Annotated in this window: 56 protein-coding genes and 2 pseudogenes (2 of these 58 cut by a window edge); 20 read left to right on the top strand and 38 right to left on the bottom strand. The window is 68.8% G+C overall.

Annotation, left to right across the window (positions count from 1 at the left end; all coding sequences use genetic code 11):
• The 3 genes from SLUN_RS11890 to SLUN_RS11880 form a co-directional block, all read right to left on the bottom strand.
• Nucleotides 1-416, bottom strand: the beginning of a protein-coding gene (locus SLUN_RS11890) for an FtsK/SpoIIIE domain-containing protein (protein WP_108148462.1). Its footprint begins 943 nt before the window's first position; only the first 416 of its 1,359 coding nucleotides appear in the window; it begins with the start codon at nt 414-416; its stop codon lies off the left edge, out of view.
• 2 nt (nt 417-418) lie between these two features.
• Nucleotides 419-757 carry an SCO3933 family regulatory protein gene (locus SLUN_RS11885; RefSeq protein WP_108148461.1) on the bottom strand — a complete coding sequence of 113 codons (339 nt, stop codon included), beginning with the start codon at nt 755-757 and terminating at the stop codon, nt 419-421.
• A gap of 139 nt (nt 758-896) precedes the next feature.
• Entirely contained in the window at nt 897-1,676 is a 780-nt protein-coding gene (locus SLUN_RS11880; RefSeq protein WP_108148460.1) for a GntR family transcriptional regulator, read from the bottom strand.
• Nucleotides 1,677-1,694: 18 nt separating this feature from the next.
• On the opposite strand from SLUN_RS11880, the gene SLUN_RS11875 reads away from it, so the two are divergent.
• Nucleotides 1,695-2,159: an NUDIX hydrolase gene (locus SLUN_RS11875; protein ID WP_108148459.1), complete on the top strand. Its 465-nt coding sequence runs from the start codon at nt 1,695-1,697 to the stop codon at nt 2,157-2,159.
• Nucleotides 2,156-2,365: an e9imm peptide gene (locus SLUN_RS11870; RefSeq protein ID WP_257153708.1), complete on the top strand. Its 210-nt coding sequence runs from the start codon at nt 2,156-2,158 to the stop codon at nt 2,363-2,365. The genes SLUN_RS11875 and SLUN_RS11870 overlap by 4 nt, the downstream gene beginning before the upstream one ends.
• 466 nt (nt 2,366-2,831) lie before the next feature.
• Here the strand turns inward: SLUN_RS11870 and SLUN_RS39420 are convergent, their stop codons facing one another.
• From SLUN_RS39420 to SLUN_RS41095, 8 genes and pseudogenes are all read right to left on the bottom strand, one after another.
• Complete coding sequence (locus SLUN_RS39420) at nt 2,832-2,999, bottom strand: hypothetical protein (RefSeq protein ID WP_159100233.1); 168 nt, start codon at nt 2,997-2,999, stop codon at nt 2,832-2,834.
• Between the two features lie 228 nt (nt 3,000-3,227).
• Nucleotides 3,228-3,479: a hypothetical protein gene (locus tag SLUN_RS11865; protein WP_108148457.1), complete on the bottom strand. Its 252-nt coding sequence runs from the start codon at nt 3,477-3,479 to the stop codon at nt 3,228-3,230.
• 13 nt (nt 3,480-3,492) lie between these two features.
• The gene (locus SLUN_RS11860; RefSeq protein ID WP_108148456.1) at nt 3,493-4,848 is read right to left on the bottom strand and encodes a S8 family serine peptidase; all 1,356 of its coding nucleotides are present in this window, start codon (nt 4,846-4,848) and stop codon (nt 3,493-3,495) included.
• 228 nt (nt 4,849-5,076) lie between these two features.
• Nucleotides 5,077-5,454: a hypothetical protein gene (locus SLUN_RS39415; RefSeq protein WP_159100232.1), complete on the bottom strand. Its 378-nt coding sequence runs from the start codon at nt 5,452-5,454 to the stop codon at nt 5,077-5,079.
• Nucleotides 5,455-5,995: 541 nt separating this feature from the next.
• Nucleotides 5,996-6,340, bottom strand: coding sequence for a hypothetical protein (locus tag SLUN_RS11855; RefSeq protein ID WP_108148455.1), 345 nt, complete (start codon nt 6,338-6,340; stop codon nt 5,996-5,998).
• Nucleotides 6,337-7,053, bottom strand: a complete 717-nt coding sequence (locus SLUN_RS11850) for a GntR family transcriptional regulator (protein ID WP_108148454.1) — start codon at nt 7,051-7,053, stop codon at nt 6,337-6,339. Before SLUN_RS11850 ends, SLUN_RS11855 begins: the two co-directional genes overlap by 4 nt.
• On the bottom strand, nt 7,050-7,274 hold the full coding sequence (locus tag SLUN_RS11845) for a hypothetical protein (protein WP_108148453.1): 225 nt from the start codon (nt 7,272-7,274) through the stop codon (nt 7,050-7,052). Before SLUN_RS11845 ends, SLUN_RS11850 begins: the two co-directional genes overlap by 4 nt.
• 251 nt (nt 7,275-7,525) lie before the next feature.
• Nucleotides 7,526-7,815, bottom strand: a pseudogene (locus SLUN_RS41095) (hypothetical protein).
• 79 nt (nt 7,816-7,894) lie between these two features.
• Between SLUN_RS41095 and SLUN_RS11830 the strand changes: the two are divergent.
• Entirely contained in the window at nt 7,895-8,650 is a 756-nt protein-coding gene (locus tag SLUN_RS11830) for a GntR family transcriptional regulator (RefSeq protein ID WP_108148451.1), read from the top strand.
• 610 nt (nt 8,651-9,260) lie between these two features.
• Here the strand turns inward: SLUN_RS11830 and SLUN_RS11825 are convergent.
• Nucleotides 9,261-9,515 (bottom strand): tyrosine-type recombinase/integrase, encoded by a 255-nt coding sequence (locus SLUN_RS11825; RefSeq protein ID WP_257153912.1) that lies wholly within the window; start codon nt 9,513-9,515, stop codon nt 9,261-9,263.
• 52 nt (nt 9,516-9,567) lie between these two features.
• On the opposite strand from SLUN_RS11825, the gene SLUN_RS11820 reads away from it, so the two are divergent.
• Both SLUN_RS11820 and SLUN_RS11815 read left to right on the top strand, forming a co-directional pair.
• Nucleotides 9,568-10,014, top strand: coding sequence for a hypothetical protein (locus SLUN_RS11820; protein ID WP_159100231.1), 447 nt, complete (start codon nt 9,568-9,570; stop codon nt 10,012-10,014).
• Between the two features lie 418 nt (nt 10,015-10,432).
• Nucleotides 10,433-10,765: an SCP2 sterol-binding domain-containing protein gene (locus SLUN_RS11815; protein WP_108148448.1), complete on the top strand. Its 333-nt coding sequence runs from the start codon at nt 10,433-10,435 to the stop codon at nt 10,763-10,765.
• Between the two features lie 487 nt (nt 10,766-11,252).
• Here the strand turns inward: SLUN_RS11815 and SLUN_RS11810 are convergent, their stop codons facing one another.
• Together SLUN_RS11810 and SLUN_RS11805 are read right to left on the bottom strand one after the other, a co-directional pair.
• Entirely contained in the window at nt 11,253-13,202 is a 1,950-nt protein-coding gene (locus tag SLUN_RS11810) for a PLL family lectin (protein ID WP_108148447.1), read from the bottom strand.
• A 299-nt stretch (nt 13,203-13,501) separates the two neighbouring features.
• A complete protein-coding gene (locus SLUN_RS11805) occupies nt 13,502-13,906 on the bottom strand; it encodes a helix-turn-helix domain-containing protein (RefSeq protein ID WP_159100230.1) in 405 nt (134 codons plus the stop codon).
• Nucleotides 13,907-14,222: 316 nt separating this feature from the next.
• Between SLUN_RS11805 and SLUN_RS11800 the strand changes: the two genes are divergently transcribed.
• From SLUN_RS11800 to SLUN_RS11780, 4 genes are all read left to right on the top strand, one after another.
• The gene (locus SLUN_RS11800; RefSeq protein ID WP_108148445.1) at nt 14,223-14,504 is read left to right on the top strand and encodes a hypothetical protein; all 282 of its coding nucleotides are present in this window, start codon (nt 14,223-14,225) and stop codon (nt 14,502-14,504) included.
• Between the two features lie 796 nt (nt 14,505-15,300).
• Nucleotides 15,301-16,542, top strand: coding sequence for a PP2C family protein-serine/threonine phosphatase (locus SLUN_RS11790; RefSeq protein ID WP_108148444.1), 1,242 nt, complete (start codon nt 15,301-15,303; stop codon nt 16,540-16,542).
• Nucleotides 16,543-16,741: 199 nt separating this feature from the next.
• A complete protein-coding gene (locus tag SLUN_RS11785) occupies nt 16,742-17,017 on the top strand; it encodes a hypothetical protein (protein ID WP_108148443.1) in 276 nt (91 codons plus the stop codon).
• A gap of 399 nt (nt 17,018-17,416) precedes the next feature.
• Nucleotides 17,417-18,961 carry an AAA family ATPase gene (locus SLUN_RS11780; protein ID WP_159100229.1) on the top strand — a complete coding sequence of 515 codons (1,545 nt, stop codon included), beginning with the start codon at nt 17,417-17,419 and terminating at the stop codon, nt 18,959-18,961.
• 233 nt (nt 18,962-19,194) lie between these two features.
• Here SLUN_RS11780 and SLUN_RS42045 read toward each other — a convergent pair whose 3' ends face one another.
• A complete protein-coding gene (locus SLUN_RS42045; RefSeq protein WP_306610686.1) occupies nt 19,195-19,551 on the bottom strand; it encodes a DUF4279 domain-containing protein in 357 nt (118 codons plus the stop codon).
• 89 nt (nt 19,552-19,640) lie between these two features.
• Between SLUN_RS42045 and SLUN_RS11765 the strand changes: the two are divergent.
• Nucleotides 19,641-19,811: pseudogene (locus SLUN_RS11765) on the top strand (aldo/keto reductase); the annotation flags it as partial.
• A gap of 50 nt (nt 19,812-19,861) precedes the next feature.
• On the opposite strand, the gene SLUN_RS39410 reads toward SLUN_RS11765, so the two are convergent.
• A complete protein-coding gene (locus SLUN_RS39410) occupies nt 19,862-20,002 on the bottom strand; it encodes a hypothetical protein (protein ID WP_159100228.1) in 141 nt (46 codons plus the stop codon).
• A gap of 688 nt (nt 20,003-20,690) precedes the next feature.
• Nucleotides 20,691-21,239 (bottom strand): hypothetical protein, encoded by a 549-nt coding sequence (locus SLUN_RS11760; RefSeq protein ID WP_159100227.1) that lies wholly within the window; start codon nt 21,237-21,239, stop codon nt 20,691-20,693.
• A gap of 157 nt (nt 21,240-21,396) precedes the next feature.
• On the opposite strand from SLUN_RS11760, the gene SLUN_RS11755 reads away from it, so the two are divergent.
• Nucleotides 21,397-22,821: a hypothetical protein gene (locus SLUN_RS11755; RefSeq protein ID WP_159100226.1), complete on the top strand. Its 1,425-nt coding sequence runs from the start codon at nt 21,397-21,399 to the stop codon at nt 22,819-22,821.
• 636 nt (nt 22,822-23,457) lie between these two features.
• Here the strand turns inward: SLUN_RS11755 and SLUN_RS41090 are convergent.
• Nucleotides 23,458-23,793, bottom strand: coding sequence for an integrase (locus SLUN_RS41090; protein WP_254710204.1), 336 nt, complete (start codon nt 23,791-23,793; stop codon nt 23,458-23,460).
• A gap of 108 nt (nt 23,794-23,901) precedes the next feature.
• Between SLUN_RS41090 and SLUN_RS11745 the strand changes: the two genes are divergently transcribed.
• Together SLUN_RS11745 and SLUN_RS11740 are read left to right on the top strand one after the other, a co-directional pair.
• Nucleotides 23,902-24,255 (top strand): hypothetical protein, encoded by a 354-nt coding sequence (locus tag SLUN_RS11745; protein ID WP_159100225.1) that lies wholly within the window; start codon nt 23,902-23,904, stop codon nt 24,253-24,255.
• A 214-nt stretch (nt 24,256-24,469) separates the two neighbouring features.
• On the top strand, nt 24,470-26,782 hold the full coding sequence (locus SLUN_RS11740; RefSeq protein ID WP_159100224.1) for a tetratricopeptide repeat protein: 2,313 nt from the start codon (nt 24,470-24,472) through the stop codon (nt 26,780-26,782).
• A 989-nt stretch (nt 26,783-27,771) separates the two neighbouring features.
• On the opposite strand, the gene SLUN_RS11735 is transcribed toward SLUN_RS11740, so the two are convergent.
• From SLUN_RS11735 to SLUN_RS11700, 8 genes are all read right to left on the bottom strand, one after another.
• Nucleotides 27,772-27,987 carry a hypothetical protein gene (locus SLUN_RS11735; RefSeq protein ID WP_108148437.1) on the bottom strand — a complete coding sequence of 72 codons (216 nt, stop codon included), beginning with the start codon at nt 27,985-27,987 and terminating at the stop codon, nt 27,772-27,774.
• A 228-nt stretch (nt 27,988-28,215) separates the two neighbouring features.
• Nucleotides 28,216-28,632, bottom strand: coding sequence for a hypothetical protein (locus SLUN_RS11730; protein ID WP_108148436.1), 417 nt, complete (start codon nt 28,630-28,632; stop codon nt 28,216-28,218).
• A gap of 34 nt (nt 28,633-28,666) precedes the next feature.
• Nucleotides 28,667-29,137, bottom strand: a complete 471-nt coding sequence (locus tag SLUN_RS11725) for a protease inhibitor I42 family protein (protein ID WP_108148435.1) — start codon at nt 29,135-29,137, stop codon at nt 28,667-28,669.
• 13 nt (nt 29,138-29,150) lie between these two features.
• Nucleotides 29,151-30,722: a peptidoglycan-binding protein gene (locus tag SLUN_RS11720; protein ID WP_108148434.1), complete on the bottom strand. Its 1,572-nt coding sequence runs from the start codon at nt 30,720-30,722 to the stop codon at nt 29,151-29,153.
• Nucleotides 30,723-30,736: 14 nt separating this feature from the next.
• A complete protein-coding gene (locus SLUN_RS11715) occupies nt 30,737-31,120 on the bottom strand; it encodes a hypothetical protein (protein WP_108148433.1) in 384 nt (127 codons plus the stop codon).
• Nucleotides 31,121-31,586: 466 nt separating this feature from the next.
• Entirely contained in the window at nt 31,587-33,287 is a 1,701-nt protein-coding gene (locus SLUN_RS11710; protein ID WP_108148432.1) for a CV39L family lectin, read from the bottom strand.
• A gap of 611 nt (nt 33,288-33,898) precedes the next feature.
• Complete coding sequence (locus tag SLUN_RS11705) at nt 33,899-35,362, bottom strand: MFS transporter (RefSeq protein ID WP_257153707.1); 1,464 nt, start codon at nt 35,360-35,362, stop codon at nt 33,899-33,901.
• Between the two features lie 259 nt (nt 35,363-35,621).
• Nucleotides 35,622-36,362, bottom strand: coding sequence for an SDR family NAD(P)-dependent oxidoreductase (locus SLUN_RS11700; protein WP_108148430.1), 741 nt, complete (start codon nt 36,360-36,362; stop codon nt 35,622-35,624).
• A 195-nt stretch (nt 36,363-36,557) separates the two neighbouring features.
• Between SLUN_RS11700 and SLUN_RS11695 the strand changes: the two genes are divergently transcribed.
• Nucleotides 36,558-36,812 carry a LapA family protein gene (locus tag SLUN_RS11695; protein ID WP_170146569.1) on the top strand — a complete coding sequence of 85 codons (255 nt, stop codon included), beginning with the start codon at nt 36,558-36,560 and terminating at the stop codon, nt 36,810-36,812.
• An 89-nt stretch (nt 36,813-36,901) separates the two neighbouring features.
• Here SLUN_RS11695 and SLUN_RS11690 read toward each other — a convergent pair whose 3' ends face one another.
• Nucleotides 36,902-37,603: an alpha/beta fold hydrolase gene (locus SLUN_RS11690; RefSeq protein ID WP_108148429.1), complete on the bottom strand. Its 702-nt coding sequence runs from the start codon at nt 37,601-37,603 to the stop codon at nt 36,902-36,904.
• 190 nt (nt 37,604-37,793) lie between these two features.
• Here SLUN_RS11690 and SLUN_RS11685 point away from each other — a divergent pair, with 190 nt between their 5' ends.
• Both SLUN_RS11685 and SLUN_RS11680 read left to right on the top strand, forming a co-directional pair.
• Entirely contained in the window at nt 37,794-38,948 is a 1,155-nt protein-coding gene (locus SLUN_RS11685) for a serine hydrolase domain-containing protein (protein ID WP_371413908.1), read from the top strand.
• A 134-nt stretch (nt 38,949-39,082) separates the two neighbouring features.
• Nucleotides 39,083-39,337: a DUF2277 domain-containing protein gene (locus SLUN_RS11680; RefSeq protein ID WP_108148427.1), complete on the top strand. Its 255-nt coding sequence runs from the start codon at nt 39,083-39,085 to the stop codon at nt 39,335-39,337.
• On the opposite strand, the gene SLUN_RS11675 is transcribed toward SLUN_RS11680, so the two are convergent.
• The 5 genes from SLUN_RS11675 to SLUN_RS11655 form a co-directional block, all read right to left on the bottom strand.
• Entirely contained in the window at nt 39,297-39,959 is a 663-nt protein-coding gene (locus SLUN_RS11675) for a DedA family protein (protein ID WP_108148426.1), read from the bottom strand. The two genes, SLUN_RS11680 and SLUN_RS11675, sit on opposite strands and share 41 nt — an antisense overlap.
• A 304-nt stretch (nt 39,960-40,263) precedes the next feature.
• Nucleotides 40,264-40,749, bottom strand: a complete 486-nt coding sequence (locus SLUN_RS11670) for a DoxX family protein (protein ID WP_108148425.1) — start codon at nt 40,747-40,749, stop codon at nt 40,264-40,266.
• Between the two features lie 61 nt (nt 40,750-40,810).
• Nucleotides 40,811-42,859 (bottom strand): FAD/NAD(P)-binding protein, encoded by a 2,049-nt coding sequence (locus SLUN_RS11665; RefSeq protein WP_254710193.1) that lies wholly within the window; start codon nt 42,857-42,859, stop codon nt 40,811-40,813.
• Between the two features lie 95 nt (nt 42,860-42,954).
• Nucleotides 42,955-44,652, bottom strand: a complete 1,698-nt coding sequence (locus SLUN_RS11660) for an alkaline phosphatase D family protein (RefSeq protein WP_108148424.1) — start codon at nt 44,650-44,652, stop codon at nt 42,955-42,957.
• 112 nt (nt 44,653-44,764) lie between these two features.
• A complete protein-coding gene (locus SLUN_RS11655) occupies nt 44,765-45,418 on the bottom strand; it encodes an HNH endonuclease family protein (protein ID WP_108148423.1) in 654 nt (217 codons plus the stop codon).
• A 166-nt stretch (nt 45,419-45,584) separates the two neighbouring features.
• On the opposite strand from SLUN_RS11655, the gene SLUN_RS11650 reads away from it, so the two are divergent.
• Both SLUN_RS11650 and SLUN_RS11645 read left to right on the top strand, forming a co-directional pair.
• The gene (locus SLUN_RS11650; RefSeq protein ID WP_108148422.1) at nt 45,585-46,325 is read left to right on the top strand and encodes an ABC transporter permease; all 741 of its coding nucleotides are present in this window, start codon (nt 45,585-45,587) and stop codon (nt 46,323-46,325) included.
• Between the two features lie 237 nt (nt 46,326-46,562).
• The gene (locus tag SLUN_RS11645; protein WP_108148421.1) at nt 46,563-47,144 is read left to right on the top strand and encodes a TMEM165/GDT1 family protein; all 582 of its coding nucleotides are present in this window, start codon (nt 46,563-46,565) and stop codon (nt 47,142-47,144) included.
• 46 nt (nt 47,145-47,190) lie between these two features.
• Here SLUN_RS11645 and SLUN_RS11640 read toward each other — a convergent pair whose 3' ends face one another.
• Both SLUN_RS11640 and SLUN_RS11635 read right to left on the bottom strand, forming a co-directional pair.
• Nucleotides 47,191-47,868 carry an HAD-IA family hydrolase gene (locus SLUN_RS11640; protein WP_108148420.1) on the bottom strand — a complete coding sequence of 226 codons (678 nt, stop codon included), beginning with the start codon at nt 47,866-47,868 and terminating at the stop codon, nt 47,191-47,193.
• 163 nt (nt 47,869-48,031) lie between these two features.
• On the bottom strand, nt 48,032-49,030 hold the full coding sequence (locus tag SLUN_RS11635) for a peptidoglycan-binding domain-containing protein (RefSeq protein ID WP_108148419.1): 999 nt from the start codon (nt 49,028-49,030) through the stop codon (nt 48,032-48,034).
• 173 nt (nt 49,031-49,203) lie between these two features.
• Between SLUN_RS11635 and SLUN_RS11630 the strand changes: the two genes are divergently transcribed.
• On the top strand, nt 49,204-51,252 hold the full coding sequence (locus SLUN_RS11630; RefSeq protein ID WP_108148418.1) for an MDR family MFS transporter: 2,049 nt from the start codon (nt 49,204-49,206) through the stop codon (nt 51,250-51,252).
• A 26-nt stretch (nt 51,253-51,278) separates the two neighbouring features.
• Here the strand turns inward: SLUN_RS11630 and SLUN_RS11625 are convergent, their stop codons facing one another.
• The 4 genes from SLUN_RS11625 to SLUN_RS11610 all read right to left on the bottom strand — a co-directional run bounded on the left by SLUN_RS11625 (nt 51,279) and on the right by SLUN_RS11610 (nt 54,103).
• Complete coding sequence (locus tag SLUN_RS11625) at nt 51,279-51,758, bottom strand: GNAT family N-acetyltransferase (RefSeq protein WP_175291099.1); 480 nt, start codon at nt 51,756-51,758, stop codon at nt 51,279-51,281.
• A 126-nt stretch (nt 51,759-51,884) separates the two neighbouring features.
• Nucleotides 51,885-52,211, bottom strand: a complete 327-nt coding sequence (locus SLUN_RS11620; protein ID WP_108148417.1) for an antibiotic biosynthesis monooxygenase family protein — start codon at nt 52,209-52,211, stop codon at nt 51,885-51,887.
• Nucleotides 52,212-52,252: 41 nt separating this feature from the next.
• Nucleotides 52,253-52,933 carry an O-methyltransferase gene (locus SLUN_RS11615; protein ID WP_108148416.1) on the bottom strand — a complete coding sequence of 227 codons (681 nt, stop codon included), beginning with the start codon at nt 52,931-52,933 and terminating at the stop codon, nt 52,253-52,255.
• A gap of 15 nt (nt 52,934-52,948) precedes the next feature.
• Nucleotides 52,949-54,103, bottom strand: a complete 1,155-nt coding sequence (locus SLUN_RS11610) for a DUF2330 domain-containing protein (protein WP_108148415.1) — start codon at nt 54,101-54,103, stop codon at nt 52,949-52,951.
• A 317-nt stretch (nt 54,104-54,420) separates the two neighbouring features.
• On the opposite strand from SLUN_RS11610, the gene SLUN_RS11605 reads away from it, so the two are divergent.
• Nucleotides 54,421-55,805, top strand: partial view of a bifunctional glycosyltransferase 87/phosphatase PAP2 family protein gene (locus tag SLUN_RS11605; RefSeq protein WP_108154680.1) — the 5' portion only. It continues 586 nt past the right edge of the window; only the first 1,385 of its 1,971 coding nucleotides appear in the window; it begins with the start codon at nt 54,421-54,423; the stop codon falls past the right edge of the window.

The raw sequence follows: 55,805 nt of genomic DNA, 5'->3' as shown, positions 1-55,805 counted from the left end.
ACGTCGTATCCGGTCATCCGCAGCTCGACGACGCCGGAGCGGATCTCTCGCGAGACGACGTTGTGGAGGGCGAAGGAGTGCCGCAGCCGGTCGGAGGAGGCGGAGAAGTCGAACGCGTCCTGCCCCGGCCGGAGTTTCAGCCGCAGAACCAGGCCGGTCGAGGTGGGCCGTAGCCGCAGAATCCGCGGCGAACGGTCTTCGGGGGAAGGGCGGTTGGTGACCCGGGCGAGCGTCAGCCGCCAGCGGGCGGGCGGGACGGTGAGCCCGCAGGCGTCCATCACCGAGCGGTAGCGGATGAGGACGCGGATCGTCGCGAAGGTGACCCCGAAGGTTAACCAGTACCAGGTGGGCCGCAGCCAGCGCAGGACGAGTGCGACGGCCGAGACCACCAGCAGCGTGACCCATAAGGCGTTCACGCTCAGCCCTCCTTGGCCAGCGAGGTGACGGCGACGGCACGGAAGCTGATCCCGTGGCGCTTCTGGCCGTTGAACTCGTTCTCCCACGGGCGGGCGACCAGCCCGGTCAGCGCGACCGAGGTCCCCATCACCAAGTCACCCGTGATGCCCGGGGCCGGGACGGCGATGGAGAGGACCTCCGCCTCGCCGTTCGCGGCGAAGAGTACGTCCACCGTCATCATCTGGGCGCCGGTGTCGGCATCGGTGGCGATCTCACCGGTGCGACGGTCCTTGATCTTCACGGCCGGGGGCTGGGCCACCATCACCAGGGCGGCGGAGGTGTCAACGGGAATCTGACGCACAGCAGATCACTCCTCTATAGCGGTGGGACTCCGTCACTCATGTATAGGAGTGGCATGAAGAAGAGTGCCTGACTCCTATACATGAGTCAACCCGCCGCGAAGAGAAACTCGCAGCGGGCTGTGGAGAGTTGAGCGGGCGTCAGTCGCGCGCGGGGATCCGGTACTCAAAGACGAACTGGTCAGCGGCCATGAGGGTGTCGCAGACCTCCACCACTCGGCCTTCCTCCGTGACAGCGTCGCGAAGCAGATGCACCACCGGGGCGCCGGGGCTCAGTGACAGCTCGGTCGCCTCAGCCTTGGCGGCCGGCCGGGCCTGGAGGGTCTCCACGTACTCGGCGAAGACGTGACCGTGGTCCTCCAGCCGTGCATAGATCCCGCCAGGGCCGGGGTTCTCGGCGAACAGCTCCGGGATGTCCTTCACGACGTCCCAGGGCAGGTACGAGGTAGCCGTCTCCACCGGAGTACCGTCCCGGAAGTACAGCCGCCGCCGGGCAAGCACCTGAGTCCCCGCGGTGACCGCGAGCCGCTCCGCGATCTCCTCCGGCGCCTCCATGGGGCCGATGAACAGCACGCTCACCTTGGCCTCAGCCCCGGACTGGGCGGACTCGGCGAGGTACGCAGCCCTGCCCTCCTGCCGGTGCGTGCGCCGGAAGCGGTCCGAGGACCGGTGCCGTACCGGCGGCCGGGCCTTCACGATCGAGCCCTTCCCGTGCCGGGTTTCCACGAGCCCGCTGGCCCGCACCTCCACCATCGCCTTGCGGATCGTCCCGCCTGCCACGCCGTAGCGCTCCACCAGCTCCGACTCGCTCGGCACCATGTCGCCGGGACCCAGCACCCCGGCCCGGATCTGCTGGACGATGTCGTCGGCGATCTGCACGTACCGAGGTACGGCCCTGCCACCTCCTACTGCGGTTCCCATAGTCCTTCTCTTCCTCCTATGCTCCTGTACATGAGTACGGGTTCCCCGCAGCACAAGTCAACGCCACTGCACTCCGTGTCCGTAGCCGGGGCAGTGCTGCGCGAGGACGGCCGGTTCCTGGCGATCCGTCGGGTGGACAACGGGACTTGGGAACTGCCGGGCGGAGTCCTCGAACTCACCGAGTCCCCGGAGGCCGGCGTACGCCGCGAGGTCCTGGAGGAGACGGGCATCCACGTCGAGGTGGACGAGCTGACCGGGGTCTACAAGAACACGTCCCGAGGCATCGTCGCCCTGGTCTTCCGCTGCAAGCCGTCCGGCGGAACCGAGCGCACCTCGGAGGAATCGACCGCGGTCGCCTGGCTCACCCCGGAGGAGGTATCCGAGCAGATGTCCGAGGTCTACGCGATCCGCCTCCTGGACGCCCTGGACGAAGCAGGCCCCCACGTCCGCAGCCACGACGGCCGGCAGCTCCTCACGGCGTGACACGCGACGAAGCTGTAGCCCTCGTTGCACGACTCATGGACGGCAGCATCACCGACGGGGGCGAAGCCGACGCAGCCCTCGACGCCCTCAAAGCGGGACTGGGATGTCCCCACATCAGCGACTACATCTACTGGGACTTCGACCCCGAACTAAGCGCCGAAAAGATTGTGGACCGAGCCATGGCCTACGAGCCCTTCGCGCTCTGATCCGGGCGGCGCGGTAAGAGTTTCCCTACTTCATCAAGGCACCCGCCGCGCACGCGCGGCGCGTGCGGCCCGTCGCCCGGGCCTGCGCTCCTGTCTGCGCCCCGCTCCAGCCCGGCCGCCGACCGCACGCCTACGGCTCGGGTTGATGGGCAGCCCGTGTGGGCCTACAGACACGGCAACCGTCACATGGCATGCGTGGCCGGGAGCGCTGCCGACTGCGGCCGGGACGAGGTGCCAAAAGACGGCCAGCGGCGAGGGAGGGGTGGCCTCTTACGCACGGCTGGCCGACCGCCAGGCCTGAGTCGGGCCGGGCGCCGTACCCCCGCCGTCACGGATGACGGGTGCGTGAGGCGAACGCACCACCGGGAATGGGCGGGCGGGGAGCAGCTGCTGCCGCGATGTGGTGCCGGCCGGTGTGGTCGCTCCGCGTCGGTACCGGTCTCGTCGTGGCTTGGGAGCGTGTCGTTCAGCCGAGCTTGCCGAAGGACGCGAGGATCAGGAGTCCTACCACCGGCGCGGCGATAAATACGAAAATGCCCAGCTTCTGGACCCGGCGCCTCTCGGCTGCTCTCTGATCCGCCTCGTACTGGTGCATACCCCGAGCAACTGCACGCGCTATCTGATCTTCATCCATCCCGTCCCCCTGGATCTTGTTCCTGTCGTGCCCCTACCGTGCCCGATCAGTCGGGAAGCCGCGGGGAAACACGGTATTTAGCAGTCACGTGAACGAGACGGGCCCCCGACCAGACTGGCTGGTCAGGGGCCGTTCATCTGCGGTGGGTGTGGGATTTGAACCCACGGTGACTCGCGCCACGACGGTTTTCAAGATCGAATACCCCAAGAAGGCAGCGCCGCGTCGTTCTCAGAGGTAGGGGGAGATCCTCGGATTGGCATAGACCCCTTCTACGCCCTCCGCCCCATCTCGGCCTTCGAGGCGAGCCGCAACGCGCTCTACCACCAGAAGTACATAGAGTCCCCGGTCCGCATCGAGCGGCACCAATCCGTACTCCGCATCCACCTCATCAGGCGATAGCTCCAGCCTCTCCAGGGCATCCGAGTACGTGATACCAGAGGGTAGCCTCACAGTAACGAGAAGTTGTCTGGTCTTCGACATGCTGCACCGCCACTTAGATGGACTGGAGCTGCTGGAGGGCCTCCAGAAGCCCAGGCACATTGATGGTGCCATATCCATAGTCGTCGCTGAAGCCTCGACGACTGGGATCATGGGCGGTGCGCTGGAGCAGTGCCCGCATCTCTTCGGGACTGAGATCTTTCGCGGACCATGCGGATCGCACCGCAGCGACCACACCAGCCACGACGGGGCAGGCCGTGGATGTGCCGGTGTCGGCCTTCCCCACGCCGTATGCCTGAGAGCCAAGGAAGTGTGTGTACCCACACAGGTCCGGCTTGCGGCGGGCGAGCCTACCTGGCCCCTGCGACGAGTACCCCAACCGCCCTCCCTTCGCCACGTCCACCCCTCCAATCGAGAGGGCTTGCGGATGAGAGTTAGCACCAACGATAGGTCGAACACTGTAACCACATTGGCGATCCGGACATTCCCTTCCGCAGTTCCCTGCTGCAAACAGCACATCGGCGCCGGCATTCGCCAGTTCGGCAACAGCCTGATTGAAGGGGTGCGCAAGGCTGTCCGAGTAATTACCAGGATGCCCAGGGGGGAAGTCCCAGCTCGGCGTATACGGACCCCAGCTATTACTAACGACGAGAGAGCGGTTATTCTCCGGCATCAACTCAAGCGTGGATCGCAGGTGTGCGTACGCCGCAATCGCATCGGACAGATAGCCTTCCATTACAGTCTGTTCCCTGCGCCGAGACAGCAGTACGGGCACATCAAGAAGGTGCGCGCTCGGCGCGGCGATAAGAACGTTGAACGCGCACATTGTGCCGTGATCAACGGGAAATCTTCCGGGAAGATGCGGGACACTGGACGGACTCCAGCTGCGATCTTGATCGACAGTAGCTGCAGTCACACCAGACGATCCCAGGTGCACAAGGTTGATCCCGCTGTCAACCACGGCAACGGCGACAGAACTCCCATCCAGTCCCTGCTCGTGGAGTTTGGTGACATGCAGAACGCTGGCCACGTCATTCCATGTGCCGACCGGATGATCAGGACACGTGGGTAGTGATTCAATTACCGCGTCAGCGAATACGCCCACAATGTTGGGCTGCTGCCCGGTGAGGGCTGCCAACCGCGGCCCCGACTCCTCATCTGAGATCTCCCCGCGAACCAACACGCTCGCATCGACTGGCTCCCAAGAAAAGTCCAACGGCTGCCTCATTGACAGCGGGTCGCCGTCCCCCGACTTCGGAACCGGCTTCGGCATCGCTACAGGGAGATATGACGAGTCCAGGTCGATTCCCGCGAGATCGCCGGCCACGTCAGCAGCGGTCTGCTTGCCCGGCGAGTCGATGACGGCGGCGGTAATATCCGGAGTTGGGTGAACCTGAATGAGAACGCGCATGGGCCTCACTACCTAGAGCGAAGTGAAGGTTTCACTCACAGAGTCGCCCACGGGACCAGCCCCCGCCACTTATGCAGGCCAAGCGATTGCCCCTTAGTTGCTACCTGTTATACAGCTGGAGCCGTGCGCATCAGCCATCGACAGGGGGAAACGAGAGTTACGCCCCTGACATCCGCACCCGGATCCCGCCCCAAAGGTGCTCCGCCGGCCCAGTGCCAATTTTCAACCTTAACAGTTGGCCTGCTGCAACGCCGATCTGGCCGCCTTGTATTCCTTTTGCGCGCCTTTGACATTTTTCGTGATGAACGCCGCCGCAGTGCCAGTAACGGCTGCGCCAGCCAAAGCCACGATTTGTTGAACTCCCGCCTGCCCATCCCAGATCCGCCACAGAGATCCGATCAGCAACAGAACCGTCGCTAGCGACAGGAGAGCGAGGTAGGACTGATGCAAGACCATAAACCGAAGCTGAAGTCGCACTTCGCGATTCAGGAAGGCACAGTACGCAGGATTGGCATTTTGTCCCGCTGCGAGTTCAGGAGTACCCACTGCCGCCTGCGCGTACATCATCAATTCATCACGCCAAACATTCACGTCACCGTCTGACATCGAGCCTACCCTTCCTCGATCTCGCCCCCATCTCGGCTATGGTGCATCAAAGATCTACAAGCTAATCTGAGGCCGACTCGGGACCACTCAAATTGGTGAGCATTCTATGGCAAATAGATGCATCTTCCTGAACACTCGCTTATCCCTTCGCGGGTCAACCGACTACATCCCCTGGCACTTCTCGCCGCAGCAACGCGGTCTGGTTTCGGCCCGTCACGTCACGCCGCGGATGGACACTCGGCGTGGCAGGAACACCCTGGCGGAGTCCAAAGGATTCTGGGCCGCCATGGGTGCCGACCTGACTGGCGGCTACCAGCGGCCGTCCCCCCACGCCCACATCAAAGCCGCGGCATGACCTGTACATCCCTGTGTAGCGGTAGCGGCCTATACGTGGACGGACCTGGCCGCGCAGGCCGCGCACGACCCCCTGACCTGCTGAAACGTGTGAGACGTACGGGGCCTCCGGAGCCGTGTGCCCAAGACGGCAGAGCGGCCCCAAAGGTGGCTCTGGGGCCGCTCAGTCGTTCCGTGGGGAGTGCGGCTATTGGTGGGGGGCCGCCGGGCGCGGGGCTTCGGGGTGCTCCTCGTCGGTCCCGAGGGTGGTGTGCGGGAGGCGGTGGCCGCGGCTGGTGGCCACCCGGATGGCGTCCTGGAGGGCGTTGGTCAGGTTCGCGGCAAGGAGGTGGAGTTGCTCCGGATCTGCATGCCTGCCGGCGAGTACTTCGTGTGCATGGTCCAGCAGCTCGGATCCCAATCCGAGCTGTACCGATTCGGTGTTGTCGGCGAGGCGGGACAGGTAGCCAGCGGCATCGTCGGTGCTCAGGAAGCAGGGTTTGCCGTCCTGGCCTGACCACGGCAGGAGTCGCAGTTCGTTGTGGGGTGTCATGCGTCCGCCCTCCTGGGTGCGGTCGGGTAGTGGGTGGTGAAGATGGCGTCGGCGCGGTCTCCGGGGAGGACCAGGAGGGCAACCTCAACCACGCGGCCGGTGATGGCGGTTGCCACCCGCGTGATCGAGAGGACGGCCAGGGTCGCGCTGATGCGGAGCGTCGTCGCTTCGTCCGGAGTGGGGAGGCGGGTGCTGACCGTTTCCTGGACTGTGGCCAGGGGCGGGCGCAGGTCCGCAAGGTGGGCGGCTAACGACCCTCCTGGGGTACCGGGCGGGGCCAGGTCGCGGGGGACGTAGATGCGGGTCAGGCTGTGTGGCGACTTCCCCTCATGGCTGAGACAGAGGAACTCAGTCAGGGGGCTGCGGGACCGCACCTTGAGGAGGGCGGTCAGGTGGCCGTGGGCTCGGAGGCGGGTAGTGCGAACGGTGGTGCGGAGGGCATCGTCGGCGCACGGGGTGCGACCTCCGCCGGCGTACGTGATTCTGCGGACGGGGTGGCGCACGAAGTTGCCGCTTCCGTGGATCTTCTCCACCAGGCCTTCGCCCTGGAGGAGCGCGAGGGCGTTCCGCAGAGTGGGCGTGCTGACTGCGTAGTGGGCGGCGAGTTGGGCCTCCGAGGGGAGACGCGCCCCGGCCTTCAAGAGGCCCGTCGAGATCTGGTTCCGGAGGTCCTCCGCGATGGCGTGACGGCGGGAAGGCGCGGGCTGGGTCACCAGTGCCTCCGCATCCGCAGGGCGACGAGACGGGTCCGGGCGTGCATCGTCAGCACTTCGCCCGACTCGAAGTGGAGCCGCTTTGCGCCGCCAGGGAGTTGGGTGAGGTCGGCGACGCGGCACGGCTGACCGCCGATCTGGATGACGTCGCCGCGCTGCACGCTTGTCGAGGTGATCTCGACGTTCGTGGCAAGGGCCCCACTGGGTGTCCATCCCCTCACTGGTCAACCCGCCGCGGCGTGGATCGCTGGTCCGCCGAGTGGCAGAGGCAATGGCATGCCTCGTAGATCACGGGGACGCCGATCGGTGCCGTGGCGGGGGACGAGTGAGCGCAATCGCGGTGAGTGCCGATCGCACACGAGCTGGACCGGTAGGGGGTGGTGTCCGCACCGGGTGGTGGGGCCGGCCGGAGGGGGCGCCCACTGGTGCGGGCGGTGGTGGGGGCCATACGGTTGCGCATGCTGATCAGCTCCTATCGCTGACGGCCAGGTCCCCGGACGTCGCCCGTCGCGGGGACCGTTTTGGTTACGGCGGCCCAGAGGGTGCGGCCGGTCAAGCTGCTGGCGAGGAGTCCGAACCGATCGGCCTCCGCCACCACTTCCAGGACCTCCCGCCACGATTCGGCGGGCAGCGCTTCCGGTACCTCCGCTTCGATCGATGTGTATCGGACGTGTATCGGACGTGTTCCTCCACTCGCGTGGCCAGTCCCAGGTCGGACAGCCGGGCTGCGATGCCCTGGGCCCTTGCTTCCGAAGCGGGCACAGGAGGGCCTCCGTCGCCGATCGATCACGTTGAGTGAAGCTAGTTAACTAGATTAGAGCTAGTGGACTAGATTTTCTACATGCCTGAGCAACCGCCTTATCTCCGCATCGCCGACGTACTGCGGCAGCGGATCGCGGAGCACGAGTGGACCGCCGGTGACCGGCTTCCCTCGCGAGCCCAGATCGCCGAGGAGTGTGGCGTCGGTGAGAACGTGGTGCGTCGGGCGCAGGAGCTGCTGATCTCCCAGGGCGTGTTGGAGGGCCGGGCGGGTTCGGGTACGTACGTCGCCGAGCCCCGTCAGCGCGTACGCGTGGTCCGTTCTTCGGCGCGCGAACAGCCGGGCGGCTCTCCGTTCCGCGCGGACATGCAGGCCCTGGGCAGGCAGGGAAACTGGGAGAGCCGGACCGAGGCCAAGGTTCCCGCGCCGGCTGAGATTGCCGCGCGGCTCGGGATCGGTGAAGGCGAGCTGTGCGTCCGGACTGTTTACGAGTTCCTCGCCGACGGCCGCCCGGTGCAGCTATCGACGAGTTGGGAGCCGTACGAGCTCACCGCCGGCACGTTGGTCGTCCTCCCCGAGGGCGGACCGCATGCCGGGTCCGGTGTCGTGAACCGTATGGCCGAGATCGGCATCACGGTCAGCCATGCCGTGGAACAGCCGGAGCCGCGGCAGGCGACGGCAGAGGAGGCGTCACTCCTGGGGATCCAGAAGGCGGCTTTGGTGACCCACATCCGGCGGACCTACTACAGCGACCAGGGGCAGCCCGTGGAGACAGCGGACATCGTTGTTCCCGTGGCTCTGTGCGAGATCGTCTACGAGGTCCCGATCAGTCGCTAGCGCGATGTCGGCCGAAGCGCCGGGCGACCGGTTGGGGCATGTGGTGAGCGCGGGGTCTCGTGCGTATGTGCCGGCCGTGCTCCTGTCCGCTTCATCTGCGCCTTTCGGATGGCTGTGGACGGCGAGACCATCCCGGGGTCCGGTAGTCGCTGGAGGGGAGGAGGCAGGGTGACGCAGCCCAAGTGTGGGGCGCCTACGGCCAAGGGGGGCCGGTGCGCGAAGCCCGCGATCATGAACAGTTCTCGGTGCCAGTTGCACCAGGGGGCTGGTCGAGCTACGGAGTGGCGCAGCGGAAGAAGAGGGAAGCCGAAGCGAAGATGAAGAAGCTTCGGAAGAAGAAGTGAGCTGGTCAGTGGGCAGCCGCTGACATCCATAGCCGACATCAACGTGGGTGCACGCCGACAGTTCCGAGCGGTCGGACGCGAGCCTTGTGGCCTCGGTCGTGGGCGTGCCGGGCGGGGTCTGAGCGAACTTACAAAGCAGATGTCGGCGGTTCGAAACCGTCCGCGCCCACCACGCTTGACCAGGCGAAACGTAGAGAACGGCCCCTCGGAATGATCTTCCGAGGGGCCGTTTTCATATGTGCTGGGAACGTCCTGGGAACATGGCGTCAGGCAGCTGCCTCATCGGAAATTTTCTTGGGAACACTGGTTTCGCCACTCGGCTGCCTGGCCTTGGTCTTGCGCGGCACGAGTTGGACCGGGGCCTCAGCCTGTGCCTTCTCGAACTGCGGGAGTACGGAGGTGTAGGTGTCTGCGGTGAGCTGGTACGACGAGTGCCCGAGCATCGTCTGGATCGCCTTCATGTGGACGCCGGCTGCCAGCGACAGCGTGGCAGCGCAGTGGCGCAGGTCGTGAAGGCGGATCGGGGGAAGGCCGTGCTTGGTCAGTGGTGAGCAGCGGCGGCTGGAGACCTATGTGGCAGAGCACGTGCTGGCGGAGCTGGCGAAGCCTGAGGTGCAGGCCCTTTTGGAAGCGGCGCGGGAGCAGGTGCTCGGTGAGGTCGAGCAGTTGCGCAAGGACATCGAAGCGGCCCGTACGCAGCAGAAGGAGCTCGGGGAGGACTACGCCCGGCGGGAGATTTCCAGGGAGTCCTTCAAAACGGCCGACCAGGAGCTGGCCAAGAGCATCCGGGAGGCCGAGGTGAAGGCGCGGCTCCTGGAACAGGTCAAGTACGCCCCCTTGGGGGGTGTGCCTGACCTGGTGCGCTGGTGGAAGCACGCCCCCTCGGCGGCCAAGAAGGGGCTTGTGGTGCTGCTGCTTGAACAGGTGGCTGTGTATCCGGCCGCGGCTCGCGGGTCACGCACGGTCGATAGCGACCGTGTGGCGCTGAAGTGGCGCGATTGGGCCCAGTTGGCCGCGTAGGCAAGTGGATGGCGTGTGCTGCAGGCAAAGAGTGTGGCTCCCGGTTCCACACTGGCGCCGGGAGCCTGGGAACCGACGAAATGCGGCGCGTGGGGTGACGGAATGCCCGGCGATACGGCGATGCTCAGCCCTGGGCGGTTCAAGCGGCTGCTGTCCGTTGTTCTGGACGATCTAGGCCTCACTGGCGGTGCAGGGGGGAACGGGCTCTGGTCCACGTTCTGAGGAGCTGTCACACGCTGTGCTCGCGCGTCATCTCGATGACAAGCACCAGCCGTCGGAACAGAAACGGGGCCGTCGCGATCTGGTGAACCTCCACTCCCGCTGATGGGTGATCTTGCCCTGTCGGAGATACGGGCCGGACACCCAGCGTGACAAGGTGGATCGTTCCGGCTATGCCCGATCACCCTGAGGAGAACTGATGGCCGTCGACGTGCAGAAGTGGTTCAACGAAGACTTCGGCGCCGGGCTTGGGCGCCACGCGGAGGAAGTACGCAAGGTCGGCTACAAGTACCAGGTCAACATCACTGGTTACGGCGGCGGAGAATGGTGGGTCGACACGTCGGCCCTGCGGGTCGAGCAAGGAAGCCCGGGTGGTGCCGACGTCACGATCACGATGGATTCCTCGACCTTCGCCGAGGTCTATGACAACCCGAGCCAAGCTATGACGAGGGGCTTTTTCGCCGGTCACATCAAGGTCATTGGCAGTGATAGCGGCAAGTTCGCTGACCTGCTCCAGCTCGCCAAGCAGTAGAGACGCAACGGAGGGTTGAGGAGCATCCGGGGCAGCAACGGGTTCGCCAGGCTTTGGCGCAACCCTTGTGCACGACTGTTCCTCATCCCTCCTCACCCGCTCCTCCCGTGTTCGTCCTCGCTCCGCTCGGGGCGCTCCACCTGGGCCAGCGGCCTCGCCGACGGCATGCGCGCAGCTGTCGAGGAAGGGCGCGCCGGCCGGGACGGTGACTGTCGAAGTCACGTACATCGCCCACTCGCACGAGCATGCGACCCCCGACGCGCGTCGAAACGACGTCGCTACATACGTACGGAATCACCTCACCGCATCGGTCCAGCAGCCGGTGCCGGTGATAGTGCTTTTGAACAGCGGAGGACCCCGGCGGTGTGATCGCCGAGGTCCTCGCGTCGCCCCGGGCGGAGGGATGGCGTCGGGCGGTGGGAGTCCCCGAGGTATGGCGGGCCGGTCCGGTGGGCCGCGGTGGTGCGAGCTGCGGACCCAGCGGTGGCTACACGTACAGGGCGAAGAGTTGGCCGTCGTGGGGGGCGAGGGAGGGGGCGCCGTATCCGCCGGTCTGGAGTTGGGTGGCTGACCAGGTGGATCCGTTCTGTGCGCCCACGTAGAGGGTGCCGTTGCGGTCGCGGTGGGCAAGGTGCAGCTTGTTGGTGAAGGAGGCCAGGGCGGGGGCGTCGTAGGTCATCCATCCGCTGACGGCGCTGGCCCCGCCCCAGGAGGTGCCGTTGGAGGAGGAGGCCAGGTAGATCTTGTCGTCTACGCCGCGGTGGGCGCAGTACAGCTGGCCTGCGTGGGAGGTCAGTGCCGGGGCACTCGTTGTCCCCCAGCTTTCGAACTTGACGGCGGTGCCCCAGCCGCTGCCGGTGAAGGCGGAGAGGTAGACGCTCCCGTCGATGCCGGTGTGGGCGCAGTACAGCGTGTTGTTGTGGACGGCCAGTGCCGGGCTGTGCCGGGTGCCCCAGCCGTAGAATTCGGTGGAGCTACTCCAGCCGTCGCTGGTGAGGGTGTTCCAGTACAGGCTTTTGTCGAGGCCGAGGTGCGCGCAGTACAGCTTGCCGTCGTGCACGGCCACGCCTGGCGGGACGGCAGTGCCTACACCGCGGAAGCCGGTGCCGGCATCATTCCCGTGACCGGTCCAGAGCAGCTCGTTCGTGGCTGCGTCGGCGTAGAGGATGCCGAGGTTGCCGTTGTAGGAGACACCAACGGGCGGAGCGGCGACGTTGCGCTGGTCTCCGATGGGCGCCTCCCCGTTCCAGCTCCCTGCCTGGGTCACGTACCGGTAGCGCACCGGTACCGTGACCGGGGCGACGGTGCCGTGCAGATACAGCCGGTGACGGCCCTGCTTGCCGCCGTCGAAGAGCCACGACGCCTCGCGGCCGGTGGGGGTGAAGTAGCCGCTCAATGCGTACCGGCTGAGGCCGATGGAACGCTCGCACACCAGGTCGTCGTCGTTGGTCAGCCAGCCCAGCAGGAGGTTGACGAGCCCGAGGATGATGGCGAGCAGCGCGGCCCAGCCCTCCCCGTTGTCTCCGCCGTGTTCCGGCGGGGAGTAGGTCTGCGACCTCGAGCCCTCCGCGAGCCGCTCGGCCATGGTGGCCAGGACCTCGCGCATCTTGTTGTAGAAGCCGCCCGAACTGTGGTCGGCCTCCCAGCACTCGATGTTCAGCGACAGGTGACCGCGTACCGTCGTGTCGGCCAGGGTGAAGGCATGCTGGCCGTTGAACTGACGCTCGCTGCCGGTCACCACCGACCCGAATTCCGGGGTCTTGAAGGACTTCTTGGCGTTGGAGTCCGCGCCTGCCGCCATCGCCCAGTAGATCTCGTCCTTGCCCAACTCGGTGGACCGGCGGTCACACCGGAACCAGGAGGGCTTCAGGACCACCCGCAGCGGCAGGACAGGCACTGCCGCCCGCATCTGCCGTTCCTCGGGTGTGGTCAGCACCGTGACGCCGCCGCCGTACTCGGCGAGCGCCTGGAGGAACTCCTCGCGGTCCGTCGACTCGCCGGACGTGGTCTGCGTGACGTCGACGATCTCCACGTTCGGCTGAGCCACGATCTCGGAGGTGACCTCGACCAGGTCTACCAGCAGGTCCTCCATGCTGTACCCGGTGTTCACATCGAGCTGGTTGATCGGGGCGGGGAACACCTTCACCCCGCCGCGGGCGGACCGCTGCTCGGCAAACAGCCGCCCCCAGGACCCTACTTCCGCGTCATCGTCCGCGCCGGCCCGCAGCATCTGCAGCAGCTGCTCCTCCAGCTCGGTGGGCTTCAGTCCCCGGTCCAAGCGGGCCGCAGCGTGCAGAGCGGCCCCGATCAGCAGATTCTGACCCCGGCTCAGGCCCAGCCGCCGGGCGGTCCGGGAACCAGCCCGCGCCCCCTGGAAACCCTCCAGTGTTTCGCGTACCCGCTCCAGGCGTTCTGCGGCAGTCTGGATCTGTGGCATGGGCGCGCTCGCCTTCCTTAACGGCCACGCCGACGGCACGGCCTCCGTGATCATCCAAGGACCGGCGCCCGGCGCGTACAAGGAGCCACAACCAGCGATCTGACCCGAAACGATCCTTCACTCAGAAGTGGGACCATGCGACTGCATCGGCCTCGACTGGCGAGAGCCCACTGAACGAGTGATCGAAGATCTTTCGAACCCCCGAGTGGCGAGATCTACGAGGATGCCGCGCAACTCTCGCGGAGCACGATAAGAGAGCGTCGCGGGCACCCTGGAGATTCACCGGGAACCTTCACTCTTCAGCACGGGACATCCGCACAGTCACCTGGCCCTGTGCCTTGTGGACGCTGCAGAAGTGCCGGCGAGAGAGGCTGCAGGCGTCCCGGCGATGTCGGGATGCCTCCGGTGATGAACAGGGCGATGACCAGGTCGTGGGTGCCTGCGGCACCAGCCAGGAGAGATCGTTGCAGCAGCCGTTCCGCGCTGCGGAGGCGTCCCCGGATTGTCTGCGGGTGCACCTCCAGTTCAGCCGCCGCGGAATCGGCGTTGGTGTTGTGCCCCAGCCACACCTGGAGCGTACGGCGCAGGTCTCGACGGTCCTGCTCCAGCGGGGCGAAAGTCAGGTCGGCCCACGCCTGGGCTGGGTGGGTGGACAGTAGGTCGTCGAGGCTTGGGGTGTCCCACGACGGAGGCTTGGCCTGCATGCTCGCCGCTCTTGCGTCGATCTGGAGAGCCAGGTCCAGCACCGCGCGGGCACGGACGGCTTAGGCTAACTCCGATGCCTGCGACAAACCGACGGAGCTGGACCGGTGGCGCCCGGGCCGAAACAGCAACGACCATGAACCGGCTCTCCAGCTGGTCGATCGTCGACCACAGGCGCGCCGAAATCGCCGCTGACGCACTGGGTAGCTGACTCCCATCCTGCCGGGAGGCCGGTCTTTATCAGGCGCAGCCCCTGGCACCGGGCGCCGTACTCTGACATTGGAAAGACAGGACCCGTACGCAAGAAGATGATCAGTGATGGGATTCCTGAACACGGTCAAGGAGCAGAGCGCGCTTGACCAGGCCCGGCACGCCATCGAAGCGGGCAGGACCATCCTGGTATTCAAGTTCATGGAGGCACACACCAACAGCCTGGCCACCGGCGCAATGACCGGCATAAACGACCAGATGGAGGCCATCGAATCGCTTGGCTGGCGGCTGGACAAGATGTCCGTCTGTGAAGGCAACGTCATCGGCGCACTGGGCAGCAAGCACGCGGAGCGTGTTGTCATTGTGTGTCTCTACCGTCGGACGCCGTAACCCCACAGCCCCCTGGCACTACGGTGTCAGGCGGCTTCTACCCAGCGCCACTCGGACATGAGCGGGGCAGGCGGCGCGGAACCTGTCGACGGTGTTCCCCAGCCCCAGGGCTTCGGCGTAGTCGAGTGACGCCTGGTTTGTGATCACCCGAGACCGAGAAGGGTGAGGGGGCGATGGGGGTCGCGGGCATCGCGACTGAGCCCGGCCGCGATGTTCTTCACTCCGGCTGTCCGGAGGTTGCGCCAGGTGGCCATCGCGCGGGGCGCGTTGCCGGTCCATACCTGTGAGGCGTCTTCGACGAAGGTGGAGTCGCGGACGTGGTGCAGGGCTTCGATCTTCCAGTGGTCGCGGACGAGTCGGGCGAGCTGGACCGGGGGGTGCGCGGCGCTCAGGCTGGTGACGGCGTAGACGGTCTTGAGGGTGGTCTTGCCGGTCTTGCGGTCGGTTGTCGACGGTCACGTAATTCCCCACGGTCGCGTCGCGAACGTCACGTAGTACACCCGCTCCGGGAGATATTTGGTGCACAGCGGGATTGAGAGCCATCTGTCCTGGCCGTGTGTGACATGCCGCTTTTGGCGTAATGGGCTCTGAGGGTTGGTCAGCCGCGTCACTCTGTGCGGGTTGATCACGGCCGTGTCAGGAGCCCGTGTGTACAGATCACGTGAGCGGGTCGAGCGGATCCGCCTTGACCGCCGGATGGACCCGAGCGCGTCGGGGCGGGCGCTGGATGCGCGGCACGAGGTGAGCAGGGACACGGTGGCTGCGGCTTTGAAGACGCCGGTGCAGGGGTGCGGCTATGGCAGAAGGTGAGCGGCGGCCCGACAAGGGCATGGTGGACCGGTCGGAAGGGTTCGGTGAGCGGCTGCTGGGGGTGCTGTTGGACCGGGCACACGAGATGCCGCCGCAGCTGATCGCCCCGCTGATCGCGGAGGAGGTGGCCAGGGTCGGTGGCCGCGAACTCTCGATCCTGCTGCAGGACTACGCGCAGCTGCTGCTGGTGCCGCTTCGGGGTCGGCGGTTGATGGTCGGCGAGCCTGAGCCGATCGGTGACTCGCCCGCCGGCACGGCCTTCCTGTACGCGACCACTGCCGAGGTGCCGCAGGCCGACGGCGTCCGGATGTACCTGCCGCTGCTGGACGGCAGCGACCAGGTGGGAGTGATGGCCCTCACCCTGGACACCGTCGATGACGACGACCGGCGCCTGCTGCGCAGGCTCGCCGGCCTGGTCGCTGACATGCTGGTCACCAAGCACAGCTACACCGACCAGTTCTTCCTCGCCCGGCGCCGCGAACCGATGAGCGTGGCCGCGGAGATCCAGTGGTCCCTGCTACCGCCGCTGGCGATGTCCGTCCCACAGGTCGCGGTGGCCGGAATCCTGGAGCCCGCCTACAACGTCGCAGGTGACAGCTTCGACTACGCCCTCAACGACGACATCCTGCACGTGGCCATGGTCGATGCGATGGGCCACGGTCTGGACTCCGCCACGATGGCGACCGTCGCTGTCGGGGCCTACCGGCACGCCAGACGTGCCGACATCGGTCTGTCCGAGATCTACACGTTCATGGACCGGGCCATCGCCGGGCAGTTCGGGCCCGACCACTTCGTCACCGCGCAGATGATGCGCCTGAACGTCGCAACGGGCCACCTGCAGTGGGTCAACGCCGGCCACCCTGCACCGCTGCTGATCCGCAACCACCAGGTCGTCGGGCAACTTCAGGGCCCGACCACCTTGCCGGTCGGCTTCGGCGGTGAAGATCCCCAGATCAGCCAGCAGATGCTCCAGCGCGGCGACCGAGTGCTGTGCTTCACCGACGGCCTGATCGAGGAGCACGAAGCCGGCGAAGAGCAGTTCCGCGAGGAACAGCTCATCCACTGGGTCAACCGCATCGAACACGGGGAGAAGGGAGTACGAGCGGTGGTGCGCTCACTCTCCCACGCCCTGAAGCAGCAACGGGGCGGCCGCACCAGCGACGACGCAACCCTCTTCCTGATCGAATGGCGCGGGGGCGCCGCCGACCACCTCGCCGTCCTGGAATGAGCCGACAGCCGCACCACCGCCACTGACTGTCCACCAGTGCGCCCCTGACCTGGCCACACACGGAACCGGGGTCCTCACGAGCCATGCACGGCAGAGACGCGACCCGAAGGACAGGGATACCAACCGATCGTTCCACTCCCGCCGCTGCCGCGAACTCTCTGCCGGTGAAGCCGGATCCGCGATCCCCCTGGGGCACTACGTGACGCCAGCCCTGGGGAATTACGCGACCGTCCACATCGGTACGGCGGCGCCTGATCTGGATGGCCTGGCGAGCTCCGGGCTCGGCTGCGGTGTGCAGGTCGTCTGCGGCCTCGAAGGTCTCGGCGACGAAGTGCCATGTCGCGCCGTCACGCGGGTGCAGGGCCCGCAGCTTCCGGGCCGCCCGGCGGGCTTCGATTTCGCGTCCGGCGTCCCACAGTGTGCCGATGCGGTAGACGGTCACCATGTGGGGTTCGGCGCATTCGCCGGCCAGTAGCTGCTCGTACAGCGCAAGGGCGCGGTCGTAGTCGCCGGCCTCGCACGAGGCGTCCGCCGCCTCCAGCAGGATCTCCTCGGGGTACTGGGCCGCGAGGGCTTCAGCTCCTGTGCCAATGCGGCGGCAGGCGGCGTGGTGGCGGGGGTGGTGCGGTCGCGCTGGGCGGACATACCGGCAGGCTGCCGGCGAGCCCGAGAGCGAGAGGTGCCTCTGCCCCGATCGGTGCCCGCTGTGCATGGCTTTCGTGTCGTCCGCCGCCGCCGCTCGCGTCGCTCGTTCAGGTGACACGAATCCTTCAACCGTGCGACAGCCCGCCCCCTTGGGCTCCATGCTGACCTTGCTGCACCACGACGACAGCGGGTGATCCGCCACCGTATGTACCCTCTGGAGATAGAGCACGTGTCCCAGCAAACGCCCCTGGACGCCCCCGATGTGATCGAGGGCGTCGTCGACCACCTGCTCCACATCGGCTACGACGAGCGCACGGTGCTGCGGCTGACCACCACGACCGGCGACGAGGAGAGCATCACCGCGCTCGGCAAGGCGCTCTTCGGCGTGCAGCCCGGGGAGAGCCTGCGGCTGCGCGGCACGTGGACCCATCATCCGCGTCACGGGCGGCAGTTCAAGGTTGCGTACTGCGAGCGCAGGATGCCCGCGGACGAACGGGCGATCCGCCTCTACCTCGCCTCGGGCCTGATCCGCGGCATCGGGCCGGTCCTCGCCTCCGCGATCGTGGACACCTTCGGCGAGCAGACCCTGAAGGTCATCGACGCCGAACCGCAGCGGCTGCTGGAAGTCCACAGTATTGGCGCGATCCGAGTGGGACGGATCACCGCGGCCTGGCAGGAACAGAAGGCCATCGCCGAGATCATGGTGTTCCTGCAGGGACTGGAGGTCACTCCGGCGCTCGCGGTGAAGATCTACACTGCGTACGCCGACACCGACGACGACCCGATGCACATCGTCCGCCACACCCCCTACCGGCTGTGCCGGGACGTGCACGGCGTCGGCTTCGTCAACGCCGACAAGATCGCACTCGCCGTCGGCGTACCCAAGCACAGCGACGAGCGTCTCCAGGCCGCGCTGCTGTACGAACTGGACCAGGCCGGCGGCCAGGGCCACTGCCACCTGCCAGTGCGGATCCTGATCGCCCGCACCCGCCATCTGCTGACCGACGACGACCCGGCGACCGCGGAGATTCTCGACGACGCGGTGCTGCACCACGCTCTGGAGGGGCTGCGAGGCCAGGGTGAGGTGATCACCGAAACGCTGCCGCTGCCCGTGCTGGATGGCACCGGCGCGGTGGCGGATGCCGAGATCGCGCTGCTGCCGCGCTGGTACCGCGATGAGACCCAACTCGCCTGGCATGTACGACGTCTGCTCGGCTCCGCGTCCCGGCTCGCCGAACTGGCACCCTGGGCAGAGCGCCTGGCCGCGCTGACCACAAAGGAGACGGCCGGGCTGACCGGCGAGCAGCATCAAGCGATCCTCACCGCCCTGACCAGCCCCATCTCCGTGCTGACAGGCGGTCCGGGCTGCGGCAAGACCCACACCCTGCACACGCTGGTCGAGATCGCCGACGATGCCGGTGCGGTCGTCGCGCTGGCCGCGCCAACAGGGAAGGCCGCCAAACGCCTGGAGGAGACCTGTGGCCAGTCGGCGATGACCGTGCACCGCCTCATCCGGCCACCCGACGGCGACTCCCTCTTCGACCACGCCAGTGTGCTGGAGACGGCCGACTTGGTGGTCGTCGACGAGGCCTCCATGCTCGACCTCGCCCTGGCCCGCAAGCTCACCGCCGCCGTCCGCGACGGCTGCCACCTGCTGCTGGTCGGCGACATCGACCAGCTGCCCAGCGTCGGCCCCGGCCGGGTCCACGCGGATCAGTCCGCCGTACCACCACCCCGGCCCCAGACCCCGACCGGCCAACTCGCCTGGGACTGACCGAGAGCAGAGCCCCACGAACGACGCTCGCCGCACCCCACGAATTGGTGAAGCTGAGGAAGCACCGCGAACGCCTCAAGCGGGCCCGTCAGGGGCTCGCCTGTCGGTGGCCAGTTGGTATTCCCCAGCGGCGGCCACGTGACAGTGCGTCAAGTGGCCGCCGAATTGAGCACGGAGAGTAATCGTCGAGCTCATGCTGGCTGCCGTGGCGGAGAGCTGCGGCCTCCTGGTGGCTACTGCGGTGCGGGTGTCGTGCGGCGGTGGGTGGTGAGCGCGAGGGCTGGGCCGATGGCGAGGACTGCGGCGAGGGCTGCGAAGCCGTAGGTGAGGGTGGTGAGGGTGGTGAGGGTGGCGACGGCTGCGTCGCCGAGTTCGCGGCCGAGTTCGGCCAATCCGCGGGCGAACGCGGTTAAGACGTCGATGTCGAGCTCGGCGCCGGTGGCGGTGAGGAAGTCCAGGACATTGCGGTCCAGGTGCCAGCCGAAGAGGTTGGGTGCGTACGAGGACGGCGACTGCTCCGGGTTGGTGTCGTTGAAGTGGCGGACGACTTGGAGCACAGCTCCGCCGCCGTGGTCGGCCAGGCGGGACACGTTCGATGTCGTTGAGCTCGGGGCTCCGGGGCGGCAGGTAGAACAGCTCCACCCCGATCTTCGCCAGCTGCTCGCGCCGGCCCTTGGCCGTGGTGCCGATCCCCGGCACCCGGCGGCAGCGGTACCTGGAGGAGGACCTCGCGGCCCTAGCCGTCGAGCTGTCCGCCGAGGACCTCGCCGCCATCGAGGCCGCCGCCCCGCCCGAGCATGTCGCGGGCACCCGCTACGACGCGACCAGCCTCACCTTCGTCAACGGCTGAGCCCGCCGCGGCGCTCCGTGGCCGAACCAGGTCCGGGGCGGCTCTCGACGCTACTGCGCGCTCGTGTCCTCGTCGTGGTCGTCGGTCCGCCGGGAGCGGGTGCCGATGAGGGCCAGCGCGGCGGCGGCGAGGGCCGCGAGGGAGTCGGCGAGGTGGATGAGGTCGCCGACGAGGGTGAACCAGTGATCCATGGTGGTCCGTTCCGCTTCTGAACGTAGTGGAGGGGCCGGCCGGCGTTCCCTTGTGGACACCCTCGAATGAAGCAGGGCGTCGGCCCGTTCGGCATCGGGTGCGAACAACCCCGTACACCCGGTGCATACTTCGCGCAGCTCACTGGCGTTCCGTCGCCCGCTGTACGGTGAGTGAATGGTTTCTGGCTCAACGTCACCGAACACTCCCGACCGGACGGGAAGCCCCGATCCGGAACAGATAGAAACGCTGTCCGAGCTCAAGGCCGGCCTCAACGCGTTACGGGGGGCGCGTTCGTACTCCGCCCTGGAGAAGGAGTTGCGCCCACGGCCGGGCCGGGATGGTCCGCAGCCGACCCTTCCACGTAGCACGATCACCGGTCTGCTCACCGGCGATTCGACACCGAGGCGAGAGACGGTCGTCGCGTTCCTCACCGCTTGCGGTCTCGGGGCGCGGGCGCAGGCGCCGTGGCTGAGGGCGTGGGAGCGGGTCGAGAGCGGGCATCTGCGCCGTCCGGGCAATGCCGTACGGGTCCGTGACGCCCGCCCTCTGTTGCTCGGCGTGCACCCGTCGATCCAGGTTGACGGCGAGCAGGACACGACCGACCTGCCGGTCTACGTGCCCCGGGATTTCGACGACGACCTGCGCACCGCCGTCACGACCGCGGCCCGGCAGGGCGGCTTCGTGCTGTTAATCGGCGATTCGTCGGTGGGGAAGACCCGCGCCCTGTTGGAGGCGGTCCGCACGGAACTGCCGGAGTGGTGGCTGATCCATCCCGACGCCGCCGACGTGACCGGCCTGCAGGCTCTGGCGGCCGAGCAGGTCCGGCGCACCGTCGTGTGGCTGAACGAGTTGCAGAGCCACCTCGACGGTCCGGTCCCGTTGACCGCTGCCTCCACCCGGCGCCTGATCGGGGCGGGGCTGGTGCTGGTGGGCACGCTCTGGTCCGACGAGTACACCCGCCGCATCGCGGCGCGCGTGCCCGGTCGGCCGGATCCGCACGCCGACGCCCGGAAGCTCCTGGATCTCGCCCACCTGGTGCGGGTACCGACGTCGTTCACCCCCCGCCGAGCGGTACCGCGCCGAGGCTATCTCCGCCGACAGGCGGATCCGCGTCGCGCTGGACACCCCGGACGTCGGCTTCACCCAGTTCCTGGCAGCCGCCCCGCAACTGGAGACGTGGTGGACCCAGGCACCGAACCCGTATGCCAAGGCGCTGATCACCACGGCGCTGGACACGCGCCGTCTGGGTGCGCGCGTCCCCCTGCCCCCGGAGCTGCTGGCGGCTGCCGTCCCCGGTTACCTCACGCCCACAGAGCAGGCGAGGGCCGGCCGGCACTGGCTGGAGGAGGCACTGGAGTACGCCACCACCCGGCTGCACGGGGCTGCTTCCACCTTGCGCCCGACCGGCACGATGGGCAGGACCACCGGCTACCTGGTGGCCGACTACCTGCATCAGCAGGCCAACCGCGCACGCCGTGCTGTCCCGGTACCCGAGGCGGTCTGGAAGGCCATCGTCGATCACCATCACCCGCGGGACACGCAGCGCCTTGCCGAGAGTGCACAAACGTGGGGCGAGCACCGGTTCGCCGAGGCGCTGTATCGCCAAGCTGCCGACCGCGGTGACATCTATGCGGGGATGCAGCTGGGGAAGCTGCTCCTCGCCGCAGGTCGGATCGAAGAACTGCGTACCCGCGCTGACGCGGGCGACCTGGGTGCCAACTCCGAACTTGTGAACCTTCTTGCGCGAGAGGGAAACCTGGCCGAGTTGCGCGCTCGAAGTCACGCTGGTGACCCGGTGGCCGCGCGATTGCTGGTCGCCCAGCTCCTGCAGAGGGGGCGCGTGGAGGAGGCGTTGTCCCACTTGCAGAGATGGGCCGACGCTGGTGACGAGACCGCCGCGCGCTACATCCGGAAGGTGCTCACCGAACAGGACCGCTTCCAAGAACTGAGCACCCTCGCCGACGACGGCGACGTGAACGCCGCGTTTGCGCTGGCCGAACTGCTGGTCAAGTACTGCCGGATCGAGGAGCTCCGTACCCGCGCGGACAGCGGTGACCGATACGCCGCACACACACTGGCCAAGTTTCTCGTACAGCAGGGAGAGGTCGGCGAACTGCGCACCCGCGCCGACACCGGCGACTCAGAGGCGGGTTCTGTACTGGCCGGCCTGCTCGCGGGGCAGGGCGACGTCGACGAGGCGCTGGCAATCCTCAGCGGCTTGGCCGACGCCGGCGACCAGGAAGCCGCCTGTCAACTTGCCGACCTGCTCGCCGAACACGGCGAGGTCGGAAAGGCAACGGCGATCCTCCGCCCCCTGACCGACACTGGCTTCCACGGCGCCTGGCACCGGCTGGCCAACCTGCTCGCGGAACACGGCGACGTGGAAGGAGGGATGGCGGTCCTGCTGGCCCAGCCCCATGCTGGTGGCGCCCTCGCGAACGCGTCCGGGGTGGCCGACGTGCTTGCCCGAGAAGGGCGTCTCGACGACCTGCGCACTCTGGCCGACGCAGGCAGCCTGCCCGCTGCGGAGCGGCTGGGCAACCTGCTCGCTCAGCTGGGCCACGTCGAGGAACTGCGGGCACGCGCTGACCGCGGCGGTAGCCCCGCGGCCTGGCAGCTCAACGCCCTGCTAGCCAGAAGCGGCCTCCTCGACGAATTACGGGCTCGCGCGAACGCCGGCGACTCGGCCGCCGCGTGGCACCTGGACAGCGCCCTCGCCAGGCAGAACCAGGCCGTGGAGGACGACGCATCGGACCAGGTGACGGCGTTCCTGCCACCGTGGCGCAAGATCGACGGTGACCACTCGCCGCATGCCTGAGCTCCAAGTCCGTTACTGTGGAGCTGGATGATCCGAACGAACTGGACAGCTGGGTTCTTTGCCTGTGTCCGCGCAGTTTCTGCGCCGTCTCGCTCATGCACAGCCCCTTCCAGATGTTGATCGCCAACCGGCTCTCCTCCCCGATGCCGATGTTCAACCCCGATCACCGTCCCCTCAGTTGGAGATCTCCGTGGCCGCATCGGCCACGGGCGAAGGGGCGGATTCTGTAGCGCGCCTCAAATGCACTGCAGTGGTCAAGGATTCGACACCTCCGCAGTCTGGGGCGACTTCGCCTCACGGCTTCACCCAGGTCTCGATGCCGTCCGCTGGGAACATCGTGGGAACGCAAGGAACAAGAAAGACCGATAAAGATCGCGCAACCTGGTTCGCCTACCCTGCCTATGACCAGCGAGAATGGGGCAGTCGAAGCAAGATCGGCAATGATGATCTAGCTTCTTGGACCTCTTACAAAGCAGATGTCGGCGGTTCGAAACCGTCCGCGCCCACTTGCTTGAAGCACGACGAAGGCCCAGGTCACCGGCGGCAAACCGGGAGCCTGGGCCTTGTTCTTTCCTCCGTGATGCGGGCGGGGGAGAGGCGTCGTGCCACTTACGTGCCAGAAACCTCCTCGGGACCTTAGGCAGCAGAGTCTGCCGGCCGGACCTTCTTGATCTGCTCATCGACGTGAGCGGCGATTGCATGATCCCGTCCGTTGACCAAGTGCTGATAGATCAGCGCCGCCCGAACCGACGAGTGCCCCATGCGCTGCATCATCTGGTAGCTGATCACGCGCATGGTGATCGCGGTCAGGTTCGAGGGCTGTTCGGTGGTGCGGCCGCGATGATGCCACTGGGCGAGCCGGTCGCCGGAGCGGCGGTCGCAGATCAGGGTCAGGTGGGTGACGTGCCTACGCGCTAAAGTCCCGGCCGAGGGGGCGATATGACAGACAAGGGCACGGTCGCCTGTAGCCAATTCCGGTTTCCTGACTCACCAGGTCTGTACGGGTGCCTGCGTGGCAACATGGGCTGTTTCAGGATGTGTTGTGGGCCGTGAGTCTCGGGGGCGAGTATGCACGCTGCGTTGCGGTGGCTGGTGGCGGTGGTGGGTTCGGTCGGGGCTTTTCTTGCCGTGTCGGTGCCGTGGGCGGTGCTGTCGGACGGGGGCGACGATCCGTGGGACGTGATCGGTCCGGTGGCCGGCGTCGTTGCGGCGGGGGTTCTCGCTGCTCTGGGGTGGTGGGCGTCGCAGGCCGGCGGGGCCGGGACGCGTCGGGTCCGGCAGTCGGCGCGAGGCGGGAGCAACATCAAACAGACGGGTGGCAGCCACGGCACGGGCGCCGGGTCGCCCGGTGGTGCGGTGCGCGAGGACGTGCGGCAGAGGGCGCGCAGCGACGGCAATGGTGACATCGATCAGGTCGGCGGGAACCGAGCCTGAGGCAGGGGGCCTGACGGTGGTGGAGCGTCCGGGGCAGCGCCGTACCCGGCAGCAGGCGCAGGCGCAGAGAGATGTCACCCAGGTCGCGGGGGATATGAATGTGTATCCCCCTCCGGTGCCGGGGCCGTCGGTGCAGTGGCCGGTGTGGGTGGGGAGTGTGCCGCGGCTGGCGGCGGCATTCCAACCGCGCACAGAGGTGCGGAAGAAGGCCGAGGTGGCACGTTCCGGGGACAGTGAGGTGGTGCTGTCGGGGCCCGGTGGGGTGGGCAAGAGCCAGCTCGCAGCGTCCCTGGCGCGGGACCTGCGAGACCGGGAACGTTCCGGCGAGGCGGGTCTGGATGTTCTGGTGTGGGCCAAGGCCACCGACCCCGACCAGGTCATCACCGTCTACGCGGAAGCAGCCGAACAGCTGCAGCTTCCCGGGGTCTCTTCGGGCGACAGCGCTACGGCGGCGCAGGTCTTTTTGAAGTGGCTTGAGACGACGGGGCGGCCGTGGCTGGTGGTGCTGGACGACATCACCGACCCGGAGGCCATCGAAGGGTGGTGGCCGGACGGTGGTGCCGGCAACGGCTGGGTCCTGGCCACCACCCGGCGCGACGACGCCCAGCTGAGCGGTCAGGGACGCGCCCTCATCCGACTCGGCCTCTACACGACGGAGGAGGCCCGTGCCTATCTCCGGCGTCGTCTCACCGACGCCGGCCATCCCCACCTCCACGACCCTGACAAGGCGGACGAACTCGCCGAGGAACTCGCTCACCTCCCGCTCGCACTCGGCCACGCTGCCGCCTACCTCATCAACAAGCGCCGCACGATGACTGCCTACCTCACGCTGCTACGCGACACCCGCAGCAGACTGGGCGATCTCCTCCCGCCCAACGCGGACACCGAAGGCTACGGACGGGCCGTCACCACCGCCCTGATCTCCCTTGATGCCGTCGCCGAAGCCGACAGCTCCCGCCTCGCCCAGCCCCTGCTGCACCTCGCCTCCCTCATGGACCCCGTCGGCCACCCCGCCGCCCTGTGGACCACACCCCCCGCACTCCGTCACCTGAGCACCACCCGCCCCCCGCAACGCCGCTGGCTGCGCCAGTACCACCCTCCGGTCAGTGAGGAGGAGGTCCGCAGCGCACTGGAATGCCTGCGCACCTACGCTCTCATCGCCCAGGACACCGACACTGCACCCATCCGCATGCACGCACTAACCGCCCGCGCTGTCCGCGAGACCATCCCAGCCGACACCCTGTCGGCCGTCGCCCGCACCGCTGCAGACGCGATCTTCAGTCTCTGGCCGGTCCTCGACCACGAGGACCGGGAACTGTCTGCAGCCCTGCGTGCCAACACCATCCACCTAGAACAGTGCACCCACCCAGTCCTGTGGCAGCCCACGACTCACCCGTGCATCTCCCAAGTCAGCAGCAGCCTCACAGATGCCGGCCTGTACCAACAGGCGATCGAGTACGACCAGAGAGCCCTTCGGCGCAGCAACGACATACACGGCCCCGACCATCCCGCCACCCTTGACGCCCGCATCAACCTCGCCGTCTCCTACAGCGACGCCGGGCGGGTGCAGGAGGCCCTCGACCTGGGCGAGCGGGTGCTGGCCGATTCTGAGCGGATCCTGGGCGCCGATCATGCCGCCACCCTTGACGCCCGCAGCAACCTCGCCGTCTCCTACGGCGATGCCGGGCGGGTGCAGGAGGCCCTCGACCTGGGCGAGCGGGTGCTGGCCGACCGAGAGCGGATCGTGGGCGCCGATCATCCCGACACCCTCAGCGCGCGCAACAACCTCGCCAACTCCTACGGCGATGCCGGGCGGGTGCAGGAGGCCCTCGACCTGGGCGAGCGGGTGCTGGCCGACCGAGAGCGGATCCTGGGCGCCGATCATCCCGACACCCTCAGGGCCCGCAACAACCTCGCCAACTCCTACGGCGATGCCGGGCGGGTGCAGGAGGCCCTCGACCTGCGCGAGCGGGTGCTGGCCGACCGAGAGCGGATCCTGGGCGCCGATCATCCCGACACCCTTGACGCCCGCAGCAACCTCGCCAACTCCTACGGCGATGCCGGGCGGGTGCAGGAGGCCCTCGACCTGCGCGAGCGGGTGCTGGCCGACCGAGAGCGGATCCTGGGCGCCGATCATCCCGACACCCTCAGCGCCCGCAGCAACCTCGCCAACTCCTACGGCGATGCCGGGCGGGTGCAGGAGGCCCTCGACCTGCGCGAGCGGGTGCTGGCCGACTATGAGCGGATCCTGGGCCCCGACCATCCCGACACCCTCAGAGCCCGCAACAACCTCGCCGTCTCCTACGGCGATGCCGGGCGGGTGCAGGAGGCCCTCGACCTGGGCGAGCGGGTGCTGGCCGACTCTGAGCGGATCCTGGGCCCCGACCATCCCGACACCCTCAGAGCCCGCAACAACCTCGCCACCTACGACGACGCCGCAACAGCGGTACAGCAACCAAATACAGCAACCCCAACAACCGCCCCGGACCTTCTGCCCTCGTCAGCCCCTCCCACGCAACCGCTATGACCCCTACCGGGTCTCTATAGACCTACGGATCAGAAGGCCTCTGACATCCACGGCTGACATCATCAACGACGCCCGACAGTAGCGACCTTGAGCAGTCCGGAACGGCACCAGTCCCCACGGCAGGAGGCCCCAGAGAGAGGCAGGCCGGCCGAACTTACAAGGCAGGTGTCGGCGGGGCCGCGTGCCAGATCCGTGCCAGATCGAGCAGGCAACTACGGTCAGTCGGGGTATGAGGCGGTGCAGGCAAGCGCCCTCAGGCTCAGCGCTGTCGTACGCCTGTTGACCAGCCAAGACCGGCCCGTGATCATCCACGCCAGGCTTACAAAGCAGACGTCGGCGGTTCGAAACCGTCCCCGCCCACTGTGGTAACTAGCAGGTGAGAGCCTGTTTCGGCCCCTCGGTCCAGTCCGGATCGAGGGGCCGTTTCCATGATCGAGGCCACATGGGGGCCACATCCCCACAGGATCGCTACCGCCCATCACTCAAAAGGGGGAGTTGCGTTCCGCTTACTGGCAGGAGAGTGCGCGCATGGACGGCGCAGGTGTGTCTCCCCGCACGCGCCTGACACCGCCGTCCGCGTCCTGTGACGTGAGGCGGGGAGGCCTGCGTCACGGGCGAAGGCCCCCGTACATCTCGGCGGGGGCCTTCGTGGCTACACGGTAAACCGCCCCGCCCCCAGTCGAGGACGGGGCGGGACGCCTTGACCGAGTCATGGCGTCTAACGGTGCAAACGGGTGGACACGCGCACGCCCCATGCGCCGCCAAGAAGCTGCTCCCAACAGGGGGCAGCAGCTCAGGAGTCTGCGCAGTGCAAGAGTCGCCAATGTGCCTGACCAGGTACTGACACACCGTCATGAGACAGGCCCGTCCGTCGCGACCAGGCCCAAGTTCCTTGGGATGGGAGAGCCCCGGCCTGCCCACGCGGGGGACGCCGACAGACCGGGGCCCTGGAACCCGCCGGCGGCCGGACCAATGCCACCAGCGGGGGTCTAACGGGTGCGCTGCCACACGGGCTCAAGGGCGCGTATCGCATCGCGCCGGTCCCGCACGCGGGCGAAGAACTTGGCCGGGTCATCCTCGAAGGCGGCCACCAGCTCCAGGTGCAGCTGCAGCGCGTCCTCGGAGATTTCGTATCCGCAGGCGCCGCACCGGTACCAGTCGGACCCCAGCGGGGCGAGGCGGGCGGCGCACTGCGGACACTTCACGGGACCTCTATCCGCCTATCCGGGCTGGCTGTTGCCGCAGGCGTAGCAGATGTACCAGCCGTCCTGCGTCTTTGGGTGTGGCCGCAGGACACGGCTTTGAGATGTTTGACCGAGCACCACAAGCAACCAAATCGCCTCGACCACCCCACAGTTGACGATCAGCGACGACACGTCATCCCAACCGAAACGGCGAGGCCAGTGCCTCTCGGCCAGCGCCTCTCGTTTGGATCAGGCCGGGCCGGGCCCCGCCGTCGCGGCCCGGCTGCCGCGGCGCAGGCCGATGAGCTCGGCGACCGTGTCCAGCCAGCGTGCGGCGCGCGCCTCGTCGTCCGGTGTGCCGGCGACCTGCGCGGCGGTCTCCAGCCAGTCCCGCAGGCATGCGGACGCGGCACCCGACGGCAGGGGCTCGGCCAGCCCGGCCGCGTACGCGAGGCCGCCGGCCCTGACGATCTTCGCGACGTACGCCACCGAGCGCGGCAGCACTCCGAGCCGGTCGAGGGTGACGGCGGCGGCGATCGCGCCGTCCCCGAAAAGCGCGGTCCTGAAGGTGTCGTGGCCGAGGCCGTGGCGCAGCAGCACCCCGATGTCGGTGGTGGCGAGCACCTCGTGGTCGGTGCGCGGGGAGCGGTCGTGGGTTATAGCCATGCCATTCCGTTCCGTCGTTCAGTTCCGGTCCAGGTCAGCGGACGGTGATGGTGTAGACGTAGTAGGCGACCTCGTCGTCCGACTTCGTCGGGGCCGCCGTGGTCGTGGCCGTCGGGACCGGGCTCGCGCTCACCTCCGCGGCGCTCCCGCACAGGCCGTGCGGGCAGAACAGCAGTTTCACCGTCGTCCTGCCGGCCGCGTGCGCCGCGAAGTCGAAGAACTGGGCGCCGTCACCGCTGCCGATGAGGTCTTCGTCACCCCCTTCTTCCTCCTCGCGCCTGCCCTGGTACGTGACGACGCCCTTGTCAGGGTGCGGGCTCGCCAAGTACCAGTTCTGGCCGAGGGCGGGGTTGGCCGGGACCTCGAGCGTGAACGTGTCGCCCTTGTCGACGGAGACGCTCCGCTCGCCCGGCCCGAAGGCGGCGGGCCCGGTGGAGTCGCCGCAGCCGGAAAGGGTGACCAGAGCGGCGGCCGAAGCGGCCGCCGTACGCACAATGTTTCGCATTTGCATGGTGAGTTCAGTCCTGCTGGAGGTAGACGCGGTTGACGTCGCCCTTGTGGGCCTTGGAGTAACGGTCGTCGGCGGCGGCCTCGAGATCACCGTTGATGAAATCGTCCTCGCTGATCCAGGACGTGGTACCCCACGGGTTGTAGACCTGCAGCTTGCCGTCCTCCTGCCCGATGATCATCAGGCTGTGGCCGTGGCGGTTGCCGTCCTCGTCGACGCGCGTGATGTTGATGGGCACGGGCTTGCCCTCGCCGACGGACTTCTCGATGTCGGGCAGGACGCCGCGCCGGTCGTCGGCGCTGTCCATCTCCTTCGTGTCGTACTGGTCGCCGGTGTGCGGGCCGAGTTCCTTGTTGGAGATCTCCTCCTGCCCGTCGGAGTCCATGCCGGCCGGGTGGCGGTCCCACCACCAGCCGTCGTACTCGCCGTCGCCCTCGTCGTTCATCCGGAACTGCTCGTCGTGCAGGCGCTTGCGGAAGTGGTCGGGGTCGTCGTCGGTGCCGTCGGGGCCGCCGGTGAGTTCGAGGGCGTACACCGGGTCGACGAGGGCGCGGGCGGTGACCGTCGAGGACGGGACGCAGGTCTCGTTGTCCTGGTCCCAGAGTTCGCCACCGAAATCCTGCTGCTCCTTGCCGCGGGAGACGGAATCCGTGGTGATCGGCGCCAGGTGCTCCTGGAGCCACATCGAGTCCTTGCCGTGGATCTTCCCTCCGAACTCCTCGACCTCGCCGACGTCGTAGCCCGAGGCGAGGGCCTTCATGAGGTACGCCTTCTCCTGCGGGCTCGACGCGTTCGCCAACAGCCGTTCCATACGGGCCCGTTCGGCGGGCGAGAGGTTCTCCATGGCGCGGCCGGAGCGTTCGAGGTCGTTGGCGCTGAGGATCTCGTTCAGTTCGGCGTCGCCGCCGACGTTGCTGGTGTCGGCGAGGGCGAGGCGGTCGGCGGCGGTCAACTCGTCGGTGTCCATCTGGCCGGCGCGGGCCTCGGCGGCGAACTTGTTGAGGTCGCGGGCCGCGACGCGGGCGGCGTCGTCGGCGTCGGCGGCCGCCGTGTGCAGGTCGTCGACGCCGTGGGAGGCCAGCGAGCGGGCCCGCAGACGGAGGCCCTCCTCGTCGTCGTCCTCGTGCCAGTCGTCGAAGAAGCCGTCCTTGCCGCCGAGCATGGTGCGGACGTTGCGCAGCTTGCCGCGGCCGGTGCCGTCCTTGGTCTGCGCGGTCTCCAGCGCGTCGGACAGCGCGATCAGTGCCTTGCCGCCGCCCTGGAACGCCTCGATCATCTGCTGGGCGTCGCGGGAGGCGGCGCCCACCACGTCGGAGGCGAGGACACTCGTGTCGCCGACCCAGACCTGCGGAAGACCCTTGCGGGCGATCTTGTCGATCCGGTCGCTCACCGCGTCGGCCTTGTCGGTCTGGCCGGTGTAGCGCTTACCCAGGGCCTCGATCACCTTCGGGTCGCCGACCGGTGCCGAGACGCCGAGGGCGTCCTCGATTGCGTCGATCAGGTCGTTCTTGCTGCCGGCCGAGGAGATGCGCCCGCGCAGGCCGTCGAGTTTCTGCCTGCGGTCGTTCGTGGATTCCGTCATGGACGCGGGCCCCGTCAGTAGGCGGCCAGCGCGGACGGGCGCTGGGCGTGGGCCGGCATCGTGCTGACGCCCGCGTCGGCCGCCGAGCCGACGGAGACGGCGTGGGCTCCCGTACGGACGTCGATGTCGGAACCGCGGTACGCGTGGCTGGAGAGGCGGACCTTGTCCGCGAGTTCGTGCAGGGCCGCTTCGAGGACCTTGGTCTCGGCCTCCCAGGCGGCCGCGAACGCGTTGAACGCGGGCCCGGTGTCGGAGCCGCCGAGGGCGTCCTGCGTGTAGCACATCGTGCTGGCGACGGCCTTGCGGATCTTGCCCACGTCGTCGCCGGAACCGTCCAGTTCGCCGGCCTGGCCCGACATGCCCTTGCGCCCGACCTGGTAGCCCTCCGCAGAGGTCATGGCCCTTCCCCCGTTTCCCGCGTCCCCGACCCCGACACACCTTCCGGACAGGGAAGTTGGGCCAGGTCACAACCGTCAGGAAGTTAGCAGATGACTGCCATGGACACGCCCGGCACCACAGGTTCCCCACAGGGCTCCCGCGCATGTGCCACCCGGCGACGAGCGTCGCGCCCACCGCAAAAGTGCGACGCCCCGCGACCATCGGGGGACCTGTGCCTGCGCTGCCGTCATGGCGGTGGGGTTTGGGCAACGAGACCGTTCGACCCAGTACATCGCTGTCCTCCACCTCCCGGTCCACCCGGCACGGTGGAGCCGACGCCCGAGGCTGCCGCTGGCGGTGGCCCGCCTCCCGAATCGCTCTGGCACGTCACGCCAGGCACCCCAGGTCCGCAGCGCGATGCCCCGGTCCGGCACGCGGCTGCCGCCGGCCATCGAAGACCAGCGGCAGCCGTCCTTCACGAAGCGGCTATAGCGATGCGGTCACAGCCACATTCGAGGCTTCGTCGGTCGCCTGCACTTGGGCTCCACTGATTTCGGTGAGATTTACCCGGATGCGGTGGGCGAACCTACCCTCGCTGTCACTGGTGAACGAGTCCTCACCCAGTTGGTGGGTGGTCGGCCCGCCTCCGCTGAAGACGTCGTAGCCGAGCTTCACATTCTTTCCGGGCGTGAACCCGAGACCGGAAACCTCGATGAATCGCCCCTCGCCCGACACCGTGATTGCGCGCAGTGTGATCGAGAGACGTGGCATCGGCTCGAGGCTTTCGTTCCAGAATGTGGTCCAGACACGGTTGTCGAGACCGATGACGAAGACGTCCAGTTGTCCGGGGAACCGGGAGACTGCGGCAAGTTGCTGCTTCTGGTGGTCGAACACTGCTCCGCCCGGGAGGGGGAAGAAGTCGGCATTCCAGCCGGTGTTCTCGTTCCAGAATGTGGTCCAGACACGGTTGTCGAATCCGATGACGAAGACGTCCAGTTGTCCGGGGAACCGGGAGACTGCGGCAAGTTGCTGCTTCTGGTGGTCGAACACTGCTCCGCCCGGGAGGGGGAAGAAGTCGGCATTCCAGCCGGTGTTCTCGTTCCAGAATGTGGTCCAGACACGGTTGTCGAATCCGATGACGAAGACGTCCAGTTGTCCGGGGAACCGGGAGACTGCGGCAAGTTGCTGCTTCTGGTGGTCGAACACTGCTCCGCCCGGGAGGGGGAAGAAGTCGGCATTCCAGCCGGTGTTCTCGTTCCAGAATGTGGTCCACACGCGGTTGTCGAATCCGATGACGAAGACGTCCAGTTGTCCGGGGAACCGGGACACTGCGGCAAGTTGCTGCTTCTGGTGGTCGAACACTGCTCCGCCCGGGAGGGGGAAGAAGTCGGCATTCCAGCCGGTGTTCTCGTTCCAGAATGTCGTCCACACGCGGTTGTCGAATCCGATGACGAAGACGTCCAGTTGTCCGGGGAACCGGGACACTGCGGCAAGTTGCTGCTTCTGGTGGTCGAACACTGCTCCGCCCGGGAGGGGGAAGAAGTCGGCATTCCAGCCGGTGTTCTCGTTCCAGAATGTCGTCCACACGCGGTTGTCGAATCCGATGACGAAGACGTCCAGTTGTCCGGGGAACCGGGAGACTGCGGCAAGTTGCTGCTTCTGGTGGTCGAACACTGCTCCGCCCGGGAGGGGGAAGAAGTCGGCATTCCAGCCGGTGTTCTCGTTCCAGAATGTCGTCCACACGCGGTTGTCGAAACCGATGACGAAGACGTCCAGTTGTCCGGGGAACCGGGACACTGCAGCAAGTTGCTGCTTCTCGTGGTCGAACACTGCTCCGCCCGGGAGGGGGAAGAAGTCGGCATTCCAGCCGGTGTTCTCGTTCCAGAACGTTGTCCACACGCGGTTGTCGAAACCGATGACGAAGACGTCCAGTTGTCCGGGGAACCGAGAGACTGCAGCAAGTTGCTGCTTCTCGTGGTCGAACACTGCTCCGCCCGGGAGGGGGAAGAAGTCGGCATTCCAGCCGGTGTTCTCGTTCCAGAACGTTGTCCACACGCGGTTGTCGAAACCGATGACGAAGACGTCCAGTTGTCCAGGGAACCGAGAGACTGCAGTAAGCTGCTGCTTCTGATGGTCGAAGATCGCCCCACCCGGAAGGGGGAAGAAGTCGGCATTCCAGCTGGCCATGAGACCCCTCTCATTCATTGCATGTGGAGCCGAGGTGAAACAGGTGGATGGAATCACGCGACAACTCGGAATTCACCATGGAAGACAGGCAGGTGGAACTCTTTCCAGAGTGGGCGCGTGGGGGAGATCGACAGGTCACTGCTGACGCCTGCGAAGCGAGTGCGGGTATTTCGGCCGCCGCAAAGCAGACCCGACGTTCTCGCTATCGATGCTTGCATGGCCGAACTCCTTCCGCAATTTGGGCCAGGAGAACTGGTGGTGCTTTGCGGGATCTGTCGATCACTCCTGGTCGGGGACGGGGTGGGGGTAGGAGGCCGGATAAGACTGTGTCCTATGTGGTGGGGCGGATGACGCTTGTAGCAGCACAGGGCGGCGGCGAGGCCGAGGAGGGCTAGGTAGCGGGGGGGTTGCCGCCGTCACCGGAGCCGACCTGCTGTGGCGGGTACAGGCAAGTGAGAGGCACACCGGCCTATGGTCGAGCACTCACCCGAGTTGCTTCGGGGCGAAGTGGTCGTGACGGCAGACTCTGACGGCAACGTCAGCAGTCTGGATCGGTCTCGGGCGCCTCCCCGGGTACTCACCATGCCGTGCCAGGCAGGTCCTGGACGCTGTCAGCGGCGACGGGTCTGGTACGACACGGGGGCGGGTGCCGGTCCTTGCGGTGTCGGGCACCGGCTCAGGGCGACGAGGAAGGTCAGCACGACTCCGCCTGCCACGACGAAGAGCGTGGTGCTGATCCCGTCGGCGGTGGCGATTCGAAGGTGTTCACCGGAGAGGCCATCGAGGCCGGCGGTCGCTACCAGGACGAGGATGGCGAGGCCGACAGCTGCGCCCGCGCCTAAGCCGGTGGCGGCAATGCCGGAGGCGATGCCCTGTTCTCGGTCGGAGATTCCGGTGGCGGCGGCGATGAACATGGTGGTGAAGACCACCCCGTCGCCGATGCCGAGCGCCACGAGGCCGGGGATGAGTTCGATGTATGTGCCGTTCGGCGAGATCGCGAGGCCGAGTGCGACCGCACCGAGCGCACCGACGGCGAGGGCTGCGGCCAACGTGCGCCTGAGACCGAAGCGCGTCACGAGCTGGCCTGCGGTTGTCGAACCGGCCACCACCACTGCCGTGGGGATGAGGAAGCCGGCGCCGGTCTGCAAAGCGTCGTAGCCCAGAATCTCCTGGAAGTAAATGGACAGGAAGTAGAGCACGGAGCCGAAGGTCGCCATGAACATGAACGCGATGACGGTGCCGGTGATCAGGTTGGGGTTGGAGAGCAGCCGGGGTGGCATGAGCGGGTCGTAGCTGCGCCGCTCGATGATGACGAAAGCTCCGATCAGCAGTAGGCCCGCCGCTGCGCTCAGCAGGATGCCCGGCGAAAGCCAGCCCAATCCGGGGCCCTGCACGAGGGCGAACACGATGAGTGTGACGCCGAGAGTGACGCTGAGCGCACCGGGTAGGTCGAACGTGCGGCCATTTTCGCGTTCACCGTCCCGGGGGATCAATACGAAGGCAAGCAGCAGCGCAGGGCCGGCCAGGGCGACGATGACGAGGAAGACCGCTTCCCAGCCGAACGCCTGCGTCAGAAGACCGCCCAGCAGCACACCGATGACGAGTCCTGCCGCACCCGACCCTCCCCAGATTCCCAATGCGCGGTTGCGGGCGCGGCCTTCGGCGAAGGTGGTGTTGATGAGTGCCAGGGTGGTGGGGAAGACGAGGGCTCCGCCGAGACCTTGGAATGCTCGGGCGGCGAGGAGCATTCCGGGGCCGGTCGCGAGTCCTCCCGCGAGCGCTGCCCCGGCAAAGAGTGCGAGGCCGGTGGCCAGGATGCGGCGCCGTCCGAGCAGATCGGCGGCACGCCCGCCGAACAGTAGGAAGCCGGCCGAGACTACTGCGTAGGCGCTGATGACCGACTGGAGCGTCTGCGCGGAATAGCCAAGGTCGCGTGCGATGTCGGGGAGTGCCACGACCACGATGTACTGGTCGAGCGAAACGATCAGCATGGCGAAGGACAGGAGCGCCAGCGTCGCTGTCTCACGGTTCCAACCGAGGCTGCCCGGCGCAGATGATGTCTCTATGGGGCGCACGGCAGCACTCCTGATGATCGGTCAAGTCTGCGCTTATGGGCCCGCCGGGAGAGTCCGTCTGATTCGGGGCGAGCGGGCGTGCGGGCGGGCCTCGCCGAGAAGGACGGTTGCCAAGACCCTATACAGCTCGCCCTCGCCAATCCCGTCAACGACCCACGCTCGTCGGACGGCGCTCACGCGCCCCGGTCTTCGAGGCCCTGATGTCGGCTGTTCGGAACCGTCCTGGGCGAGGCGAGGCCGTCATCGGCTCCGGAGCGTGTCACCGGCCGCCGGAGACTCGCAGGACCGTGCCCGTGGTGTACGAGGCGTCGGCCGACAGCAGCCAGGCGACGGCGGCGGCGATCTCGTCCGGCTCGCCGGGCCGCCCGAGCGGGATGTGGGCGGCGGCCTTGGCCGGGCGGTAGGGGTCCCCCATCGCGGCATGCATGTCGGTGTTGATGACACCGGGGGCGACGGCGTTGACCCTGATGCCGTCCGGGCCGAGTTCCTTGGCCAGGCCGACGGTCAGTGCGTCGGTGGCTGCCTTGGTCGCGGCGTAGTGGACGTACTCGCCGGGGCTGCCGAGGGTGGCGGCGGCGGAGGAGATGTTGACGATGGCACCGGAGCCGAGCGCCGCCATGTCCCGGGCGGCTCGTCGGCAGCACAGCAGGTAACCCAGGAGGTTCACATCGACCACCCGTCGCAGGTTCTCGGTGCGGGCATCGACGAGCCTGCCGAGCGGGCCGGTCACTCCGGCGTTGTTGACCAGGCCGGTCACCGGGCCGAGTTCCGTCACGGCGGTGTCGAACAGCCGCTCCACGTCCGCCTCTTCGGAGGTGTCCACCCGCACGGTGACGCAGCGTGCGCCTGCCGCACGCACAGCGGCCGCAACCTCCTCGGCGGCCGCGCGGTTGCTGACGTACCCGAGAGCCAGGTCGTGGCCGTCCGCCGCCAACCGGACGCACGTTGCTGCGCCGATACCTCGGCTGCCGCCTGTGACGATGGTGACCGGACGTGACACGCGCTGCCTCCTGCGATCGCTGGTGAGTGCATCCTTCGACAGCCAGTCGTACCTCCTTCACCAGGGTCCGGGCTAGTTCGCGGCGGTACCGGACTCGGCTTCGGCGCCGAACCAGCCCGGGGAAGGGTGGCCGCCCCACAGGCGGCGACGGCGGCCGATCAGGACTAATTGCCCAGATCATTTGATACTGGAGCCATGGCACGGAAAACGCCTCAGCCGCACGACCCGCCGACCCTGACCGTCAAGGGCCGGGACGTGCGGATACGCACCATCGGGATCGCGGCGCTCGCAGTGCTGGCGATCTGGTTCATCGCCGCGAACACAGCATCGGTAGCCATCAGGCTGTGGGTCCCCACCGTCACACTGCCCCTCTGGGCGGTACTGACCGTGACCCTGGCGGTCGGACTGGTCATGGGCTGGTTCATCGCGCGCCGCCGCGCGAGACGCTGACCCGGCACGCATACCTTGAGGAGAGGGCGAGGCTCAGCCTTGTACACAGCAAGGCGTACGAGTCCGGAATCCTCGTCCTGCGATACGCCTCAGGATTCCACCGCTGACCGGTGCAGGATCTGTGCCAGCTCGTGTGGCTGGGAGAACATCGGCCAGTGGCCGGTGTCCATCTCGACCAGCCGCCAGTGCTTGCTGGTCAGCAGCTCGGCCACGTCGTCGCTCGGCTCGGGGCCGTCGAGGAGGCACTTGATGTACGTCGCCGGGAGCTCGCTGAGCGGGCGGGTCAGCGCGGCGGGCTCGGTGAGCGTGGCGCCCGGGTGGGGCGTCGAGCCGCCCACGATCCGTGAGATCTGCTCGGCGGTGAGACCCTGGCTGTCGTAGTCGGCCGCGGTCAGCGGCGCCCAGAAGCCGTCGTTTCCGGCGACCGTTGCCTCGAATGTCTCCCGGCCCTGCCACCAGGCGGAGGCGAACGACTCGCCGTCGGTGGGAACCCTGGAGTCGACGAACACCACCCGGGCCAGCCGGTCGCCGATCCGCTCGGCGGCCTGACCGACCGGGATGCCCGAGTAGCTGTGGCCGACCAGGACGACGTCGCGCAGATCGTGCCGCTCCACCTCGTCGACGATGTCCTGTACATGGGTCTGCTGCCCGGCCGGCGCGCCCTGCTTGTCGGCGAGGCCGGTCAGCGTCACAGGGTGGGTGCCGTGTCCGGCCGCACGCAACTCCGGCACCACCTCGTCCCACGCCCACGATCCAAGCCACGCGCCTGCTACCAGTACGAATTCAGTCATGGTGGAAACGTAGCGCGGAGGTCCGACAACTCACCTCGGTGTCGCCGTCGCCTCCGCCCCAGCGCCCGGGGAATTCCCCGGCGAGACTATTGGTTGCCTCCCGGTGACTGTTGATGATCACTGGGGAGGGTCAATGGCTGGGTCAACGGCTGGGGCAGCGGCTGGGGCAGCGGCTGGGTCGGTGTCCGAGATCGGTGGGCACGAGATCGGTGTACGGGGGACCGTCGCGGACGGCTTCGAGGACGTACGGGAGGAGTTCGCCGCCGTACTCGCCGAGGGGATCACCGAGTCCGGCGCCCAGCTCGCCGCGTACGTGAACGGGCAGCAGGTCGTCGACCTGTGGACCGGGGGCGGGATGGTGGCCGGCTCACTAACCGGCGTCTACTCCGTTACCAAGGGCGCGTCACATCTCGTCGTCGCGCTGCTCGTCCAGGACGGCGTGCTCGATCTCGACCGCGAAGTCGCCCACTACTGGCCGGAGTTCGCGGCCGAGGGCAAGGAACGGCTCACTCTGCGGGAGCTCATCGGGCACCGTGCCGGGTTGATCGGCGTCGACGGCGGGTTCACCATCGACGAGCTCGCCGACGACCGGGTGCTGGCCGCGCGGCTCGCGGAACAGCGGCCGTACTGGGAGCCGGGTACCGCCTACGGCTACCACGCCTTCGTGATCGGCGCCCTCACCGGCGAGGTCGTGCGGCGGGTCACAGGGCGCTCGATCCAGGAGCTGTTCGAGGAGCGGGTGAGGGCTCCGTACGGGCTCGACTTCCATCTCGGGCTGCCCGAGGCGCTCGAAGCGCGCTACGCGGACGTGCTGCCGATGCGGCCCACGCCGGAGCAGCTCGCCGAGCTCCAGGCCAATGCCCCGGATCCGAACAGCCTGCTGGGGATCGCCTTCGGCTTCAACGCCACCCCGCCCACCGACCTGGTGGAGTTCGCCAACACCCGTGCGGTGCGGGCACTCGGCCAGGCATCGGCAGGCGGGGTCGGGAGCGCGCGAGGGGTCGCGGGGATGTACGCCGCCGCCATCAGCGAGGTGGACGGCAGGGCGCCGTTGCTGAAGGCGGACACGATCGCGGAGTTCTGCCCGCTGTACGCGGTGGGCACCGATGCGGTCACCGGTGAGCAGGACCAGTTCGGCCTCGGCTTCCAGGCGATGGGGGTGCGGTACCGGTTCCTGGGTGCGGACGCCTTCGGTCACAGCGGTGCGGCGGGGGCGCTGGCGTTCGCCGATCCGGGCAGCGGTGTCGCGTACGGCTACGTCCGGCGCCGGTACGCCTACCCGGGCGGCGCCGCCGAGGAGAACGACCGGCTGACGGCGGCGGTCGTACGGGCGGCCACTTCGTAGTCCCCGTCCCCTGTAGGCGCATGTCAGAGGCCCCTCTGCCAACAGGCGGAGGGGCCTCCGGCATGGGCGGCGCCGCTTTCCCCGGCACATCGACTGCCTCGCCCCGAGGCAGTCGCACGGGGCACACTGAACTCATGTGCCGCAGTATCAAGACCCTCCGCCCGCCCGTGCTCCCCGAAGAGGCCACCGAGGAGGACTTCCACGCCGCTGCCCTGCAGTACGTGCGCAAGGTGTCCGGCTTCCGTGCCCCTGCCGCGCACAACCGCGAGGTCTTCGAGCAGGCCGTCGACGAGATCACCGAGGCGACCCGCAAGCTGCTCGAAGGGATCGAGGTGCGCGGGGCCGCCGCTAAGCAGCCGGCTCAGGTGCCGGAACCGGCGTCGGCGTAGCGGCCGGACGCCGCATGACGTACCCGGCCACGGCTCCCGCCGCGAACAGTGCGAGCACGGAGACGGCCGCGCCGACCCAGCTCGCGCCCAGCCACTGGCCGCCGAAGTAGCCGAGGCCCACGCTGTAGCCCGCCCAGGCCACGCCCGCCAGGGCCGACCAGGGCAGGAAGTCCTTCACCTTGCGGTGTGCCGCGCCCGCGCCCAGGGAGACGACCGAGCGGCCGGCAGGGGCGAAGCGGGCGATCACGACGAGCGCGCCGCCGCCGCGGCTGAGGGCCGCTCCGAGACGTTCCTGCGCGGTGGTCAGCTTGCGCGAGCGGGCGATCGCCCGGTCCAGCCGGTCGCCGCCGCGCCAGGCCAGCCGGTAGGCGACGAGGTCGCCGAGCACGGAGGCGGTGGCCGCACACAGGATCAGGACGAGCAGCGAGGGCACCTCGCGCTGCACCTGCGCGGCCGCGACGGAGGCGGTGGCCGTGGTCGAGCCCGCGGCGGCTGCGGTGGCCGCGGTGATCACCAGGACGCCGCTGGGGAGTACGGGCAGGAACACGTCGAGGAGTACGGACAGCGCCACGACGGCGTAGATCCATGGGCTGCCGGTCAGCGACCCAATACTCTCGAGCACCTTTAACTCCCCGGTTCGTAAAGAACGCCGCGACGTCGCAGGGGAGCGGCAGGGGCGGCAGTACAGCTGTACAGCGTACGCCTGGGGTTTACCTCGAGATCGCCAGGGGGTCGCCGATGTTGTACGTCTCACGTCCCCCGGGAAGACGAACGCGAAGACGAACGGGGAGGCGAACGGGGAGACGAACGTCGAGACGAACGGCCGGACGAACGATGAGACTTAACGAAGCCGAAGCGCCCGGTCCCTCGTCCTACGGGGCCGGGCGCTCGCGTGCTTCGGGTGCTTCCGGCGGGGCAGCCCGGGGTCAGACCGCGACGGCCGTGGCCTGCTCCTTGCGCTCCTCGTCCGCCGCCCGGCTCTTGCCGCGCGGGGCGAACACCCGGTCCAGCGCCAGCGCGCCCGGCCCGGTGAAGACCAGCAGCAGGAACGCCCAGCAGTAGAGCACGGATCCCTCGCCGCTGTTCTGCAGCGGGAAGAGCCCCTCGGGCTGGTGGACCGTGAAGTACGCGTACGCCATCGAGCCCGAGGCGACGAACGCGGCGCTGCGGGTGCCGAGGCCGAGCAGCACCAGAACGCCGCCGACCAGCTCGATCACCCCGGCGTACCAGCCGGGCCAGGTGCCGGCCGGGATGGTGCCGCCGCCACCGCCCGCGCCGCCGAGGACGCCGAAGAGCGAGGCGGCGCCCTGGCAGGCGAAGAGCAGGCCGACGACTGTGCGGAACAGGCCGAGCACGTAGGGCTGGGCCTGGTTCAGACGGCTGGGAAGGGTGGGAAGGGGGCGATTGGCCATGGGGGGACTCCTTGCGGTCTGGGGACGTGAACCGACGAGGGAGGCCCTAGGCTAGGCAGACCTAATCAATGCTTGCAAGTTCAACATTAGGTTGGCGGTCGTTCTTCGCCCTGGATTCCGCTTCCGGCCGCGTGCCCGGGTGCCTGCGCGGTGTTCCGAGCGTGCGCAGTGCGGCGCGCGCCACCGCGTCCGCGTCCGCGAGCGTCACCGAGTCGACTCCCGGCCTGGCCCCGGCCGCGGTCACCCAGTGCACGCCCTCGGTGGGCACCCCGATCGCGAAGCGCCGGGGATGCGGACGGCCTTGACGGTTGATCAGACGGTACGGGCGCGGGGTTACGTCCAGCCCTCCGGTTTCGTAACCGTCGATCGAGTGCGGGCGGCACTGGCCCGCCGCCAGCAGCCGGCCGAGCAGCTCGTCACAGGTCCGCCGGAGGTCCGGTTCCGGCAGCCGTGCCTCGATGAGCGTGGTCGCCGTGACGAAGGAGCCGGGGACATCGGGCGATTCGGCGGTGAAGGCTCCCTCCAAGACCCCGTCCGCCATCCCGATCGTCGTGCGCGGGCCGACCACATCCAGGACGCCCGCCTCGATCAGTGCCGTCATCTCCTCGATCCGGCGGCGCGGCGGGCCGATGGAGAGGAACGCGTTCAACGGGGTGTACCAGCGGTCGAGATGATCGCGGCGTGAGGTGCCGGACAGGCCGTCGTGGTCCACGATCTGACGCAGCTCGTTACGGAGGTCGCGCAGTACGTCGAGGGCGGCCTTCAGCGGTCCCGCGACATTGCCGAGTGCGGCCTGGACGGCGTCCCGGCGCAGATGGGCGAGGAGCCAGGCGCGGTGCTCGGCGGGGGAGCCGAAGTTCTCACCGGCGTACGGGCGAGAGATCCGGTCCCAGGACCAGCGGTCCGCGTCCGCGACGCCGAACGCGTCCAGTACGGCGGCCTCTTGGGCGCTGCCGTGCGCTGTGCCGAGGAACCTGTCCCGGAAGGCGTCGTGCCGGAACGCACCGAGCGGCGCGGCGTCTTCGCGATCCGCGAGCAGCGCCTCGTAGTGGACCGTCTCCACCTCCTTGGCAACGAGCGGCCATATCTCCGAAAGGAAGTCCGGCGGATCGCCCTCGGCCGCGCGCTTGCGGAAGACGGCGATCACATCCTGGGTCAGCACGAGCGGTTCGTGCCGTCCGGAGGGCCCCTTGGCGTTGTCGCCGCGTGCCTGGTACGGGACGCCGCGCCGCGACCCCGCGTACAACCGGGGCTCGCGGCCGGAGGGGCGGTAGGCGAGCGTGCCGCCGTCGGTGCGTACGAAGGTGCCGCCGCGGCCGGTCGTCAACAGGGCCATGTGGTCGAAGAAGTTGAGGCCGAGGCCACGCAGCAGAACCGGTTCTCCAGGGGCGACGGCCGAGAGGTCGAGATCCGCGGGGCTGGCGGGCGCGAAGTAGTGCAGGCGCGGGTGGCGGGCTGCGTACTCGGCGAGATGCGCCTGCGTCTGGCGGGAGATCACCGGGAGATGGCCCTGCGCGAGGATCACCGCGCTGAGCCCGGCGAGGATGGTCCCGTCATCGAGGGTGAGGGTCTGCCGGGGCGCGGCAGGACCGTCGGGCGACGCTTCCGCCACCCCGTCGTGCGCCTCCGGCGGCAGCTCGTCCTCCAGGCGCACCGCACGCGCCCCGTGGACCTCCACCCGCACCGTCTCCGGTGCGCCGGTGACCGTCTCGCGGAACGCCCACTCCAGGTAGCGGCCGTAACAGGCCCGCGTCGGGTAGTCGTCCGGGCCGAGGGCCTCGCCGGTGTGGGCGGCCGCCCACTCGTACAGGCTCGGACCCGGGCGTACCGGCCCCTCGCACTCCACGCTGTCGTCCGTGAACAGGGTCACCTGCGAAGCCACCGTGTTCATCAGCAGCTCGGCGGGCTGGTCCGTACGCCAGACGCAGCCGGCGCCCGGCGGTGCGGGGTCAACGAGGTGAACCGTGAGCCGGGCCCCCGGGGCCAGCTCGGGGGCCGAGGCGCAGAGTCTTTCCAGTACGGAGGTACCGCGGGGCCCTGCGCCGACGACCGCGACGGCGCGGGCACGGGCGGGCGGAACTGCGGACAGTACGTCGCGTACGTCGGACAAAGCGGGAACTCCCGGGGCATGTGGGGTGCTTGGAAGCTGAGCGTCCGCCTCATCATGCCGTTGGCGGGCCCGGAGTCGAACCCCTGGGTCGAGGATCACCTTCCGCTGTGTGAAGGATCACGGTCCGCGGTCAGCTCCCGCTCCTCCACCGTCACCAGTCGCGCGCCCGTGCTCCTGCCGTTCCCGGCGGCCCCGGCCACCCGTGCCTGGTCCAGCCTGAGCTCCGCCGAACGCCCGCGCAGCGTCAGCGTCATCAGCTGGTTGCCGAACCACGGACCGCCCGTCCGGTGCCAGCTGACCGGCGGCCTGCCCGCCCGGCCGTGGCGGGCCAGGGCGTGGCCGAGCCGCCGTCCCGCCCGGCTCCAGCCGAAACGGAAGCCGAGCCGGACCACGCGGGGAATGGAGTTGTGCACGGGCGAGCAGGTCAGCTGCAGCACGCGCGCGTCCGGCTGCGCGGCATCCCGCCAGAGCGGCTCCGCCACGTACGCGTGGTGCACATCGCCCGACAGCACACACACGGTCGCCGGGGCTCCCTCCCCGCTCGCCGCCTCCGCGATCAGCTGCGTCAGTTTCCCGAAGGAGTCGGGGAAGGCCGCCCAGTGCTCCAGGTCGGCACGTCTGCGCAGGTCCTCGCCGAAGCGCGCCCATCTCCCGCCGCGCTCGCCCCGGCACAGCGCGGCGTTCCAGCTCTCGGCGTCATGGATCAGCGGCGGCAGCAGCCAGGGCAGCGAGGTGCCGATCAGGAGGTGGTCGTACGATCCGGGCCCCTCCAGCGCCTGGTCGCGCACCCACTGGGCCTCGGCCTCGTCGAGCATCGCCCGCTTCTGCTCGTCCAGGACGCGGGCGGCGCGGGTGTCGACCATCAGCAGCCTGGTCCGGCCGAAGTCGCGGCGGTAGCTCCAGCGGACACAGGCCGGGTCGGAATCGGCCTGGGCGGCGAACTGCCTGAGCCGGTCGGTGCCGTCCGGGGCGGCCCGTACCGCCGCGTACAGCTCGTCCGACTCCAGCGCCGCCGGAGAGAGATTGCCGAGGTGCTGATAGACCCAGTACGACATCAGCCCGCTGAGCACCCGCTCCTGCCACCAGGCGGTCGTCCGCATCTCGGCCAGCCATGACGCGCTGGTGTTCCAGTCGTCGATCACGTCGTGGTCGTCGAAGATCATGGAACTGGGGACGGTGGAGAGCAGCCAGCGGACCTCGGGGTCGAGCCAGGACTCGTCGTAGAGGCGGGTGTACTCCTCGTAGTCCGCGACCTCCGCGCCGGGCGGCTCGCTCAGATCCCGGCGGGCGGCGAGCCATGCCTGCGTCGCCTTGGAGGTCGCGTCCGCGTACACCTGGTCGCCCAGCAGGAGCAGCACATCGGGGCGTGCGGCGGTGGGGTCGGCGGCGAGCTTGGTCGCGAGGGTGTCGAGGGCGTCCGGGCCGACCGGGTCGTGTTCACCGGCGGGGGCGGCCGACCAGCGGCAGGAGCCGAAGGAGACGGTGACGCCGTCGGAGGGCACGTCGGGCGTACGGATCGTGCTCGCCGGGAACGTGGAGCCCTCCAGCGGCCAGACCTGGCGGCCGTCGAGCAGCACGTCGTACGCGGTCGCGGTGCCGGGCGTCAGGCCGGTCACCGGCACCAGCGCGTAGTGGTGGCCGGCGATCTGGAATGTCCGCGAAGCCCCTTGTGCGCCGTCCGCGCACCGGACCTCGGCTGTGCAGGGGCGGTCGGCCTCGATCCAGACGGTCGCGCTCCCGCCGGATTCCCAGTCGACGTACCTCAGCAGTGGTCCCAGCCGCAGCCCGGCCATGTGTGCCCTCCTCTGTCGCCCCGTACCGTACGGAACGACAGGGGAGGTCGGCCAGGTTCCGGCCGTGATCGTGGCCGGACTGTCAGGCCCTGGCCAGCAGTCGTTCAGCTGGTCAGCAGCCGTTGAGGATGCCCTGGAGCGCGCTCTTCTCGGCGGAGTCCACCTTCAGGCCCCAGTAGTACTTCACGTGCACCCACATCCGGGCGTACGTGCAGCGGTACGAGGTGCGCGACGGCAGCCACTCCGCCGGGTCCTGGTCGCCCTTGGACTGGTTCACGTTGTCGGTGACGGCGATCAGCTGCGGACGGGTCAGGTCGTTGGCGAACTGCTGGCGCTTGGACGTGGTCCAGCTGTTCGCGCCGGACTTCCAGGCCTCGGAGAGCGCGACCACGTGGTCGATGTCGAGGTCGGAGGCCAGGGTCCAGGTGGCGCCGTCGTACTCGGAGTACCAACTGCCGCTGACCGCCGCACAGCTGGAGTCCTGCTGGACGTTCGAGCCGTCGCGCTTGAGGACGACCTCGCGGGTGTTGCACGTGCCCGACTGGGTGATCCAGTGCGGGAACAGGTCGCGGCTGTAGCCGGAGGAGGAACCTTCCGCCGCCACGGTCAGCTGGCTGAGGTAGGTGCGGGCGGTGGCGGCGCTGACCGGGGTGGGCGGGGAGGCCTGGGCGGCGGGAGCGGTGGCCAGCAGACCCGTGGTGGCGAGGGCGGCGGTGGCGGCGAGTACGGCTATGCGGCGGGTTTGACGCGCGTAGACACCAGACATGCGAACTCCTTTGATGTGGGGGGAGCTTGGCCGTTCGGGCGTGGCCATGCTCGCGGCGCCAGGTTTCCTTGGGGGGTGCGCCAGGTAACAGGGTGGCGACATGGGCACGTCACATCAAGGGTTCTGACGCCCCGGCACATACCGGACAGCGGCGTAGGGTTGCCGCGTGCTGCTGACGGTCAATGTCACATTTGGGGTCGTACTGGCCGTACTGCTGGCCGTCGCGGCGACCGTGGCCGCCGTCGCTCACCTCGGACGGGCCCGCGAAATCGCCGTCGCCGGCGTACGCGCGGCGGTCCAACTCGGGGCCGTCTCCCTGGTGATCGGGTGGGTGGTCCGCTCCGTATCGCTGCTGCTCGCCTTTCTGCTGCTGATGTACGCCGTGGCTGTATGGACGGCCGGCCGCCGCATCACCGGGAACCGCACCTGGTGGTGGGCGTGGCTGCCGATCGCCGCGGGTGTCGTGCCCGTCGTCGCCGCACTGCTGCTCACCGGCCTGGTGCCGCTGAAGGGCATCGCGCTGATCCCGGTGACCGGCATCCTCATCGGCGGGGCGCTCACGGCGACCGTGCTCGGCGGGCGGCGGGCACTGGACGAGCTGGGGCTGCGGCGGGGAGAGGTGGAGGCGGGGATGGCGCTCGGCCTGCTCGACCGCGACGCGCGGCTCGAGGTGGCGCGCGGCCCCGCGGCCGACGCGCTGCTGCCGGGGCTCGACCAGACCAGGACCGTGGGCCTTGTCACGCTGCCGGGCGCGTTCGTCGGCATGCTGCTGGGCGGGGCCTCACCGGCGCTGGCGGGCGCGGTGCAGCTGTTCGTGCTGGTCGCGCTGATGGCGGTGCAGGCGGTGGCGGTGTCGCTGGTGCTCGAGCTGGTGGCGCGGGGGCGGCTGTACCGGGATCCGGCCTGAGGGGCCCGTCCCGTACCCTGGACGGAGCAGAAGGGGAGTAGCTCTTCGCCGGATTCGTCGACATACTGCTGGGACTCGTTCCGGCCGGCGCCCGGAGGCGGACCTTCCAAGGCCCGCCAGCGAGACCTTCGGCCGCAGTGTCCTGCATGTTCATGTGACGCTGCCGTGCCGGAGCGACCCCTCTTATTGCCAGGTCTCTCGGTACGGGCAGCCCGACCGATTGAGGAACTCCCACCCATGATCAGCTTCACCGTCATGGCGATCACCTTCGGCGTCGTCTTCCTTGCCGAACTCCCCGACAAGACCGCGCTCGCCGGTCTGATGCTCGGGACCCGTTACCGCGCCTCGTACGTCTTCGCGGGCGTCGCGGCCGCCTTCGCCGTTCATGTCGCGCTCGCCATCGCGGCGGGCAGCGTACTGACCCTGCTGCCGCACCGGCTGGTCCAGGCGGTGGTCGGCCTCCTCTTCCTCGCGGGCGCGCTGATGCTGCTCCTGAAGAGGGGCGACGGCGACGCGGACAGCGTCAAGCCCCCGGCGGACCAGTCCTTCTGGAAGGTCTCGGGGGCGGGCTTCATGCTCATCCTGGTCGCGGAGTTCGGCGACCTGACCCAGATCATGACGGCCAACCTCGCGGCGCGCTACGACAACCCGGTCTCGGTGGGGGTCGGGGCGGTGCTGGCGCTGTGGGCGGTGGCGGCGATCGGGATCCTCGGCGGGAGGACGCTGATGCGGTATGTGCCGCTGCGGCTGATCACGAGGGTGGCGGCGGGGCTGATGCTGGTCCTGGCGGGCGTGAGCCTTTACGAGGCGCTTGCGTAGCCGGTGCCCGGGCAGGGGAGCAAGCCCGCTGCGGGCGGCCCGAGGTTCAGGCCCCCCGGCGCGCCACCCGCAGCGCGATCGTGCCGTCCCGCCCCGCGGACACTGTCAGCCCGGTGAGGTCAGGGACATGCACGTCCGGGCCCAGCGCCGCCGCCCGCGGCCCCACGCCCACCACGCGCATACCCGCCGCCCGCGCCGCCTGGATGCCCGCCTCGGAGTCCTCGAATGCCACGCAGTCCGCCGGGTCGAACCCCAGCTCGGCCGCGCCCTTGAGGAAGCCCTCCGGGTCCGGCTTGCTCGCGCCGACGTGCTCCGCGGTGACCCGGATCCGCGGCATCGGGAGACCGGCCGCCGTCATCCGGGCCTGGGCGAGCGCCTCGTCCGCCGACGTCACCAGGGCGTGCGGGAGGCCCGCGACGGCGGCCATGAAGGCGGGCGCGCCCGCGACGGGCACGACGCCGTCCGTGTCCGCGGTCTCCTGGGCGAGCATCACGCGGTTGTCGGCGTAGTTCTGCTCCATGGGGCGGTCCGGCAGGAGCACCGCCATGGTGGCGTATCCCTGACGGCCGTGGACGACCTTCAGCGCCTCGTCCGGGTCCAGGCGGTGCTCGGTCGCCCAGAGGCGCCAGCAGCGCTCCACCACGGCGTCCGAGTTGACGATGGTGCCGTCCATGTCCAGCAGGAGGGCGCGGGCGGTCAGATCGGACGGGGTGACTGCCGGCATCGGCGTACTCCAGGGCGCGGAAGGAGGAGAAGAAGCGGCTCCGCCCGCCGGTCAGGGAGTACGGGCGAAGCCACTTTGTTCCACCACGATACAAAGAGTGGGTGCCCGCGTCCACCCCGGCCTCGTCCCGAGCGACCGACCATGCTCCTCGAGGCGGTCACGGCTACTGCGTCTCCGCCTCCAGCGCCCGCCGCGTCTTCGGGCCGTAGACGCCCGCGGGATCGCCCTTGATGTCCCGGCTGTCCTGGAAGAACCGCACCGAGTCCTCGACGGACCCGTCGTACTCCCCGTCCATCGGGCCCCCGTACAGCAACACCTTGGCCAGCCGCTGCTGGAGCTCCACGACCGCCGGTCCGCTGTCCCCGCTGCGCAGCGTGCCCGACCCCGGCGCCGGTGGCGCCTCGGACACCGAGCCCGTGGCCCGCACGGTCGAGAGCGGGGTCGACGGGTCGGCGGTTGCGGTCGAGCCGGGGGACGTACGGGAGGCGGACTGCTCCGCCGATGCCGTACCGGTCGGCGAGGCCGACGCATCGGCCGTCGCGGATCCGGACCGGTCCGGCGACGCTGTGGGCGCGTCCGGCAGGGCGCTCACGGTCGGCGCGCCGGTCTCCCTGTCCGGCAGCGCCCTCTCGCGCTTGTCGTCCCCGGAGAACAGCCCTCCGGCGAACGCCGCCGTCCCGGCCACCGTCACCGCCGCCGCGACCACCATGAGCCCCTTGTACGGCCTCCGGCGCCGGCTGTGCCGGCTGTGCCGGCTGCGCCGCACCGGGGTGAGGTCGAGAGGGGCGAGTGTGGCCGTCTCGTCGTGCCGCGCCGGATCCACCGCGTGCTGCGCCGGATCCACCGCGTCCGCCAGCGGCAGCGGCACCGTCGCCCCGTCCGGCACCGCCCCCGGCGCCGCACCCGGCACCGTTCCCCGGTCCGGCATGGCTACCCGGCCCCGCGCCGTCCCCCGGTCCGGCGCGGCGCCGCTCTCCGCCACGTTCTGCAGCGTCACATACGGCCGTACGCGCAGCGGATCGAAATCCGCCGCCGCCGCGACCTCCGCCTGCCGTTCTGCCTGTACCGCGTCGGCGACCCGATCCGCACAGACGCAGCCGGGCCCGGCTCTGCCCTCGGCATCGCGCGGCGTACCGCATTCAGGACACAGGTGTCCGGTCATCGCTGGTTCCCTCCCCTTGTGCTGCGAGCGATTATGCAGCGGCCCCTCGCGACGCCGAACGGAGCCCGGCCCTGCGCGCCCACGCTCGGCAGGCCATAACCGGTCACACCCGCCAGGATGGGGACGACAGTGTTCAGAGCGGCTGAGGTGGGCGCGGAACCGAGGAGATCGGCATGGCTCAGGAAGTGGGCACCCCCGCCGTGAGTCCGGCCCCGGGCGAGGGGCAGAACCGGCAGACCGTCATGGTCGCCATCGGTGCACTGCTGCTGGGACTGCTGCTCGCCGCCCTCGACACGACCATCGTCTCCACCGCCCTGCCGACCATCGTCAGTGACCTCGGCGGCCTGGAGCATCTGTCGTGGGTGGTCACGGCGTACATGCTGGCCGCGACCGCCGCCACGCCACTGTGGGGCAAACTGGGCGATCAGTACGGCCGAAAGAAGCTGTTCCAGACCGCCATCGTCATCTTCCTCATCGGCTCCGCCCTCTGCGGCATCGCCCAGAACATGCCCCAGCTCATCGGCTTCCGCGCGCTCCAGGGCCTCGGCGGCGGCGGGCTGATCGTGCTGTCGATGGCGATCGTCGGCGATATCGTCTCGCCGCGCGAACGCGGCAAGTACCAGGGCCTGTTCGGCGTGGTCTTCGGCGCCACCAGCGTGCTGGGCCCGCTGCTCGGCGGCTTCTTCACCCAGCACCTCAGCTGGCGCTGGGTCTTCTACATCAACCTGCCCGTCGGCGTCATCGCGCTGATAGTCATCGCCGCCGTACTGCACATCCCCGTACGCAAGACCAAGCACACGATCGACTACCTCGGCACCTTCCTCATCGCCTCCGTCGCCACCTGCCTGGTCCTCGTCGCCTCCCTCGGCGGCACCACCTGGGCGTGGGGCTCGGCGCAGATCGTCGGCCTCGCCGTCCTCGGAGCCGTACTCCTCGTCGTGTTCGTGTACGTCGAACGGGGCGTCGCCGAACCCGTACTGCCGCTCAACCTCTTCCGGATCCGCACCTTCAGCCTCGTCGCCGTCATCAGCTTCATCGTCGGCTTCGCGATGTTCGGCGCGCTGACCTATCTGCCGACCTTCCTGCAGGTCGTCCATGGCATCACACCGACCCTGTCCGGCGTGTACATGCTGCCGATGGTGCTCGGCATGCTGATCACCTCCACCGGCTCCGGCCAGATCGTCAGCCGTACCGGCCGCTGGAAGGTCTTCCCCATCGCGGGCACGGGCGTCACCGCCATCGGCCTGGTGCTGCTCCACCTGCTCGACGAGACCAGCTCCACCTGGGAGATGAGTGCGTGCTTCTTCGTCTTCGGCTCCGGACTCGGCCTGGTCATGCAGGTGCTCGTGGTGGTCGTGCAGAACGCCGTCAGCTACCAGGACCTTGGCGTCGCCACCGCCGGTGCGACCTTCTTCCGGTCCATCGGAGCGTCGTTCGGTGTCGCCATCTTCGGCATGCTCTTCACCTACGGGCTCCAGGACAAGCTCGCCGGCGCACTCGCCGGTCAGCCGGTGCCGTCCGGTGTCAGCGCCGGGCAGCTGGCCGCCGACCCGCGCGCCATCGCCGAACTGCCGCCCGCGCTGCGCCCGTCGGTGCTCCACGCGTACTCGTCGGCCATCACCAACGTCTTCCTGTACGCCGTACCCGTGGTGATGCTCGCCTTCGTCGTCGCCTGGTTCCTGAAGGAGGACAAGCTGCGCGGCTCGGTGACCGCACCGGATCCCAGCGAGACCCTGGCCTCCAACCCGGTCACCCGCTCCTCGCACGAGGAGGTGGCCCGCGCCCTGTCGGTGCTGGGCTCCCGCGAAGGCCGTCGCAAGATCTACGAGAAGATCACCGTGAAGGCGGGGTACGACATGCTGCCCGCGGCCAGTTGGCTGCTGCTGAGGATGAGACGGCACGGCACGGTGGAGCCCGGCCTGCTCGCCGACACCACGCCCGTGCCGCTGAGCGTCATCACCGACGCCGGCCGGCAGGTGGAGGAGCGGGGTCTGGCCCGCCGCGAGGGGGTACAACTGATGCTCACCGAGCGGGGACTCGAGGCCGCCATGAAGCTGGCGAAGGCCAGGGAGGAGTCCCTCTCGGAGCTGCTCGGCGACTGGTGGGGGCCGGACCGGCCGACCGATCTGGTGCAGCTGGTGGAGGAGTTGAACGCGGAGCTGTGCGGCTCGGACGCGGAGCGGCCCTACGGCCCGCCGCCGAAACGGGACCACGCGGCCTGACCGACCGGACAGGTCTCAGACACGGCCTAAAGCTCCTTGCCGTACCAGATCTCCATGTACGGACCGGAGCAGTACGCCGGGATCTCCGCGTAGCCGTGCCGGACGTACAGCGTGCGTGCCTCGATCAGATCGAGCCGGGTGTTCAGGACCATCCGCCGGGCGCCGAGTTGGCGCGCCTCGCTCTCCAGGATCTCCATCAGCAGGCCGGCGCCCTTCCTGCCGCGGAAGGCGGGGCGCATGTACACGCGCGTCAGCTCGGCGCGCTCGTCGTCGAGCATCAGCACCCCGCCGCAGGCCGCGGCCTTGTCGCCGTACCTGCCGACGGCGAACTGGCCGGTGGGCGGCGTGAGTTGCTCGACCCCGTCCCCATCGAGCCCCTGGTCGATCTCCTCGACGGTCGCGGGCCGCTTCCAGTAGCGGCTCGCGACCTCGTCGTAGTACTCGCGCCGCAGAGCACTCGCGTCGGGCGAGTCGAACGCCTCGGGAGCCAGGGTCCAGGTCGTCATGTCGATCTCTCTACCGTAGGGGCGGGCCGTTTGGCCGGCGGCCCGGTTCTTGAGCCTGGACCTGGGGCCTGTCCTCCGAGTCTTGCGGGGCACGCGTGCCCCGCAAGATCCAAACGAGAGGCGGCCCTAGGCCTTCGGAGCGGCCTGTTGGACCACCTCGAACGACCACAGCGTGGACCCGGAGGCGGCGGGCTTGGGACGCTCGCCGCCGCCCGGACCGCCGCCGCGGTGTGCCGCCTGCATCGACCCCGACATCCAGTTCTGGAAGTCCTCTTCACTGCGCCAGCGCGTGTAGACGAGGTACTGGTCGGTCCCCTCGACGGGGCGCAGCAGCTCGAACCACTCGAAGCCGTCGGAGTTCTCCACCGCGCCCGCGCGGGACGCGAAGCGCTTCTCCAGCACCTCGCGCTGCTCCTCGGGCACAGTCAGGACGTTGATCTTCACAATGCTCATGCGGCCATCCTGCCGTACGGCCCGCGCCCGAGCCGAGGGGCTCAGGCCACCACCCGCGCCAGCAGGAACCCGTCGTACCCCTTCGTGCCGACCGTCTGCACCGCCGTCGCGTCCAGCCGCGGCTCCCGGGCCACCAGCTCGTACATCTCCCGCGTGCCCACGATCGCCGGATCGGTGCTCTCCGCGTCGAGGACCGACCCGCCCCGTACCGCGTTGTCGACGATGATCACGCTGCCCGGACGGGTCAGCTTCAGCGACCACTCCACGTAATGCGGGTTGTTCGCCTTGTCCGCGTCGATGAAGACCAGGTCGAACGGGCCCGCGCCCGGCTCCGCCACCAGCTTCGGCAGGGTCTCCAGCGCCGGGCCGGTCCTGACCTCAGCGATCTTGTCGAGGCCCGCGTGGGCGAGATTCGCGCGGGCCACCTCGGCGTGCGCCGGGTCGTACTCCAGCGAGATCAGCCTGCCTCCCTCGGGCAGCGCCCTGGCCAGCCAGATCGTGCTGTAGCCGCCCAGCGTGCCGATCTCGAGGACCGTGCGGGCGCCCTGCATCTGCGCCAGCAGGTGCAGCAGCTTGCCCTGGTTCGGGGCGACGTTGATGGCGGGCAGTCCGGCCGCCTCGCTCGCCGCGAGGGCGGCGGTCAGGGCTTCGTCGGCCGGGGCGAGACGGTCGGTGACATAGCGGTCTACGGCGGTCCACTGCTCGTGGTTCTCCTGGGTCATACGCCTCAACCTATTTCAGGCGATCGGCGGCGGCACATGTATCGCCGGAGGCGGTACGACAGGCCTGCGCCGCCGCGCCCGTACGGCCAGCAGCGCCACCGCCGCCGACACGGCCAGACCCCCGCCGACCGTCAGCAGCCACACCGGGAATCCGCCCGCCGTCAACAGCTCGTCGTCGTACACCACCCGCCGGAAGGGGGTGTCCTTCGCGGCGGCCCGCAGCTCATGGTCGCCGTCGATCCGCCGCGGCTCGGGAAACTCCTGGTCCAGCGCCGTCAGGAAGGTCTCGCCGCCGCTCCCGCCCGTGAACGAGTCGATCACGCCGCTCGGCCGCACCTTCCCCGCGTACGTCACCTCCGGCGCGTCCCCGCCGATCGGGCTGCGCGGCTCCATGCGGTGCGGCGCCAGCACGAACAGCCCCAGCGACTGCGGGGTCCTGGCCAGCCGCGACAGCCGCATCGGATAGATCAGCCGGTCGCTGGCGAAGCGCAGCCGCAGCGGATCGAGCGTGCCGCGCAGCACCGAGCCCTCCGCCTCGGGGGCCAGGCGTACCGCCACGTACTCCCACTTCTGCGCGACATACGGCTTCAGCTCGGCCGTCAGACCGTCCGGCAGCTCAAAACCGTTCTGTTCGAGCCAGCCGCGCAAGGCGCCCGGATCCGTCGCCGTCAGCCGTGCGACATCGAAGTCGCCGAGGCGCTCACGGCCGACCACGCCCACCTCCGGCGCCCCCTTCCCGGGGGCTGGCGCGCCCGCGTAAACGCGGGAGTCCGACGAGAGGGGCCAGTCGTCGCCCCGGGGCCAGAAGTAGTGCCGGGTCCGGTGCTCCGGCGCGATGACCGTCTCCAGCTCGTCGAAGAGGGCGTTGTCGCCGAGCTCGACCGTGGCGCGGTTCGGCACCGGCATGATCCAGGCAGCCTTGGGCGCGTCTCCGTCAACCGTGAAGCGCATCAGGATCTGTTCCGTACGGCCGTCCCAGCCGACCACCGAGGTCTCCCGGTCGACCGACATATGAGACTGCCCGTCCAGGACCATCGCACCGCACCCACAGGCGTACGCCGGGCTGATCAGCGATCCGAGCTGCAGCGCGAGCAGCGCCAGCACCACCAGCAGGACCTGTCGCTGTCTTGGCGCGCGGACCTGCGCTGTGTCTTGTATGTTCCCCCGCATGCCCCCTGTGACGATGCTGTGGGCCTCTCGGTTCCGGCAACGCCAAACGAGACTTTCGGTCAAAACAGGGTGACAGTCAGGCGAAGAGGGGGTTGCCTGAGTCTCCTTCATGGAGCAGTGCGAGGCTCTGAGGGGTGTCTTATGGATCAGACCGGATCAGGGAGCGGGTCTGATCCATAAGACACCCCTAGGAAGCCGGCTACCCGGAACGGCCGGGATAAACAACACGAACCAGGAACACAGAACGTGGGGAGGCGCGGCGCGACGTGGCGAACGCGGAGCAGAGCGTGCACGGGAGTGCGACGACCGAGACGAGGATGGGCGCCGCCAGGGCCGCCCTGTGGCTCGTCACCGCCGTGCTCGCGATACGGCAGACAGCGGCAGTGCTCCGGCAGCCGCCCGGCGAGCGGCTCACCGAACTGGAGACCTGGATCGGTGACAACGGCGTCCTGCATGTGAAGGGCTCTCTGTACGACGCCGACAAGTTCACCGGCACGCCGTTCGCCGGACTGGTGCTGAAGCCACTGACCCGGGCCGCCGAGCAGGCGCTCGGCATCGCCTGGACCTTCGGCACGCTGCTGCTCGTCGTCGTACTCGGCCTGGTCGTCGCCCGCGCCCTGCCCGGCCCCGTGTCCCGCCGCAGCCGCCTGCTGGCGGCGCCCGTGGCCATCAGCCTGCTGATGCTCTCGCTGCCCGTGCGCAACAGCTTCAGCCTCGGCCAGACCAGCATCATCCCGGTCCTGCTGGTGCTGCTCGGCTGCTTCGCCGCGCGCGGGGAGAGATCCTCGGGCGTACTGATCGGCTTCGGCGCGGCCCTCCAGCCCACGGTGCTCCTCTTCGCCCCGCTGCTCTGGTACACCGGCCGCAAACGCGCCGCCGTCACCTCGGCGGGCACATTCGCCGCCAGCTCGGCGCTCGCCTGGGCCGCGCTGCCGAGCGACTCCTGGGCGTACTGGGTGCACCACGTCGCCGGCGCCGGGCTCGGCGCCCGCCCCGACAGCCTCGCCAACCAGTCGCTGCACGGCGCGCTGCTCCGTCTCGGCCTGGAGGGCCCGCTCGAGATCGCGCTCTTCGCCGCCCTCGCCGCGGCTGTCTGCTACTTCGGGCTGCGCCGGGCCGTCCGCTACGCCCAGGACGGCCAGTTGCTCCTCGCCGTCGCCCTGACCGGCTGTGTGGCCGTCGCCGTCTCGCCCACCGCCTGGCAGCACCAGCTGCTGTGGGTGCTCCTCGCGGTCGTCGGCCGCGTCGGCAAGCGCGCGTCGGACCGCATGCTGTGGCCCGTCCTGGTGATCCTGGCGATGACGCTGCCGGGCACGATGCTGCTGCCCAACATGGCGGTGATGCACCCCGTACGCGACAACGTCCTGCTGGTCGCGGCGCTGGCCGCGGCGGTCGCGGTGCCGTTCCTGCCGCGCACGTCGCCGTACTTCCGCCGGCCCGTGCCGACCGAGTACGCCGTGCCCCTGGCGGCCCGCTGGAGCCGGGTGCCGCTGCTGCCGTTCTGGCGGCGCGTGCTCAGCCGCCCGAACCTGCTGCTCGAACTGCTGGTGATACGGGTCGGCTACTCCGCCTACTCACACATCCGCACCGCCGCGACCGGCGGTGTGACCGCGGCGGAGGAGCACGGCCGGCAGATCTTCTCCATCGAGCAGGCGCTCGGCATCGACGTCGAACACTGGATCAACCACGCGATGGTGAAGGT

It is taken from the genome of Streptomyces lunaelactis (assembly GCF_003054555.1).
GTDB classification, from domain to species: domain Bacteria; phylum Actinomycetota; class Actinomycetes; order Streptomycetales; family Streptomycetaceae; genus Streptomyces; species Streptomyces lunaelactis.
The sequence above is the reverse complement of the archived record's forward strand: the minus strand, read 5'-3'. Positions and strand labels throughout refer to the sequence as shown.

Excerpts from the sequence above, each read along its gene's own strand:
- SLUN_RS11880 (WP_108148460.1), bottom strand. The coding sequence starts at position 1,676 with ATGGGAACCGCAGTAGGAGGTGGCAGGGCCGTACCTCGGTACGTGCAG.
- SLUN_RS11875 (WP_108148459.1), top strand. The coding sequence starts at position 1,695 with ATGCTCCTGTACATGAGTACGGGTTCCCCGCAGCACAAGTCAACGCCA.
- SLUN_RS39420 (WP_159100233.1), bottom strand. The coding sequence starts at position 2,999 with ATGGATGAAGATCAGATAGCGCGTGCAGTTGCTCGGGGTATGCACCAG.
- SLUN_RS11865 (WP_108148457.1), bottom strand. The coding sequence starts at position 3,479 with ATGTCGAAGACCAGACAACTTCTCGTTACTGTGAGGCTACCCTCTGGT.
- SLUN_RS11860 (WP_108148456.1), bottom strand. The coding sequence starts at position 4,848 with ATGCGCGTTCTCATTCAGGTTCACCCAACTCCGGATATTACCGCCGCC.
- SLUN_RS39415 (WP_159100232.1), bottom strand. The coding sequence starts at position 5,454 with ATGTCAGACGGTGACGTGAATGTTTGGCGTGATGAATTGATGATGTAC.
- SLUN_RS11855 (WP_108148455.1), bottom strand. The coding sequence starts at position 6,340 with ATGACACCCCACAACGAACTGCGACTCCTGCCGTGGTCAGGCCAGGAC.
- SLUN_RS11830 (WP_108148451.1), top strand. The coding sequence starts at position 7,895 with ATGCCTGAGCAACCGCCTTATCTCCGCATCGCCGACGTACTGCGGCAG.
- SLUN_RS11815 (WP_108148448.1), top strand. The coding sequence starts at position 10,433 with ATGGCCGTCGACGTGCAGAAGTGGTTCAACGAAGACTTCGGCGCCGGG.
- SLUN_RS11810 (WP_108148447.1), bottom strand. The coding sequence starts at position 13,202 with ATGCCACAGATCCAGACTGCCGCAGAACGCCTGGAGCGGGTACGCGAA.
- SLUN_RS11805 (WP_159100230.1), bottom strand. The coding sequence starts at position 13,906 with ATGCAGGCCAAGCCTCCGTCGTGGGACACCCCAAGCCTCGACGACCTA.
- SLUN_RS11800 (WP_108148445.1), top strand. The coding sequence starts at position 14,223 with ATGGGATTCCTGAACACGGTCAAGGAGCAGAGCGCGCTTGACCAGGCC.
- SLUN_RS11790 (WP_108148444.1), top strand. The coding sequence starts at position 15,301 with ATGGCAGAAGGTGAGCGGCGGCCCGACAAGGGCATGGTGGACCGGTCG.
- SLUN_RS39410 (WP_159100228.1), bottom strand. The coding sequence starts at position 20,002 with ATGGATCACTGGTTCACCCTCGTCGGCGACCTCATCCACCTCGCCGAC.
- SLUN_RS11730 (WP_108148436.1), bottom strand. The coding sequence starts at position 28,632 with ATGGCTATAACCCACGACCGCTCCCCGCGCACCGACCACGAGGTGCTC.
- SLUN_RS11725 (WP_108148435.1), bottom strand. The coding sequence starts at position 29,137 with ATGCGAAACATTGTGCGTACGGCGGCCGCTTCGGCCGCCGCTCTGGTC.
- SLUN_RS11720 (WP_108148434.1), bottom strand. The coding sequence starts at position 30,722 with ATGACGGAATCCACGAACGACCGCAGGCAGAAACTCGACGGCCTGCGC.
- SLUN_RS11715 (WP_108148433.1), bottom strand. The coding sequence starts at position 31,120 with ATGACCTCTGCGGAGGGCTACCAGGTCGGGCGCAAGGGCATGTCGGGC.
- SLUN_RS11710 (WP_108148432.1), bottom strand. The coding sequence starts at position 33,287 with ATGGCCAGCTGGAATGCCGACTTCTTCCCCCTTCCGGGTGGGGCGATC.
- SLUN_RS11695 (WP_170146569.1), top strand. The coding sequence starts at position 36,558 with ATGGCACGGAAAACGCCTCAGCCGCACGACCCGCCGACCCTGACCGTC.
- SLUN_RS11690 (WP_108148429.1), bottom strand. The coding sequence starts at position 37,603 with ATGACTGAATTCGTACTGGTAGCAGGCGCGTGGCTTGGATCGTGGGCG.
- SLUN_RS11680 (WP_108148427.1), top strand. The coding sequence starts at position 39,083 with ATGTGCCGCAGTATCAAGACCCTCCGCCCGCCCGTGCTCCCCGAAGAG.
- SLUN_RS11670 (WP_108148425.1), bottom strand. The coding sequence starts at position 40,749 with ATGGCCAATCGCCCCCTTCCCACCCTTCCCAGCCGTCTGAACCAGGCC.
- SLUN_RS11660 (WP_108148424.1), bottom strand. The coding sequence starts at position 44,652 with ATGGCCGGGCTGCGGCTGGGACCACTGCTGAGGTACGTCGACTGGGAA.
- SLUN_RS11655 (WP_108148423.1), bottom strand. The coding sequence starts at position 45,418 with ATGTCTGGTGTCTACGCGCGTCAAACCCGCCGCATAGCCGTACTCGCC.
- SLUN_RS11645 (WP_108148421.1), top strand. The coding sequence starts at position 46,563 with ATGATCAGCTTCACCGTCATGGCGATCACCTTCGGCGTCGTCTTCCTT.
- SLUN_RS11640 (WP_108148420.1), bottom strand. The coding sequence starts at position 47,868 with ATGCCGGCAGTCACCCCGTCCGATCTGACCGCCCGCGCCCTCCTGCTG.
- SLUN_RS11635 (WP_108148419.1), bottom strand. The coding sequence starts at position 49,030 with ATGACCGGACACCTGTGTCCTGAATGCGGTACGCCGCGCGATGCCGAG.
- SLUN_RS11630 (WP_108148418.1), top strand. The coding sequence starts at position 49,204 with ATGGCTCAGGAAGTGGGCACCCCCGCCGTGAGTCCGGCCCCGGGCGAG.
- SLUN_RS11625 (WP_175291099.1), bottom strand. The coding sequence starts at position 51,758 with ATGACGACCTGGACCCTGGCTCCCGAGGCGTTCGACTCGCCCGACGCG.
- SLUN_RS11620 (WP_108148417.1), bottom strand. The coding sequence starts at position 52,211 with ATGAGCATTGTGAAGATCAACGTCCTGACTGTGCCCGAGGAGCAGCGC.
- SLUN_RS11615 (WP_108148416.1), bottom strand. The coding sequence starts at position 52,933 with ATGACCCAGGAGAACCACGAGCAGTGGACCGCCGTAGACCGCTATGTC.
- SLUN_RS11610 (WP_108148415.1), bottom strand. The coding sequence starts at position 54,103 with ATGCGGGGGAACATACAAGACACAGCGCAGGTCCGCGCGCCAAGACAG.